Origin of the sequence: Pseudoneobacillus rhizosphaerae (genome assembly GCF_917563885.1) — a bacterium.
Classification (GTDB): domain Bacteria; phylum Bacillota; class Bacilli; order Bacillales; family Cytobacillaceae; genus Pseudoneobacillus; species Pseudoneobacillus rhizosphaerae.
In genome coordinates this window covers 1-57671 of record NZ_CAKJTG010000021.1, presented here as the reverse complement: position 1 = coordinate 57671, position 57671 = coordinate 1, and the positions used below count along the sequence as shown (strand labels likewise).

Below are 57671 nucleotides of genomic sequence, written 5' to 3'. Positions count from 1 at the left end.
CTAATATCTTTCCTAGATCCCCAAATTAAGCCTCCACCATGAATATAAACAACGACAGGGGCATCGTCCTGGTCAGTCCCATAGAAGTCAGCCTTAAGTTTAAGTTGATTGATTGTTTTATAAATAATAGTATGTTTCATCATTAACCTTCACTTTCTAGCTACATTTCTTTTAGTATATCAAAATTATTTTTTTTATTTGTTAAAAGTAGAAATATTTTAAAAAGGAGTAATAATTCTGAAAATAACAATAACCAATATTATCTATAATTTTAATATGTAATAATAGTATACTTTGGAAGGGAGTAAAACAATTGAAAACCAAACTTAAAGGTAGATATGTGATTGGCTATAATGGATCCGGTCATGTTTTAATCGAACATGCCGAGGTCGTATTTGAAAACGATACGATTATTTTTGTTGGGAAAAATTATCCTAATGAAGTAGACGAAGAAATGGATGCAGGTAACGCAGTTATTAGTCCGGGATTTATTGATTTAAATGCACTAGGAGATATTGATCATGATATATTACATTTAGAAGCACCCGCTACAAAATCAAAAAATTTGTTATGGTCTGAACGTTATATTGAGCAGGGGCATCATGAGGTCATGAACGAGGAAGAGGAAGCATTTAAATCCCTATATGCTTATTCACAGCTTATTCTTCATGGGATAACAACGGCAATGCCGATCACCTCTGTTTTTTATAAAAAATGGGCTGAAACGTATGAAGAATTAGTTGCGGCTGCCCATCATGCAGGAAACCTAGGTTTAAGAATTTACTTAGGACCAAGCTACCAATCTGGGATCAGGGTTGTCAAGCCTGATGGAGCAATAAAGCTCTTCTGGGATGAAGAAGCAGGACGAGCAGGACTACAAAGGGCTGTTAGATTTGTCGAAGAATTTGATGGAGCCTATGATGGATTAATTAGAGGAATGTTAGCTCCAGAACGAATCGAGTGTCAAACGGAAGAAAGCCTAAAGCAGACAAAATACTATAGTGAAAAACTAGATGTACCAATCAAACTCCATGCTGCTCAAGGGAGCTTTGAATACCACACGATTTTGGAAAACAAAGGTGTTACGCCAATCCGTTATTTATATGATCTTGGCTTCTTAGGTCCAAAAACAGGAATTCCCCATGCACATTTTATTTCTGGATACAGTGAAGCAGGGGATGGTAAAAGTGATGATCTTGCCTTATTAGAAGAAACGGGTACAACAGTCATTCATTGTCCTTTAATTATCGGAAGGCATGGTCAAGCTTTAGAATCTTTTGCGAAATATAAACGCGCTGGGATTAATCTGGCACTAGGAACAGATACATTTCCACCAGATATGTTCCAGAACATTCGAACAGGGAGTATGCTGTCACGGGTGATTGAAGAAGACGTTGAAAACTCCACCTATGCTGATTTATTTCGAGCTGTTACTTTAGGTGCCGCCGCATTTTTAGGGAGAGAAGACCTCGGACGAATTTCAGTAGGTGCAAAGGCAGACATTATCGCAATTGACTTAGATGGATATCATATGGGCGTATCAGATGACCCGATACGATCGATGTTTGTAAGTGGAAGTGGTAGAGACGTAAAATTATCGATTATTAATGGAAGAATCGTAATGAAGGATCGACAAATTCCAAATCTTGATTTAGAAGAAATTAAACAAAAAGGGCAAAAATACTTCAACAAAATGAGAAAAGGCTATCTAGAAAGAGATTATCAACAGCTTCCAGAGAAAGAATTGTTCCCGTCATCGTTTAAGGTCGTAGAGTCGATTCAAAAGTGAAAGGTAGAAAAAGTTTAAAAAAGTAGTAGAAATAATGAAAAAGGAGGTAAAGATTTTAAAATAAAAAAGTCAGAATATTTATTATAATCGGACAAAAGCCAGTTATTATATTGATGAGGGGTTGGAGTCCATGAAGGTTAAACAAGGGTTACGAAAATTATTTCTTGTCATTTTGGTTGTGTTCTTGATTTCAGGCTGTTCTACCAATAAGGATGTCAGCACAAAAGAAAATGACAAGGCCAAACAATCAAAGGATGGCGGTACCTTAGTCATCGCAAGACTTTCTGACGCGGAGAACTTAGACCACCATTTTATGTCAACTATCAATGCTGCGAGTGTCACCCATCGTAAAATTTACGAAGGGTTAGTAGGGAGAGATAAAAATTCTGATATTCAGCCTTTACTAGCCACAGAATGGAATCAGCTTGACGATACAACCTGGGAATTTAAGCTAAGAGATGATGTAACTTTTCATGATGGAACTGCTTTTAATGCAGAGGCTGTAAAAGCTACATTTGATAGACTACTAGACCCAACTGTGGCTTCACCTAGAGCGGTTGTCTTCAAGATGGTTAAAGAAGTGAAGGTAGTTGATGACTATACCGTTCAATTCCTATTAACAGAACCATTTTCACCTTTACTCTCGATTCTTGCTAGTCATGAAGGCGGCATTATCAATCCGAAAACCATCGTAAAATATGGAAAAAATATCATTCAAGAACCTAATGGAACTGGACCTTTTGTCTTTGAATCATGGACGCCGGGTCAAGAGATTACTTTTAATAAAAACGAGAAATATTGGGGTGATAAAGCAAAAGTTGATAAAGTTGTATTCAAAGTAGTCCCTGAAGAAACAACAAGAATATCGATGCTCGAAACAGGTGAAGCACATATCGCAGAACCTCTATCTGTAACGATGAAGTCGACCGTAGAAGCCTCAAAAGCCTCAAAAGTTTACAGAAGTGAGGGATATGGTACAGAATATGTTGGCTTTAACGTGCAAAAGGCACCCTTTAACGATGTTCGTGTTCGAAAAGCTATTGCACATGCTGTAGAGATGGATGCGATTATTGACGGAGTTTTTAATAATATTGGAAAAAAAGCCAATACATTATTGGGATCCAAGGTGTTCGGATATCATGATGGTTTAAAAGCATATGAATATAATTTAAATGAAGCTAAGAGATTACTGACAGAAGCGGGTTATCCAAATGGCTTTAAAACATCGCTGATTACTATGGATAGCAAAGAACGAATCAATTTAGCTGAAGTACTACAATCGCAGCTAAAAGGAATTGGTATTAAAGTGAATATTCAAGTCTTGGAATATGGAACATTTGTTGAACAAGCAAATGCCGGCAATTCAGAAATGTTTATTATCAGCTGGAGAAATGCTACTGGAGATGCTGATTATAATCAATACAATCTATTCCATACTAACTCTCAAGGAGGAGCGGGGAATACGTTCTTTTATAGTAATGAAGAAGTGGACCGTTTAATTGAAGCAGCACGAAGTGAAAAAGACAACCAAACACGTCTTAATCTTTATGCAAAAGCGCAAGAGTTGGAAATGGCTGATTCTCCTTATATTCCAGTTCGTGTGATTGAAAATATGGCAGCTATTTCAAAGGACATTGAGGGATTTGCTATTAGTCCTTCAGGCTACTTAGAAATTAATGATATTTCAATCAAATAAAATCTATAATGGTAAGAGGGATATCCAAAAGGAATAAGCCCTTTTATCATGTTGCTCCTACATTATAAAAAAAGGATGATCATAATATGTTTTGGTTAAAGAATGTTCGATTAGAAACCGGATATAAAAAAGAAAATAATAGAGTGGTAGGGACTGAAACCGACCTTTTTCATTTATTGTTATCGGATGGAAAGATCTCTAAAATAACGAGTGGTCTTGATAGCATTTCGGATGATTTACCCGTGATGGATGCACAAGAATTGTTACTATTACCTTCCTTTGTAGAAAAACATGTACACCTTGATAAAACGCTAATAGGAGATCATTGGCGGGCATGTACCCCAGCCAAAAATGTCATTGGTCGCTGTGAAATCGAAAAAAATATCTTGGCTTCGCTTGCTACGAATACAGTTGAACGGGCAGAAGAATTACTTAGGCAATTATTAGCTTACGGATCGACTCATGTTCGGACACATGTGGATATTTATCCTGAAGTTGGATTAAAGAATCTAGAGGGAGTACAACAGGCACTTAGAAACTATTCAAATAAAGTAAGCTCAGAAATTGTCGCGTTTGCTCAGCACGGATTGTTGCGTTCAGGTTCTGGCCAGCTAGTGAGAGAAGCAGTAAGGAATGGAGCAGGGATAGTAGGTGCAGTCGATCCTGCCACAGTTGATCAAAATATTGAAGCTTCTTTAGTAGAGCTAATGGATATCGCTGTGGAAGGAAATGCCGATATTGATTTACATTTACATGATCCTGGACATCTTGGGACTTTTACGATGAAACGACTTGCTCTTTTAACGAAACAAGCGGGATGGGAAGGGAGAGTGGCTATTAGTCATGCCTTTGGTCTTGGGGATGTTTCAACAACAGAAGCGTATGAAATGGCGGAAATTCTAAAAGATGCGGGTATTTCAATTGTAACTAGTGTTCCAATCGGCCGAAACATTCCTCCAGTAAATCTATTAACCGAAAGTGGCGTAGAGGTCGCTGTTGGTAACGATAACATCTTTGATACGTGGTCTCCCTTAGGCAATGGAGATGTACTTGAAAGACTAGGTCGCTTAATTGAGAAATATAGATGGACAGATGAGATATCACTCTCACAATCACTAAAATATATTACAGGTGGAATTACACCCTTAAATAAAGAGGGGAACCAGCTTTGGCCGAAGGTAGGGGATGCAGCAAGTATGATCTTAATTGAAGCCAGTTGTTCTGCAGAAGCTGTCGCAAGACGCTCTAAACGCAAAGCCGTCTTCTATAAAGGAAAACTCGTTTCTAGTACATTAGATCAAGGTATAATCCAATAACAAATCGAAAAGGGATGAAAATATATTCATCCCTTTAATAGTTTACTTGCCTTATAGAATACAAGATACAAAACTACTGCTATCCCTATGCCTGTAAACCAAGAAACACGGTAGAAAGGTTCAAGTGCTGGTATAACGTTACCAGCTAGGCTAAAAAATCCAGCAATTAGTATGCTCACTATTGCTGACCAATTCATCCGTATTGGAGACTGATAAAGGCTTTTCACATGGATTTCTTGTTTACAAATGAAATAATAATGACTAAGCAATACACCTATTACAGGGCTTAATAATCCCCCGATAATATTTAAAAAGGCAAAAATACTCGTTGAGTTCTCCATTAACTTCCAGGGCATAATCAGAATCCCGATAATCGTTGCCAGAACAGCGCCAGCAATAAAATTTAATCTTTTCGGAAACAGGGAGGCCAGTTGATTCCCTGCCGGAATGATATTACCAACGATATTTACCGATAACGTCGATAAACAGATAGTGAGTAAAGAGAGAATGATAGCAAATTTATTATCGAATCGATCAACGACTTCTAGTACATTCCAAATGGGGACTCCATAGGCAATCTCTGAACCGACGATGATGGAAATACTTGCTACGGCAAATAATAAATACGTAGTTAATAATCCCAGTATTTGACCAATAGTCTGATCTTTATTAGATCTAGAGAATCTGGTCATATCTGAAACGCTTAAGATTTGGGCAACCCATGTGGATAAAATAGCTGTAACACAAGTCATAATGACGAAAGATGAATTTTCAACCATACCCTTAGGCTGATAGCGAAGGATGGCTTCTATTCCACCAGCAAGATTGATTGCCCAAATGGCCATCCCTCCAAAAACGAGAAATATGAGGGGGGAAAGAATCTTTGTTAGTTTTCCTAATGTATCCATTCCGCCAAAAATGCAAATTAAATGAATCATCCAAAATAGCAAAAAGGAAAGGCAATTCGGTAACCCTAATCCGAAAAAACTCCAATCTCCACCTACTGAAAGGTATGAAGGCCATATGACTCCTATTAAGATAGTAACAGCAAGACTACCTGCGTAGGTTTGAAGACCAAACCACATGATAGCAGCAACAACCCCTCTTAATACGCCTGGTAAGATTGCTCCTCTCACGCCAAATGTCAATCGGAGTAGCATAGAAAAAGGGATTCCATACTTGGCACCCGCATGGCCATTTAACACCATCATGGAGGCTAGTATAAATGAAGAAACTAAAATAGTGAAGAACACTTGCCATATACCCAGCCCAATCGCAAAAAATCCCCCTATTGTTACATATGATGGAACATTATGGACGGAACCCATCCAGATTGAAAAGAAGTGAGTAATTTTCCACGTTCTATCTTCTTGCTTAGTAGGTAATAAATCTATGCTTTGAACAGATTGTTCAGCAAAAAGAACTTGTTCTTGTTCCAAATCATATTCCTCCTATAGAATTAATAGGCATCATTAGTTAAACCACTTATAAAAGGTAAAGCAAAGACAAATAAAACTAGAAATAGCAAAGCTTAGCCATATCGCCAAAAGATTCTCTGTAAATGGTAATACCAAATAACCACCTATAGCACCAATCAATGAAGCAAAGGGAATAAGGGAAGGTAATTTTCGTTTGCTAAGAATAATATAAAACATTGGTACAATCATCGAAGCGTAAATATTTCCAAAGAAAAACAGTAATTCAAGTGGGTTTGGTGTAAGAATTGTCACGATTACAAATAAAAATACGCAAATTGCACCTGAAAAAATATAGGTGTATTTCCATTTTTCACGGTCCGTTAGCTTCCGAAAAACTTCCAACACGTTTCTTACAAACAGAGACGTAGTCGCATGAATCTCAGCACTAATCGCAGAAGAAATTGCACTAAAGCAAAATAAAACAAATAAAACAATGAGTACTGTAGATTGGATTTTTTCAATGAGTTCAAATATTAGGGAGTAGATATTTTCATAGCTTCTTCCAAAAATAATAATCATTAATAAGGATGATAATGCTAGCGGAATTGTCGCCCATATTAATCCGGCTAACGTAAATGTCATTCGTACCTTTTCTTTTTTAATAATAAATACACGTTGCCAAGTTGCACGGTCAATCAAGACTTGTCCAAATCCAATTAAAATGGCGGTGAAAATAAACCATATTGCTTCTGTGTTTTTTATATACAATAAATAGGGATGGTATAGCTTAATTCCTTCATAAACAGGAAATACACCTTCTTGAATAAAAAAATAAACAGGAATGATAATGACTGCGCCGAAAATAAGTGAAACATTTATTCCGGCTAGTTGATGTATTCTTTGCATTCCACCTACTCCACCAACAAAAAAGCAAAAGGATAGGAATAATAGCATACCTATAAAAATAGGTAAAGGGGAAATCATGTGGATTAATATTCCTGCACCCATCGCTTGCACAAATAAGGAATCTAAGCTGGTTATAAGGAGGACTGTAATCATATACCAATAGCCACTTGGTGTTAGCTTAAGGCGTAATACGTCTCCAATTGTATGTTGGTCAGGGTATCGTTCACGGATCTTTTTAGCCAACAACCCAAATAAAATGAGTGCTAAAGCCCCCATTAACGAATAGCCAATTCCACCTGTTAGTCCATATTTGATTAACGTTTCTGGGGAAGCAAGAATCGTATTTCCAGTTACCCATCTAGCCAGTAAGCTTACCACACCGAAACTGATACCAAGCTTAATCGCTCCGCTCACATAAAACTGATAATCCTCTCGTTTCAACGATATAACTCCTTTAGGCGGTAATCTCGTGGTGATTGTCCAGTCGTCTTTCGAAATATTTGACTAAAATAATGTTGGCTGTTAAAGCCGCATCTTTCTGAAATGGTATTGATACTTAAATCAGGAGATTCAATCAACATTTTTTGTGCTTCTTTAAGACGGTAGTCATTTAAATATTCGGAAAAACCCATACCAACCTCTTCTTGAAATTTTCTGCTTAAGTATGCCGCGTTAATATGGATCTTAGAGGCTAAATAATTTAATGTTAATTTCTCACTAAATTCTTGCTGGATAATTTGCAAAGCTTTAATGATTTGTTCAGAATATCTACCTATTCGTTCGTATCGTGCTAACACAGATAATAGTTCATCTTCAATAACAGGCTTCGTAATGTAATCAACCACCCCAAGACGGATAGAGGTTTGAGCATATTCGAAATTTTGATAAGCGGTCACCATAATGATGTCCATTGTATTAGAACTAGATAGCTCCATGGCTAACTCTAGACCTGATTTTCCTGGAAGTTGAATATCTAGGAAGGCAAGAAGGATATCATTCTGCTTCACAATTTGAAGAGCTTTTGAAGCATCCTGGGCCTTGAAAATCTTCCAGTTGGGGAATTTTTTTAATATCAAATATTCTAGTTGCTCTAATTCAAGTGGTTCGTCATCGACTAGCAAAATGTTCATTTTCTCCATCACCCTCCAAGTTTATCTGACTTTATGACAAATGGAAAAATAGCTAAAACGGTCGTTTCATTTACTGAATTTTTGAAATCAACTTTTGTATATTCATTTGGAAAAAGGAGCTCAAGCCTTTTGGCGATATTTTCTAAACCGAGCCCACCTTCAGTAGGAATTTCAACCTGGCTTTCAAAGGAGTTATTCCAAACTGTGACATGAACCTCTTTCTCTATTTTTTTTACGTCAATCTTTAACGAAGCGTCACCGATATGTTTTTCAAAAGCGTGCTTAAAGGCATTTTCGACAAAGGTTTGAATAAGAAAAGGGATGATGACAGCCTGCTTAACGTTAGGATCGGTTGTAATTTGAAACTGTAATCGATCCCGAAATCTTGTTTTTTGAATTTCTAAATAATAGCCAGTATAAGTAAGTTCATCTTCTATCGTAATAACAGAATTATTTGTTTGATATTTAAATTTAAGTAGTTTTGAAAGCGTTTCGATTGAACGGATTAATTCTGTTTTCCGATCAAGTCGTGCTAGGCTAAGAATCGAATTTAATGTATTAAAAAAGAAATGTGGTTGGATTTCTGAATTTAATTGATTATATAATGCCGTTTGTAATTCTCTTTCAAGAGCTATTTCTCGAGTATGCTGCTCAAGTAAATCGATTCGTTTTTCAAAAATAAACAGAAAAAGTAAGGTGAAAGCACCTAATAACGGAGCTAATACACATATCATGATATAAATGGAGAAAGGTTCTATAGTAAGCATGTGACAAGTTTCTCCGTTCCATTGATTTAAAAAAAGGGAGCATATAAATTCTCCCTTTTAATCGATAAGTTTATTGTGCTAATTCTTCAGCTCTGTGGCAGCTAACAAAATGATTATTCCTTATTTCACGTAAAGCGGGTTCTACCTGTTTACAATTTTCAACAGCAAACGGACAGCGTGTATGAAAGCGACATCCAGTAGGTGGATCGATTGGTGAAGGTACGTCACCTGTCAACATCACTCGTTCCCGCTTCAATGTTGGGTTTGGGACGGGAATAGATGATAGCAATGCCTTCGTGTAAGGATGTAGAGGTGAATCAAACAAATCCTTTTTCTCGGCAATTTCAACGACTTTCCCTAAATACATTACCATAACACGATCAGATATATGTCTTACCACACTCAAATCATGAGAGATAAATAGAAAAGTAAGCTGAAATTGTTTTTGCAGCTTTTTTAGTAGGTTTAAAATTTGTGCCTGTATCGATACGTCTAGAGCAGAAACCGCTTCGTCACAAATAATTAATTTCGGGTCGACAGCCAAGGCTCTAGCAATACCAATACGCTGACGTTGGCCACCACTAAATTCATGTGGATAGCGATCAAGTGCTTCTGGAGGTAGTCCAACATAACCAAGAAGCTCCAGCATTCTATCCATTCTTTTAGGTTTCTCTACCACATTTTGAATGGCCATCGCTTCATTTAAAATTTGTTTTACGGTTTGACGTGGATTAAGGGAGGCAAAGGGATCCTGAAAGATTACCTGCAAATCGCCCCTCAGCTTACGCATTTCCTTTTTATTCAACTCTAAAATATTTTGCCCAGAATAATATACTTTACCATCGGTTGGTTCATCAAGTCTTAAAATCGCTCTACCTGTCGTTGATTTCCCACAGCCTGATTCGCCAACAATACTTAGTGTTTCTCCTTCAAAAAGCTCAAAAGAAACATCATCAACCGCCTTTACAAAAGCTTTAGGTTTAAAAATGGATTCTGTTTTAACTGGAAAGTATTGCTTCAACTGATCAACCTTTAATAGAACTTTCTTATCTATAACCTTCTCCATTTTAGACAACCTCCTCTTGTTCGACTTGTCCTGTCCACTGTTCAGTATATTTCCAACAACGTACCTTTGATCCGTCACTTTGTTCTACTAATTCAGGCTGTTGAGCTGTACAAATCGCTTCTTGATACGGACATCTTGAAGCAAATCGGCAACCTGCAGGCATGTTATAGGAGCTTGGTACACTTCCCTCGATGGTTCGTAATTCTTCTTGATCCTCATAAATTTTTGGAAGGGATGCTAATAAACCTTGTGTATACGGATGTTTTGGATTAGCAAATATTTGTTCAGTAGTTGCATGCTCCACAATATTGCCTGCGTACATAACAGCAACCTTATCACAAGTTTCTGCCACAACACCTAAATCATGGGTTATCATAATAACCCCCATTCCAATTTTTGTTTGCAAATCCTTAATAAGTGCTAGAATTTGAGCTTGAATAGTCACATCCAAGGCAGTTGTAGGTTCGTCAGCGATTAAAACCTCTGGTGTACAAGCTAGTGCCATGGCAATCATGACACGCTGACGCATTCCGCCACTTAACTGAAAAGGCTCTTGCTTTGCTCTTTTTTCTGGCGAAGGTATTCCAACAAGCTTCAGCATTTCAACTGACTTAGCCCAAGCTTCTCTTCTCCCCATTTTTTGATGCAATCTTAAAGCTTCTGCTATTTGTTCACCAACTGGGATAACCGGGTTTAAGGATGTCATCGGTTCTTGAAAAATCATCGAAATTTCATTCCCGCGAACCTTGCGCATCTCGTTCTCGGACATGGTAACTAAATCATTTCCTTTAAAAAGGATCGACCCTCCAGCAATTTTTCCAGGAGGAGAAGGAATTAACCGAAGAATGGATAAGGAGGTAATACTTTTTCCGCATCCGGATTCTCCAACAATTCCTAATGTTTCTCCTTTGTGTAGAGTAAAATCTATGCCATCGACGGCTTTACTTACCCCGCGTTTTGTCGTGAAGTATGTTTTTAGTCCTTTTACTTCTAAAATTGGTTTATTTTTTTCGTTCAAAACCTTCACCGCCTTCCTAATTTAATTCAATCCGTTTATTAAAGAATCGATAGAATACATCTACGAACAAATTCACAATTACGAAGATAAGGGAGGCAAATAATACTCCACCTTGAACCATCGGTAGGTCACGCATTCTAATCGCGTCCACAATCATTCTTCCAAGTCCATTTATTGCAAAGATGGATTCAACAAGCACGGTTCCACCAAGTAATGCTCCAAACTGTAATCCGACAACCGTAATGACAGGAATTAATGCATTTCTTAAGGCATGTTTATAGATGATGAGACGTTCTCGAAGTCCCTTAGCACGAGCTGTTCGAATATAATCCTGGCGAATGACATCAAGCATACTTGATCTTGTCATCCTTGCCACTATTGCAGCACCACCTGCTCCTAAGGTAAGGGCTGGAAGAATAACATGAAGTAAGCTGTCCCATCCAGCAACAGGTAAAATTTGAAGCTTTACTGAAAAGAAATACATAAGCATTAACCCAAACCAGAAGCTTGGTAAGGAAATTCCGATTAAGGCAACAAGCATTACTCCAACATCCTGCATAGAGTATGGTTTAACTGCAGAAATGATTCCAGCTCCCATTCCAAGCACAATGGTGATTAGGATACTAAATAAAGCTAGTTCCAAAGTTATTGGTAATCGTACTAAAATTTCATCTAAAACAGGCTGGCTGTTTTTTAACGATACACCGAAATCTCCATTTGCAAGATTCATTAAATAATCAAAGTACTGAACATATAGAGGACGATTTAACCCAAGCTGTTCGCGAATGGCTTCAATGGTATCCTTAGATGCTCCCTCACCTGCAAGTAACACGGCAGGGTCTCCAGGGACAAGCTGCATAATAAAGAAAACTACAAATGTTACCCCAATAATAACCGGTACCGTTTGGACTAAACGGCGGATAATAAACATCAACATTGTTCCAACCTCCTTTTAATCTATTATTTTTTCATACGTGGATCAAACGCATCTCTTAATCCATCTCCAAAAATATTAAAACCAAGTACTAGAATGGAAATAGCCATACCAGGAAATAACGCAATATATGGCGCAGAGAATAAGAAATCTCTCCCATTACTTAACATCGTGCCCCATTCTGGTGATGGTGGTTGTGCTCCAAGACCAAGGAAGGATAAACCTGCTGCTGATAGAATTGCAGTCGCTAATCGAAGTGTCCCTTGAACAATAATTGGTGAAAGAATATTCGGGAAAATATGTTTGAAAATGATAGTGAAATCATTTGCACCAAGTGAACGAATGGCATCAATGTATTCAAGTCGCTTGACTTCAAGCGTTGAACCGCGAACAATACGGGCAAATAATGGAACCGAAAATGCCCCTACAGCAATTGTCACGTTAATTAAGCTTGGTCCAAGTGCACTAATAATCGCTAATGCCAAAAGGATACCAGGAAATGCAAGCATCACGTCCATGATTCTCATAATGATAGAATCGACCCATTTACCGTAATAGCCGGCAACTAAACCAAAAATGATTCCGAAAAATGCACCAAATGCAACGGCTGCAAAGCCTACTCCCATTGAAAGTCTAGACCCATATAGAATTCTACTTAAAATATCTCTCCCTTTATCATCCGTTCCCATCCAGTGCTCGAAAGATGGTGGCATTAATTTGTTTTCTAACTGAATTTCATAGGGATCATATGGAGCTAGAATTGGTGCAAATATAGCAATGAAAATATAAAAGAGTATAATAATCGCTCCAACCATTGCCGCTTTATTCACCATCATAATAGATAGAAAATCTCTAAGCCTGGATTCTTTTGGCTGAATAATAGATTGTGGTACCACAATAGGTTGTTCTGTTTTTACTTCAAGTGACATTTAAATCCCTCCTTAAATTTTTCAATCGGAAAAGTAGGTTGATTCTCTAGCTGTTTTTCTCCTCCCCCTTAAATTCCATTTTTTTATGGATTATGTACAAAGTATCAAAAATAATCCGAAAGTAAATAATTTTCAAATTTCTTGTCAAAATAGTTTAAAAACGTGTAAATATTCTGTAAATATTTCGACGTTGCATCTTCTATAATGCAGATAAGCATTTGTGAAAGGGTGTGAAGAGTACCAAGAAAGCTTTAAGGTCAGAATGATTAAAACAACTTATAATAGGGGGAGAGAAAAAAATGAGGAACAAAGAAAAATCAATTCGTACCGGAATACTATTAATATTGATCAGTTTAATGATGGTGTTCACCGCAGCTTGTTCAACTCAATCAAACAAAGCAAAAGAAACAGATAATCAATCAGAAGGATCAAAGGAAGGTGGAACTTTAACCGTTGTTCGACTTTCTGATGCTACGAAACTAGATCCACATTTTATCACTGATATTCCTTCAGCTAATATTGTTTACCAAAAGGTATATCAAGGATTAGTTGCACCAGATAAGGATATGAATATCCAACCACTTCTAGCAAAAGAGTGGAACGTTATTGACGATACAACTTGGGAATTTAAGCTACAAGAAGGCGTTACTTTTCATGACGGAGCTACTTTTAACGCAGAAGCTGTTAAAGCTACCTTTGATCGTTTACTAGACCCAGCAACAGAATCTCCACAGTATGAGAAGTTCGCGATGATAAATGAAGTGAAAATTATTGATGATTATACCGTTCAATTATCATTAGATTATCCTTACGCACCACTTCTTTCTATATTAGCAAGTAACGAGGGCAGTATTTTAAGTCCAAAGGCGTTAGCTGAGAATCCTGAAGGATTAGCAACACACCCGGTTGGAACAGGACCATTTGTCTTTGAAGCTTGGAAGACAGGTCAAGAAATTTCTTTAACTAGAAATGAAGACTATTGGGGAGAAAAAGCGAAGATTGATCGTGTAGTCTTTAAAGTAGTTCCAGAAGACGCTACACGTTTAGCGATGATTGAAACAGGAGAAGCCCACATTAACGACCAAGTACCTGTAACAGAAATTGAACGAATTGAAGCATCAGATTCGATGGGACTTTATCGTGCAGAAGGACTAGCAGTCGAATATATCGGGTTTAATACAAAGAAAAAGCCACTTAATGATGTAAGAGTTCGTAGAGCAATTAGCCACGCTGTGGAAAGAGAAGCAATCATTAGCGGTGTTTATAATAATGTCGGAACTCTTGCTAACGTCGCTATGAGTCCAAAGGTGTTTGGCCATAGTGAAAATGTGAAGCCATATGATTATGATTTAAATGAAGCAAAGAAATTATTGAAGGAAGCGGGCTATGAAAATGGTCTTGAGCTTTCACTTTTAACAAGTGACCGTAAAGAACGTATCAATATGGCTGAAGTAATTCAATCTCAGTTAAAAGGCATTGGTGTTGATGTAAAAATCCAAGTAATGGAATATGGAGCATACATCGACATGATCGATAAAGCAGAGCATGATTTATTTATCGGTGGTTGGGGTAATGCAACGGGTGATGGAGATTACAATCAATATAATCTGTTCCACACTGCGTCACAAGGACCTCCAGGAAACCACTTTTACTACAGTAAGCCAGAAGTAGACAAGTTGATTGAAGAAGCACGTCAGGAAACAAATGAGGATACTCGAAAACAATTATATGAGCAAGTCATGCAAATCGAATTAGATGATGCGGTTTATATTCCAATTCGTAACTACGAGCATTTAGCTGCTTACAGCAAAAACGTTGAAGGTTTTTGGTTAAATGCAGCTAACTACTTAATGCTTGACGAAGCTGTTATTAATGAATAGCAAATAAAATGTAAAAAAATATATAGCCAAACTGGAAAAGTACTTTTAAACCAAAAGTACTTTTCCTTCATTCAAAATCATTAGGAGGAAACGTATGACTACTCTATGGATTACTAATGTCCGATTAGAAAAAGGCTTTATCTATGAAAATGATCGAATTGTCGGTACCGAGACTGAAATTTACCATTTAAAGGTTGAAGAGGGGAAAATTACGGAAATCAGCGATAAAGCACCGAATCCCAATGAAAATCTGTATGATGCAAAAAAACAGCTTCTACTTCCTTCTTTGAGAGACATGCATATTCATATCGACAAAACCTACTATGGCGGCCCTTGGAAAGCATGTACGCCAATAACAAAAGGAATTTTTACAAGATTAGAAGAGGAAAAAGAACTTCTTCCTAAGCTATTACCTACTGCTCAACAACGTGCTGAAAAAATGATTGAACTGTATTTGAAAAATGGGCATACGCATATTCGTACCCATTGTAATGTAGACCCTGTTATCGGATTGGGGAATCTTGAAGCAACAGTGAATGCTTTGAAAAAATATGAAGATGTTCTTACATATGAAATTGTCGCCTTCCCTCAGCATGGTTTACTAAGAAGTGATTCGGTTCAATTAATTCGTGATGCAATGAAAAACGGGGCTACTTTAGTCGGGGGTGTTGACCCTGCAACCGTTGACCGAAACATCGAAAAGTCGTTAGCTACTATCTTTGAAATTGCAGTTGAAAACAATAAAGGTGTAGACATTCATTTACATGACCCGAACACATTAGGTGCTTTTACATTTGAAAGAATGGCTCATTATACAAAGGAAGCAGGGTTAAAGGGAAAAGCAACAATCAGCCATGGTATCGCATTAGGTGATCTTCAAGGGGGAGCACTGTCTGAAATGGCTGCTATCTTAAAAGACCAAGAGATTGATGTGACGACAACGGTTCCGGTTAATCGTGCAACCATCCCAATCCCTACTTTAGATCAACTAGGTATTACCGTTTCGACTGGACATGATAGTATTACTGATCATTGGTCGCCATTTGGAACAGGGAATACGATTCAAAAGCTAGGTGTTTTGGCAGAAAGATTCCGAATGATTGATGAATACTCCCTTACAAGAGCATTAAAGTATGCAACAGGAGGAATTACACCTTTGAATGAAAACGGTGAACGTGTTTGGCCGAAGGTTGGGGATAATGCAACGATGATGTTAGTCAATGCTTCGTGCTCAGCCGAAGCCATTGCTAGACGTGCTACAGTGGAAGCATTGTTTTTTAAAGGGAAAAAAGTTGAATGTAAACTAAAAGAAACCAATACAGTTCAGGTTTAGGAGGAAAATGAAATGACCACTCCATATTGGTTAACCAATGTTCGATTAGAAACGGGATATGTTCAGGATGAAAGAGGCGTTTATTCTACTGCTACTGCGCTTTTCCATTTGAAAATTCAGGAAGGAAAAATAATCGAGAAGCATGAAGCAAGTTTTATTATTCCTACCGGAGAAAAAATGGTTGATGGCAAAGGATTTCTAGCTATTCCAAGCTTTAAAGAAATGCACAATCATTTAGACAAAACCTATCTTTCTCTTGATTGGAAGGCTTGTACTCCTGTTAAAAACTTGAAGGAGCGTTTACACCTTGAAGCACTAGAGCTTGAAGAGTTAGCAAGTACAGCAAAGCAAAGAGCGAGCGCCATGATTGAATTACTTCTTTCAAAAGGGGCAACTCATATTCGTACACATGTGAATATTGATCCCTATATTGGTTTGAAAAACTTAGAAGGTGTGAAAGCGGCCTTAGAGGATTATTCCGAAAAGCTAACCTATGAAATTGTTGCTTTCCCGCAGCATGGACTTCTGAGGGGAAATGTTATTCCACTTATGAAGGAAGCAATGAGATCAGGTGCTCAGCTTGTGGGTGGGCTAGATCCAGCTGGAATTGATCGAAATATTGAAAAATCACTCTATGAAGTAATGAATCTAGCTACGGAATTTAATGCGGATATCGACATTCATTTGCATGATGGTGGACATGTCGGATTTTATACGATTGATAAGCTTACTGAAATGGTAGAAGAAGCAAAATGGCATAATCGTACTGCCGTCAGCCATGCTTTTAGTTTAGGGGATGTACCTCTAGCACAAGCAGAGGATATGGCAACTAAATTAAGTGAGTTAGGTATGTCAATCATGTCAACAATACCGATTAATCGAGTATTTCCACCTATTGACTTGTTAGACCGAAATGGAGTAAAGGTTTATTTAGGATGCGATGGGTTTTATGATTCGTGGTCCCCGTATGGAACTGGTGATTTATTAGAAAAAGTGACACGATACAGTGAGCTTTTCCGCAAAAGTGATGAGCGGTCACTTTCCCAATCGTTAAAATTTGCAACAGGCGGTCCTCTCGCCTTAACGAAGGATGGCGAAGTTGCTTGGCCAATGGTAGGCGACGAAGCCAGCTTAGTACTTGTTAATGCATCTTGCTCAGCAGAAGCTGTTGCTAGAACACCGAAACGTGAAGCTGTATTGTTTAAAGGGAAAATAGTTTCTGGAGAACTTTAAAGAGTAACAAAGGAAGCTCTATCTGGAGCTTCCTTTAATTATTACTATTATTCTCATTCGAACTAGTCTGTTGAAAATTCTTATTCAAAAGTCTAAATATTTTTAACGCTAATTGAAGTTGCAATAGTTCCTCAGAGTTCTTTAAATCACTGTTTAATATTTCCTTTATTTTATCAATTCGATAAATCAAGGTATTTCGATGTAAAAACATCGCTTTGGCCGTTTCGCTAATATTAAGATTATTACTAAAGAAGTTTTCTAGGGTAACGATATAGCTCGTTCCGTGCAATCGATCATGTTCATATATCGTTCCAAGACTTTTCATAAAAAAGGATTCTAACTCCATATCCTTAATATTTGTATCTAAAAAATGATAAACCGAGTGATCTTCGAAGTGAGAAATGCCACCTCTATCTTCAAACTTTTGCATAAGTCTAATTGATTCATTTGCTTCTGAAAAGCTTTTGTGCAATAAGTGTATAGTATCGTATTGACTACCGATACCGATTAATAAGGTGGATTTTGGAATTTGTTTATTTAAGACCAAATAAATATCATTTGCATATTTTTTAGCTTCATTGATTTTAATTGCAGCTCGGTTTTCGCTTTGTCCAATCAATATAATGATGCGATTGTTTCGGTGAAAACAAGTAATCTCTCCATTTGCTAAACTAGAGTGTTCGTACACCAATTCCACACATTTTCTCGTTTTATTTTCAAGATGAACTTTCTTTGCTATGAAGTCTTCATATTGATTTTGGTCCTGTGACTCAATATTTACGACAATACTATAATACTTATAGGTAGTATTTAGTCCATGCAATTCGCTTAAGCTTAGTAAGGTATCACCCGATGTGATTTTTCCGGTTAATAAATCGTCAAAGAAGTCTTGTCTAATTTTTAGTTTCACTTCTTCGATTTCCCTTGCTTTAATTCTTTCGAGTGCCATATTTGTAGATGCTTGTTCTAAAATAATATAGTCAAATTCGGATAACTCTTTCACTGTCTGCCAAACAATAATGTACCCATAAATATAATTTGCTACCGCAACAGGAAGGATACGGCACTTTATTTCCAATTCTTCTAAATTGTAAATACGCTTAATTGACTTTTTGATATCGCTAATATCGTTCGGGATGGATTCAATAAATGCCTTATTGAAAACGGGTCTGTTTTTTACCAAATCAAGGGAATAAGCTAAAGGGACCTTATTATCAATGTGTTCCGTAAAGTGCAACAGCTTCCAATCCTTATCTACTAATACAATGGGATTCATAATTGTTTCTGATAACAAGGAGGATATTTTTTCAATACCTCCACCTTCAAGAGTTATTCTAAAGAACAAATTATGCATATCCAATGTTTTTCGATTTAATAAATCATACCGGCCAGATGCCTTTTCATTAATAATCGATATGACTTTTGAAAGAGTATATTCAAATGGTAATTCGATAAGTGGAAGGCCAAGTTTATTTGCTTGATCAATCATATTCTGTGGTAGCGTATCAAAGTACCTTTTCATTTTAACGACTAGTCCGGAGCAATTAATCTCCGAAAGTTCTTTGATAATGCGATTTTGCAACTCTTCATTATCTTTAAAGATATAGCCTGTCGACAAAAGTAATTCATTTGGTGATAGCCAGTCAAATGCTTCTGGATTTTCAATGATATTAACAATTGAAATTTCATTATTAATCCCCTGTTCTCCAGCTACAATTTTAAGTCCATCGATTGATTTTATATCAAATAAATCCTTTACTGTAAGCAATTCTCCTCACTCCATTGTCATAATTTAATCACAATTCATTGTACAACATGCACAATTGATATCAACTCTTTTTGGTTTTGATAAACAATGACCTTTTTATGCATCACGTCTAAAATAAGCAATGTAAGGGATAGCGTTTAACATTCAATTTACTGGATTTCTCGTTAATTGTACAACATTAACAAGAAAAATCTACGCACTCTCCCTTTAGGAAGTGACAAATCACAAATAAAAATGTGGAGGTAGATTAGTAACGAGGTGTCTTTAGTGAGATATGCAATTTCAGGTGATAGTGATTTTATCCAGAAAATAAAAGCAAGTGAGTTCAGTGGATATGTTCATAGTATTTTTAACAGAACCGTGAATATTCAGAGCTTAGAAAATGGTGAACTTTACACGGTTGCATGTCAAGAAATAGATAATGGTCCCAATACTCTTGTTATACAGGTAGAACGATTTAATACTATTAATCTTTCAGTCAATGACCAAGTCTATACTGAAAATAATTTTCTGCACATTGCAAATAAGTTGACCATAGCTGTTGATAAAGCTGCATTGTGGGAGAGTATTTTGCCGGAATACCCGCAAAAGGTTGAAATCTTAAATAGAAATTCAACTAAAATGAGGGATTATATTGACCATTATGGTATAGGTGGGGGAATGAAGAAATCAAACCATCCGACTACTCCTTTTGAGATTGAATTATCAAGATTGCTAGAAGAAAGAACTGGTTTACTACTAACGGAGTTGTTCAACAACCGACACTCAGAGGCAATAGAAAAAGCAAGCAAATTAATAGGTCTCGGTCCAGGGTTAACGCCCTCGGGTGATGATTTTTTAGTAGGATTGTTTACTATATTAAACCTTCCGAAAAGCCCAACTCATCCTTTAAAGGATTTTTGCTTAGAAGTAGTAAAACTAGCAAAACCATTAACAAATGAAATTAGTTATATGGCCATGCAAAAAGCATCAATTGGTAAAGTCAGAGAGTCTATTATTTCCTTAATTCATTCTATTCTTTATGGAACAGAAGAAGACTTGATTCTCTCTTTAAATAAAGTATTAAAAATCGGCTCCTCTTCCGGAACAGATATCGCATTAGGAATCCTTGCGGGATTGGAAGCTAATAAAATAGCTGGAGGTAAAGTATGACTGTACAAGTTGTAATCAAACCAAACACATATTTTGATTCAGTATCCTTAATGTCCTTATCAACAAAAGCAAACCAAGTTGAAGGCGTTGAACAAGCGATTATTGCTATGGGTACAGAAATGAATAAAGGGGTAATCAGAAATGTTGGCTTAATGACCCCTGAAGTTGAGGAAGCAAAGAACAGTGATCTGATGATTGTAGTGAAGGCTGCAACAGATGAGTTATGTGAAAACGCTTTCGTAAGTATTAATGAATTATTAACGAAGAAGAATACAAACACTGGAAAAAGTGAAGTGAAATATTCAACCATTTCTTCAGCTGCACAAAGTATTCCAGAAGCAAATCTTGCTGTTATTTCCGTAAACGGAGCTTATGCAGCTAGAGAAGCAAAAAAGGCGCTTGAAAATGACCTTCATGTCATGCTGTTTAGTGACAATGTAAGCATTGAAGAGGAAATCGAATTAAAGAAATTTGCACATGAAAAAGGCTTATTAATGATGGGTCCTGACTGTGGTACAGCCATTCTTGGTAACATAGGATTAGCATTTGCTAATGCGGTAAGAAAAGGTGAAATTGGTATCGTTGGAGCTTCAGGAACAGGAAGTCAGGAAATTAGCGTTCGAATTCATGATTTCGGCGGTGGAATTACTCAGCTTATCGGAACTGGTGGTAGAGATTTAAGTGAAGAAGTTGGCGGAATCATGATGCTAGACGGCATTAAGGCGCTAGACGAAGACGAAGCTACAAAAGTTATTGTTCTAGTTTCTAAACCACCTGCACCAAGTGTAGAAGAAAAAATTCTTGCCCAAATTAGCCAATGTAAAAAACCAGTTGTTGTTTGGTTTATTGGTGGGGATGAAGAAAAGATTACTAAAGCTGGCGGACATTTTGCAAAAATGTCTAAAGAAGCTGCACTAAAGGCTGTTCTTTTAGCTGGGGCAGATGAAAGCAAAATTAACAAACGTGCACTAAATATCCCTCTAATTGAAGAGGTTAGAGCAAAATTAAAACCAGAACAAAAGTACATTCGTGGATTATTCTGTGGCGGTACGCTTTGTGATGAAGCTATGTATGCAGCGATGGAAAAGTTCGATAATGTCTATAGCAACATCCAGAAAAACGCTGACTACCTTTTAGAAGATAATAATGTAAGCAAGGAACATACGTTTATCGATTTTGGTGATGATGAATTTACAAAAGGTAAACCACATCCAATGATTGATCCATCTACACGTATCGAAAGATTTAAACAAGAAGCGAAGGATCCATCTGTTGGTGTCATTGTGATGGACTTTGTATTAGGCTTTGGTTCACACGAAGATCCAGTTGGTGTCATGCTTCCTGCTATTATCGAAGCAAAGCAATTAGCTGAACAAGAAGGAAGACATTTAGAAATCTTAGGCTATGTCCTTGGAACTGACTTAGATTATCAAAACTTCGACGAACAAGTGGAAAAATTAATTGCTGCAGGTGTGACACATGCAAGTAGCAGTCAGAATGCAGGATTATTAGCAAGAGAATTCGTCGTGAAAGGAGAATAGTCATGAGTAAAATTAATGAACTTTTCAAAAGTAAAATTCATGCCATTAATGTAGGAATCGAATTTTTTAAAGATGATATCGTAAAGCAAAATGCTAGTGCCACTCATTTAGATTGGACACCACCAGGTGGAGGAAAGCCTGAGCTTATTGCAGCACTTGATAAGCTTGAAAATCCGAGCGTGCTTGAAAAAATTGAAGAGGCAAACAAACTTGCAGTAGAAAGAATCGTTAACTCACAACCAGTTCTTATCGGCTTTGACCAAGCAATTAATTGTGTTCCTGGTATGACGAAGACGACGATTCTTCACGCTGGACCACCAATCACTTTTGATAAAATGAGTGGTCCAATGAAAGGAGCAGTAACAGGGGCTCTAGTTTTTGAAGGATTAGCTAAGGACATTGAAGAAGCATATGAAGTTGCAGCATCAGGTGCTATTACGTTTGCACCATGCCATGAACACAATTGTGTTGGTTCGATGGCAGGGGTAACATCTGCTTCCATGTTTATGCACATCGTTGAGAATAAAACGTATGGAAATATCGCGTATACAAACTTAAGTGAACAAATGGCTAAAATTCTACGTATGGGTGCAAATGATCAAAGTGTTATTGACCGTTTAAATTGGATGCGTGATGTATTAGGGCCAATCTTAAGAGATGCAATGAAACTTAATACAGATGGAATTGATTTACGCTTAATGCTAGCACAAGCTCTTCATATGGGTGATGAGTGTCATAACCGTAACGTTGCGGGGACAACGCTACTAATTCAAGCTTTAACTCCTTATATTTTAGAGACAGATTTTACGACTGAACAAAAGCGTCAAGTATTTGATTTCGTGGCTAGCAGTGATTATTTCTCTGGTCCAACTTGGATGGCTCTATCGAAATGTGCTCTTGATGCCGCTCATGGTATCGAAAACAGCACGATTGTAACAACGATGGCTCGTAACGGTGTTGAATTCGGTATTCGTGTGAGTGGAATGGCTGGAAATACATGGTTTACTGGACCAGCACAAAAAGTAGTAGGACCAATGTTTGCTGGCTATAAACCAGAAGATTCAGGTTTAGATATTGGTGATAGTGCGATTACAGAAACATATGGTATCGGAGGATTTGCGATGGCAACCGCTCCAGCAATTGTTGCACTTGTAGGTGGAACAGTTGATGAAGCAATTGGTTTCTCTACTAAAATGAAGGAAATCACAACGACTGAAAATCCAAATGTTACGATACCATTATTGAATTTTATGGGAATCGCAACAGGGATTGATGTTCGAAAAGTAACGCAAACAGGCATCATGCCAGTTATCAATACAGCGATAGCTCACAAGGAACCAGGCATTGGAATGATTGGTGCGGGTATTACTTATCCACCAGTTGAAGCGTTTGAAAAGGCATTACTTACTTTAAGTGAAAACATTAATTAGATTTTTTCTAAACATGGGGAGACTAGCTAATACTAGGTTTCCCTGTTATCTCCATAAGGTTTTTCAGTTGGCTAAATCATCAAAAGGGAGTGCGGATTAAAATTTGGAGTGAATTCTATTGACTGTATCATTTATACAACTATGGCGATTATTCCATACTTTAATCCTTATTCCATTTTAGCTGTAATAAAAAAATAATGCATTTTTAAGGAGATTATTACATGGGGAATATAAAATTTTGGAAAAAGGGAGACATTGCTGCTTCCTTCGGTTTGTTCGTTAATGTTCTGACAGACTTTTTGGTTATGATCTCATTATTAATTGGTGTAGTTGGTATGCCAAGTGAGTTTGTATTTAAACGAATTGTTCCAGGCTTTGGATTTGCTGTATTGTTATCAGGTATTATTTTTGCTTATTTCGCCTATCAATTAGCGAAGAAAACAGGAAGAACAGATGTAACCGCGCTTCCATCAGGTTCTAGTTCACCTGGTATTTTTCTAATAGTATTTGTGATTATGCTTCCTCTTTATCATCAAACACAGGATGCTGTTTTCACAACAACAGTTGCCGTGATTTGGGGCTTTGTAGAGGCTGCCATTTTATTTCTAGGAGCATTCCTAGGTGAAACGATTAGAAAAATTGTACCAAGAACCGTATTGTTAGCAGCCTTGGCAGGTTTGGCATTTGTATTCTTGGGTATGAACCCAATGCTACAATCATTTGAGATGCCTGTAGTGGCATTTGTTGCATTAATCATTATTTTCATGAACTGGTTAAGTAAACATCCTATTTTAAAGAAAATACCTACAGGTCTATTATTGATTGTAGTTGGAACAGCCATTGCTTGGATAGCTGGATATCAAAATCCTGCTGATGTTACTGAAGCGCTTAAATCATTTGGCTTTAATCCTCCAATGTTGCATTTAAATGGGCTTTTCGACCACTTTAATGCTGCTTTGCCATATTTATTAACTGCAGTACCTTTAGGGTTAGCAAACTACATTTTCAACTTGGAAAACGTAGAAGCTGCTGCTGTTAGCGGGGATGAATACAAAACTCGAGATGTTATGCTTGCAAACGGTTTCTCAACTGCAATAGGCGGCCTTTGTGGTAACCCATTCCCAGTAACTGTATATGTAGGTCATGCTGGTTGGAAAGAAGTTGGTGCAGGATTAGGCTATTCTATAGCTAGCTCTGTTGCAATATTCTTATTATCGATTTTCAGTCTTATGGGTCTGTTGCTAGCTATTGTCCCAATTGCTGCTATTGTTCCGATGCTCGTGTTTATTGCGATTGTCACAGGTCATCAAGTTGTCAAAGAAAGCCCGAAATTTGAAGCTCCGGCAATCTTTGTATGTTTCTTCCCATGGGTTGCTAACTGGGCACTTGTTGCTGTTAATAATGCACTTTCAGCTGCTGGTATGTCTGTGGGCGATGCTGCCGGTCAAGTATCTTCTGTTGCTCTGCACAATGCTGGTCTATTCTACGATGGCTTGGTTGCTCTAGGTAATGGTGCTCCTATTACGAGTGTTCTTTGGGGTTGTATAGCTGTATTTACTATCCGTAACACGCCTATTGGAGGCATTATAGCTGCATTGCTAGCATCCGCTTTAACTTTTATTGGTGCAATTCATACAAGCACTATCGGACTTGCACAAGCAACTGCTATGCCTTTCGTTTTAGGATATTTGCTAATTGCAGCATTTTTAGCGTATAAACTCTATGTGAATAAGAAGGATAATATTGGTCCTGTAACAGAGTAGAAGTAGGAGGGTTTTAAATATGGATTATATGAAATTAGCTGCAGATGCTACGTTTGTAGGAATGGCGAACAAAGTTGGTGGACCATTTGGTGCAACAATTGTTCGAGGTGATGAGATTATCGCTGTAGTAAGCAATACAATGATGAGAGATACTGACATTTCTGCTCATGCTGAAATGGTTGCCATTCGCGAGGCTACTAAAAAACTTGGAACAATGGATTTATCTGATTGCGTAATCTATGCAACTTGTGAACCTTGTCCAATGTGTGTATCTGCCATTATTTGGTCAGGTATTAAAGAAGTTTATTACTGTAATACGAGCGAAGATGCTGATAAATATGGCTTCTCTGATATGCATTTACGTAAGTATTTAACAGGTGAAGATAAAAGTGTTCTCAACATGGTTAAGGTAGAGCAAAGAGAAGATTGTGATCATTTGTTTGAGTTTTTCAATAAATTAAATAAATAGCGCTAGTTTATTATTCATAATTGCTCCGGTACTGTGAACAACAGTATCGGACCTATTTTTATAAAGATTAGTAGGAATGTTCTATAAAGTTCATAAAAGAGAGGTTAATGATGGTGAGAACTGAAACATTAAATCAACAACTTATTGCAGCAAGTGAACAAGGTGATGTTGATGTTGTCCGTCAACTTTTAGTAGATGGGGCGAATGTTGAGTATAAGGATTTAGATGGTCGCACAGCTTTAATGGCTGCCACTCAAAAAAATCAAATTGAAGTTGTAAAAGTGCTTTTAGAAGCTGGTAGTGATGTGAATACGAGAGACATTACCCTTTTAACACCATTTATTTGTTCTGGAGCGAACGGTTTTCACGAAATCTTAAGCCTTATGTTGAACTTTGGAGCAGATTTAAAGAGTGTAAATCGTTTTGGTGGCACAGCTTTACTACCTTCAAGTGAAAAAGGGTATCTAAAAACCGTGCAAAGATGTTTAGATGCTGGAATTCCAGTTAATCATGCTAATGATTTAGGCTGGTCTGCGCTTTTAGAGTCAGTTATTTTAGGAAATGGCGGACGCTTATACTCTGACATTATTGAACTACTTGTTGAAGCTGGAGCGGATGTTCATTTAGCTGATAGAGATGGAAAATCATCCTTACAGCACGCTGAGGAATTAAAGCATGATAAGGTCGTAAAGCTTCTTACAAAAGAATATGTAGAAAGCAACGAATCTATTAAAAATGCAAAAGCTCTTGGAAGAATGGATCATTACGAAGAAGCCATTGAGGTAATAACTAAAGCTCTTGAAACGGATAGTCAAAATTTGGATTTAATCTACTATAAAGGATATTTTTTACAAGAGTTAAAGAAATATGAAGAGGCTCTTGAGCAATATCAAAAGGCGGTAGCACTTAATCCGAACGATCTTGATTTCTATTTCTATACAGCAAATACGTTCAGATCAATGAAAAAACAAGAAGAGGCTCTTGCAGAATATGATAAAGCTGTAGCAAAAGACCCAAATGAAACTTTCTATCTTTACCATAAATCAAACTATTTAAGAGAACTTGGCAAACATGAGGATGCTGTAGACGCAATGAATCAGCTTTTAGCACTACAGCCACATCGTTATGATTTCTCTTTCCATAAGGCCAACAGCCTTCGTTCCTTAGGAAAACACGAAGAAGCAATTGAAGCAATTGAAAATGCGATTGCCAATGATCCAGAGAATCCTCTATATCACACGCATAAGCAAAAATCACTTGAATTGCTAGGAAAGTAACAGACAGAATTAGCTGGAGGAGAAAAAGATGGAAAAATTAGTTATTGTTGCCATCGGAGGCAACTCATTAGTACGAGATAATGGTCGCGACACGATTCAAGATCAATATGAAGCAGTGTGTGAAACAGCAGTAAACATCGCGGATATGGTTGAAGCAGGCTACAATGTTGTTGTTACTCATGGAAATGGTCCGCAAGTAGGCTTTGGACTAAGAAGGTCTGAAATTGCCAACGAAATTGCTGGAATGCCAGAAGTTCCCCTTGTAAATTGTGGTGCAGATACACAAGGTGGGATTGGATATCAAATTCAACAAGCTTTAACTAATGAATTTGCCCAAAGAGGTATTAACAAAAAAGTTGCTACTGTCATTACTCAGGTTGAAGTTAGTAAAGATGATCCTAATTTCAAGAATCCGACGAAACCGGTAGGAGCATTCTATACGTTAGAGCAATCAGAAGAAATGAAAAAGGAACACCCGGATTGGATTTTCATTGAAGATTCTGGCCGTGGCTACAGAAGAGTCGTTCCATCTCCAAAACCAATTGATATTGTTGAAAAGGATGCCATCAAAACATTGATTAACTCTGGTTTTGTTGTTATTGCTGTCGGGGGTGGCGGAATTCCAGTTGTGAAATCTGATAATAACACGTACCAAGGTATTGATGCTGTTATTGATAAAGATTTTGCTACCAGTCTTTTAGCCGATCAAGTTAATGCTGAGACGTTAATTATTACAACAGGGGTTTCACGGGTATGTATTAATTTCGGAAAACCGAATCAATTAGCACTTGAAAAAATATCGGTAGAAGAAACAAAACAATATGTTCTTGAAAACCACTTCCCTCCAGGAAGTATGCTACCTAAAATTGAGGCTAGCTTAAGCTTCTTAGAAAACAATGGTACTCGAGTAATTATTACAAATCCAGAAAGTTTGAAGGATGCAATTAATGAAAATGCGGGTACTCACATAGTTAAATAGATTAATTGTGTGGGTTGCACAACAAAGTATTAGGTTGAAATTTTTTAAGTGATTTATAAACCATTGTGCAGGTTAACTAAAATGAAGAGAAAATAAGGAAGCTCAAAATATGAGCTTCCTTATGTATTTATGATTATGTTTTTAATGGAAATCATTTATTATTAAAATTTGGAATGGTTTTAAGTTAGAAATAACTTGGATTCTTGTAATCGAAAGTGGTGGAACAAAACTATGAACAAGTGGCTTTCATCTATGACGTTTTTTTCTTCTGTTCAGTGGCTGTTTTTTATTTTTGCAAATACGGTTGTCGTTCCAATCTCCATTGCGACAGTATTTGAACTTTCTTCAGATATAAGAGAAATAATGTTAAGTAACTCTCTAATATTTACTGGTCTAGCATGTGTATTTCAAGGGTGGATGGGGCATCGATTTCCTTTTATGGAGGGGCATTCTGGATTGTTATGGGGTGTCATAATAAATTTAGGGTTATCTGCTAGCTCCATGGGATTGAGTCTAACTACGATTGGGGGCGGAATTGTAACAGGAATAATATTAGCATGCCTCGTCACTTTACTTTTAGTATTAATTCCTGGGGTTCCATTTCTAAAGTCAATTTTTTCCCCGATGGTTATGACGGTCTACTTATTTTTATTAACCTTTCAACTAATTTTTATTTTTTTTAAAGGGATGTTTCCTTTAACAGAAAACGGTACTATCAATGTACCTATTAGTTTATTATCTCTAGTAATTGTTATTTTTGTTAGTGTCATGAAGCTAAAAGGCTCCCAAACTATAAGTAACTTTTCTATTTTGATTGGAATAATAGTTGGATGGATATTATTTAATATTTTATTTGTAGATGAGATGGCAAGTGTTTCTCGTAGCTCTGCTTCTTCCTTTACTTTATTTCCTTTAGGTAATCCTAATTTTGAAGTAGGAATCGTTGCTGTAACCTTCTTCGCTGTGATGCTAAATCTAACTAATACGATTGCTTCGATAAGTACAGGTGATGTACTATATAACAGAAATTCTTCTAATAAAAAGTTTCGTAATTCCATTTTTATAACGACTATTTTTTCAATCATTGGCACAGGGTTTGGATTAGTTCCGTTTACTCCGTTTTCATCCTCAATTGGATTTTTACAAAGTACGCGGATTTTTCAGCGGGCGCCATTTTTTATTGGTGGTGGATTATTAACTGTAGTAGGACTAATACCAATGTTGAGTACTTTTTTGGCAACTATGCCAATTACAGTTGGTAACGCAGTATTATTTGTTGCTTATTTGCAACTATTTGGAACTGCCTTTAGTAGTCTTGGTGGAAAGACTTTTAACTCAAACACTATTTTTCGTTTAGCTGTACCAATTTTAGTAGGGATTAGTTTAATGAATATGCCTATTTCTGTTTTTTCAAATTTACCGATTTTTATACAACCTTTTGTTACAAATGGTCTTATAATGGGAGTATTAATTTCGATACTATTTGAGAAATTAATCAATTGGTCATCGTTTGAGCAATTAGAAATGGTAAATAAGTAGAAGCCCCCCTGTCAATGTGGCAGGAGGGCTATTTTTATATTATAGAAATTCTTGAATGGCTATCGCATTTTGCAGAACAGCTTCCTCCAATACATCAATTCCGATTAAAATATCATCCATCTCAGTAAACTCATCAGGATGATGACTTAATCCATCAACTGAAGGAATAAAGATAAGGCCAACAGGACCAAGCCTTGTCATATTCATGGCATCATGACCAGCACCGCTTTGCATAAATTGGTAGCTTAATTGTTTCTCTTCACAAATGTCTTTTAGATGTTCCATTAGATCTGTAGAAAGTAAGACTGGCTCCTCTACACTAATTTCTTTACTCTCTATATTGAGTTTTCTATCATCTTTAATAGAAGAAATCGTCTTATACAAATGTTCAATCACACGTTCCCTTGATGGAATGGAAGTAGATCGGATGTCGACTTTAATCTCTACCTCACCAGGAACCACATTCATTGCACCTGAAAATACATCTAACACTCCTACTGTAGCAACCGTTTCATGAGCTTGTTCTAGTTTTGCCACCTTTTCAAGCTCTAAAGCTATTTCAGAGGCCCCTAAAAGAGCATCACTTCTCATATTCATTGGTGTAGTTCCTGAATGTGAAGCTTTACCAAATATTCTTATAAGGAATCTTGCAGGAGCGGCTATACCTGTCACAATCCCAATTTTTTTCTTATTGTTGACAAGTACTGGACCTTGTTCAATATGTAACTCGAAAAATGCTTTAAATTGCTCATTTATTCTGCTTGACTGCTCGATACTATTAAAATCTAGGGCACAAAGAGAGAAGGCTTTTTCCATTGAGATTCCGTCGCGGTCCGTTAAAAACCGATATTTCTCTTTGTTTATTAATCCTGCCATCGCTTTACTACCAATGGTTGATACGCCAAACCTAGAAGATTCCTCACATGCAAATGATATGATCTCAATGGGATGATCCGTTTCAATCTTTTTGTCATTTAGACGTTTTATTACTTCAAGCGCTGCTGTTACTCCAACGATACCATCATATTTTCCACCTTGATATACCGTGTCTAAATGTGATCCTATGACTACTGGTGGCAGACCTTTTATTTTTCCATCACGTCTAGCAATAATGTTTCCACATGGATCCATTCGGATTTCCATCATTTCCGCCTTACACATTCGCATAAATGCATGGGTACATGCCTGTTCAACACCTGTGTAGGCAACTCGAGTAATCCCTATTTCTCCAGAATTATATTGATTTATATTATTTAATAATCTTTCATATCTTTCCTTCTTATCCATATAAGCATCTCCTATATAAAAATAAGTTCGATAGAGAGTTAAATAATCATTTTACCTTCTATTCTTTGAGTTGTATAGGTTGATATCGGAAAATATAGAAATATTGAAAAAATAAATCAATAAACTACAAGTTAGGAATAATATATCCTATTTATGTATTGGAAACACCCTCCATATTGCCACTTTTCAGTGCAATATATGTAGCATTCTATTATAATTTAAATAACGGTTACACTTTGACAGATATTTCTGGAAAATGTTAAGAAAAGGTGGAAATAAAATGGATCATCAAAAAATAATAAATATTTTAGAGCAAGAATTAGTGATCGCCTTAGGCTGTACGGAACCAGTTGCCATTGCATTAGCTACCGCGACTGCTAAAAAATATATTCATAGCCCTGTAACGGGTATACAAGTTAAGGTAAGCGGAAATATTTTAAAGAATGCCAAAGCTGTTGGTATTCCTGGCATGAAATCGACAGGAATTGATTTTGCTGCAGCAATTGGATTTATCGCAGGAAATCCAGACAAAAAGCTTGAGGTTCTTGAGAATATTACTATAAGTGAAGAAGAATTGGCACTGCAACTGCTTCAAAAAGGATTAATTACGGTATCAATAGCCGATTCACCGAAAAAGCTTTATATTGAAATCATCGCAACTTCTGATCATGAAAGAGTGAAGGTCGTCATTGCTGATAACCATACAAATATTACTTTAATAGAAAGTAATGGTAAGGATGTTTTTAAGGGCGGCTGCGAACATATAGGTATATTATCGGATCCGGACTTATTAACTGGACTAACAATAGCTGAAATATTTGAATTCATTAAAACAGTAAATCTAGAGGAACTCCACCTAGTGAAACAAAGTATAGAATTAAACAAAGCAATTGGTCTAGAAGGCTTGACCAATTCGTATGGTTTAGAGGTAGGTAAAACGATAAAAGAAAATATCGCGAAGGGTTACCTATCTGATGATTTAGCAACTAGTGCGATGTCGCTAGCAGCTGCAGGCTCAGATGCTAGAATGGCAGGAAGTATTCTTCCTGTTATGGCGAATACGGGTAGTGGAAATCAAGGGATAGCCGTGACTCTTCCTGTAGTTGCTGTTGCTGAAAAGTTAAAGGCCGATCAAGAAACGATGATTCGTGCCGTAGCTCTTAGTCATCTGTTAACTATTCATATTAAATCTAAATTTGGTCGTCTTTCTGCACTTTGTGGTGTAACGGCAGCTGGAATGGGAGCTAGTGGCGGCATTGCTTTTCTTCTTGGAGGAGAGCTATTTGAAATCGAAGCTGCGGTTCAAAATACGATTGGAAATGTCACAGGCATGATTTGTGATGGGGCAAAGGCTGGCTGTGCGATGAAGGTTTCAACTTGTTCGAATGTAGCTGTACAATCAGCACTACTAGCAATGAATCAGAAAAAGATACAATCCACAGATGGGTTCATTCATAATAATGTTGAAAAAAGCATAGAAAGCTTTTGTAAGCTAGGAAATCAAGGTACATTGCAAACGGATCAATTAATATTGGAATTAATGCTTGAAGAAAAAGAATAAGGCTCTTTTCGTAAACTTTGTTGCTATTACATCTAAAATAACAACCTAAATCATGGAATAGCACAATAAAACTTAAAATAAGGACGAAAAGATGCCCCGAAGCCTTAATAAATACGGGTTTAAACTTAGTTCGAAAAGCAACAATCTTTGCGAAAACAGCCAAGAATAAAAAGTTTGAAGGGGTGAATTCAAAAAGAATTCACCCCTTTTAGCAGTAACGGGCCAGTATTTTGTCAAAGGACCTCATTTTTTGAATTATTTTGTCAGTTTATGATTCTATCGTTTTTCTATCTATGATAATATATAAAAGCATCTTATATTGTCATATTTTACTGAAGGTCGGAGATATTAATGAAAAAACACAGCATATGGGGTCCGATCATTTCAATGGTAGTACCTTACATATTTTTTGAAGCTTTAAGATTTGGTGTTTTTACAGATACAGAATTTGTCTTGCCATCTGGCCATTTTTATATCGTTACAGCTGTAGCCATTTTAGCAACTTTAATTGCAATTGCAATTGGCATAGCAGGTAGAAGATTACGGAATATTAAGGTCACTTTCCTAGCGTTGTCGTTCATCTCCCTTGCCCAAATGTTTTCCGTGCATGGGTTATCAACGCCTTACTTTATTTTGGATGTGACACATTTACCGGCTGTTTCAGCACAATTAAGTATGATTTTAGCCACCATTTGGCTCATGTTTTCTTCTTTACCAACAGATAGTAAAATCGTAGGATTTTTCACAAAACATAATAGACGTTTACTACCAATATGGATAGGACTATTATCCCTATTTGGTGTATTAAGTATGCTTGATCCACACATGGTCGACATCATTCCTTTAACAGTTAAGCCTCTTAATTGGGTCATAATGATAAGTACAATCCTACTAAACATCATTACGATGTATCGTTACTATCATTCGTATCGCTATACAAGGTTTCCAATTCAGATATCAATTGTTTATAGTGCAGGTTGGCTAATTGTTTCACAGCTTATTATGACTTTAGGTGAAACGTGGAGAATGAGCTGGTGGACTTATCATTTTCTTTTATTAGCTTCTATGATTGTTATGTTATTTGGCCTATTCAAGCAATATGCTGTTAAGGGAACCTTAGGAGCCTCTTTAAGGGCATTGTTTACGAATGATCCTTTTGAACGAATTAGTGGCAGTTTATCACGAAGCGTGAAGGACCTAGTTGTAGAAACAGAAAAAAAGGATTCCTATACAGCTGGTCATACGTTTAGGGTCACAATGTATGGGTTGAAGCTTGCTGAGGAGCTTCATTTAAAACCAGAATCACTTCGGATAATTGCAGAAGGGACACTTCTTCATGATGTAGGAAAAATTAGAATACCTGAATCAATTTTAAACAAACCTGGCCAATTAACTGCGGAAGAAAGAGGAATTATCGAAAAGCATCCTTTATTTGGATATGAGATGTGTAGGGAACTAGGGCTGATGATGGAGGAATTAAGTATTATTCGTTCACATCATGAAAAATGGGATGGCAGTGGATATCCAGACCAGCTTAAAGGTGATGAAATTCCTTATTTAGCAAGGGTAATAGCGGTTGTGGATGTGTATGATGCTCTAACCTCAGATCGATCTTACCGAAAAGCTTGGACCCATGAGAAAGCGATGAAACTTATTGAAAATCAAAAAGGAATACATTTTGATCCTAAATGTGTCGAAGCTTGGGTTAATCTTTGTCAACGAAATCCAGATGTTTACTTGTATCCTTCGCTAACTATAAAGGACGATAATACTGGCACCTTCATTTCAAAATTTTAGATATTTATGAACATTAAAGAAGAGCCCACTGCATGTGAGCTCTTTTTTATTATCTAGGAATTTATCGATTAGGTCTAAACAAACAACATAACTCAGGAGATAACAGGTTATTAATTTCAGGTTCATTAATTTTATAGTAGCTCCATGTTCCTTGAGTTTCTTTTACTATTAGATTCGCATCAAGTAAAATTTTTAAGTGGTACGATAGCTTCGATTGAGTCATACTGATTAGGTCGCATAAATCACAGACACAAATTGATTCCTGTTGGCACAATAAGTTTAATATTTGAAGACGCTTTTTGTCTGCAAGAGCTTTAAAACTTCTTTCATACTCTGCAAAGGTATTTTCCAGTGAAATATCCTGTAAAGGGATTAAATTCTCCATATTACAACCTCCTTTAAATCAAATTCCTTTGATATAATTATAATTATTATATGCAATAAGATGAAAAGATTCAAATAACTAATCAAAAAAAGTGATAATGAACATAACCGATTGTTATCCTTAATCTAAAAAGGGATGAGCGAAGATGAAATTTATATTAGCTCCAGATTCATTTAAAGAGAGCATGAGTGCAAAGAAAGCTGCCCTTGCGATGGAAGAAGGCATAAAGAGAGTCTTTCCTGATGCAGAGTGTGTCATTATTCCGATGGCAGATGGTGGTGAAGGAACTGTTCAATCATTAGTCGATGGTACAAATGGAGAAATCGTAAAAGTTGAGGTTATTGGTCCTCTAGGGGAAAAAGTAGAAGCTGAGTACGGTTTATTAGGAAGTGGTCAAACAGCGGTTATTGAAATGGCAAGTGCAAGCGGGCTTGAATTACTCAAAAAAGAGGTACGAAACCCTCGAATAACAACGTCTTTTGGAACAGGTGAGTTAATTAAGCATGCCCTAGATCAAGGTGTAAAGAATATCCTAATTGGTATAGGTGGAAGTGCTACTAATGACGGTGGGGTTGGAATGCTTCAAGCTCTAGGTGTCTCCTTTAAGGATAAGGAAGGGTTTGAACTTCCTTATGGAGGAGGAAATCTAGGGAGACTTCACTCGATTGATTTAAGTGGAATTGATAAACGGTTATATACGACTAAAATTGAAGTAGCCTGTGATGTGACAAATCCTTTAATAGGAAAAAATGGTGCATCGTATATCTTTGGTCCACAAAAAGGTGCTACAGCAGAAGTAGTGGAAGAGTTAGAACAGAACCTAGCACATTATGCCCATATGATAAAAGCAGAACTAGGTATTGATATTGCCACAGTTGAAGGTGCTGGAGCAGCAGGTGGTCTAGGAGCCGGGTTGTTGGCCTTCCTTAATGCTGAATTAAAAAAAGGCATTAACCTTGTTATTGAACATACTAACCTAAAGGAAAGAATGATAGGAGCTAGATATGTGTTTACAGGGGAAGGAAGTATAGATGGGCAAACGGTGTTTGGTAAAACCCCATTTGGTGTTTCTTCAACTGCAAGGGAACTTAATATTCCTGTAGTAGCCTTTGCTGGAAAAATTGGTAAAGGGGCAGATATTCTTTATGATTATGGATTTACCGCCATAGTTGGTATTCTTAGAGAACTCACATCGTTAGATGAGGCTTTAAAAATGGGTCCGGAAAATTTAGTGGTTGCTGTTGAAAATGTTTGTAGGTTAATAAAAGAGAAGTAATCGAAAAGCAGATGCATTATGCATCGGCTTTTTTGTATTTTGGAGAGATATATTTAATAAGAAAGACTTTTGGGCTTTTGTTTTTGTATTTTTTGAAATATAATTAGTTAAAGGATGTTCACAAAATTGTCATATAATGAGCTTGCCAAGTTGATTGAAGGTAAGTCTACATAATAACAGTTCATTACTGGGAGGGATATTAGGATGATTAGAACAGCTGTGGCTGGGGTAATGGGGTTTATTCTAGTTTTTATAGAGTCTATGATTGTCATGAAGTTGAAAGGATATAGCACAATTGAATTTGGAGGTATTGCTCCCTTTATTAACGTGTGGGCAATGAATTTCTTTTTAGTATTTGCTATCCTTACACAAATAACAAATTGGTACCAAGAGCGTACAATTGGCGAGAAAACAGAGGAAGAAAATATTTATTAAATTAGGAAAGCCATTCTGGTTAAATCAAACTGGAATGGCTTTTTATTTATTGTAAAATTAATAATAGATTAATCTATTTCAAATTTCTTTTAAGGAGATATAAAAATGCCATTTTCTAATAAAGTAGTAATTGTTACAGGTGCTTCAAATGGTATTGGGCGTGAAATTGCTAGTACCTATGCCAAAAAAGGGGCAAAAGTTGTACTCGCCGATATAGATGAAGAAACTGGGATGAAAATAACCTCAAAAATAAAGGAAAATGGTGGTAATGCCATTTTTGTTAAAACCGATGTAAAAAAAGAAGAAGATGTAAATAGGCTTATCTATGTCACGACATCTACCTACGACACGATTCATATATTAATTAATAATGCAGGTAAGGGAATATTTAAATCTCCATATGAATTAACCTTAGAAGAATGGGATGATGTAATCAATACGAATCTCCGAAGTGTTTTTTTATGTTCACGTGAGGCTGCAAAAGTAATGAGGGAAAATAAAGTAGGGGGTGCAATAGTTAATATTGCCTCAACAAGGGCATTCATGTCCGAACCTTCTTCAGAGGCTTATGCTGCTACAAAGGGAGGGATCATTTCCCTAACACATGCACTAGCATCATCATTTACCGAAGATCGTATTACTGTTAATGCAATTTCACCAGGTTGGATTGAAACCGGTGACTATTCACAATTGAGAGTGGTTGATCATGAGCAGCATTTATCTAAACGTGTAGGGAATCCAGCCGATATAGCGAGAGCTTGTCTCTATTTAACAGCTGAAGACAATAATTTTGTAACAGGAACAAATATCACTATTGATGGTGGAATGACGAGAAAAATGATTTATGAGGAATAGATAAAATAATCGTTGGATAGATTTTTTTACAGGTTCTAAAATATTATACATAATATGTATAAAAAATTAGACATGTTTCGTAGGAAGAAGTAAATAAAAATATAGTGTCCTTCTATTAATGAATGATGATTAAATTGGTACAGAATTTGCAAGTATCTATTTTAAGGAATAATATTTTTCACTTGGCTGTAAAAATCTTTGAAAGTTTGAAGTGAGGGTAATGATCATGGAGAAAATTAGAAAGCTGAGAGAAAGGTTTCAGGATTTAGGGATAGATGGAATGATGATCATCCATCCATGGAACAGATTATATATCTCTGGCTTCACAGGGAGTAATGGTGTTATTCTCATCTCTGAAACAGAAGCCAAACTTATTACTGATTATCGCTATATGGAACAGGCACATGATCAGACAGCGGATTACGAAGTCGTTTTACACGCAGGTCATACAGGGCATAAAGGGAAAATATTTGAAGAAGTGGCTGTTCAAATAAAAGCTATGAAAATTAGGAAACTTGGATTTGAACAAGAACATTTATCCTATGGATTATTTAGTAAAAATCAAACCCGTTTTTCAACTGATTTAATCCCCACAAGTGAAGTGGTAGAAACACTCCGAATGATTAAATCGAAGGACGAGATAAAAAAATTAAGGGTTGCGGCTGAAGTTACTGACAAAGCATATTTACATATTTTAAATTTTATCAGGTCTGGTATTACTGAATTGGATGTTGCGGAGGAACTAGAATCGTTTATTAAGAAAAATGGGTGTACAGCCACATCTTTTTCTCCAATTGTAGCGTCGGGTTACCGTAGCGCATTACCACATGGTCGTGCCAGCGATAAAATAATTGAAAAAGGTGATATGATTACAATCGATTTTGGAGCAAATTATCAAGGCTATTGGGCGGATATCTCTAGGGTCGTTGCTGTTGGTGAACCCGCACCAGAATTAAGAGAAATACATAATGTTGTTCTTCGGTCATTCGAAAATTGTGTAGCTGGTTTACGACCAGGGCTAACTGACCAAGAGGTTGACTTTTTAATGCGTGAGAACATCATTAGAAATGGTTATAATGAATGTTCTGGGACTGGCACAGGTCACGGAATTGGATTGGAAGTACATGAAGCTCCGCTTTTTTCAGTATTAAAAGATAAAATATTAGAGAAGAATATGGTGATTACGGTTGAGCCTGGCATCTATCTAAAAGGATTAGGCGGAGCAAGAGTCGAGGATGTTGTCCTCATTAATGAAAAGGGTCGTGAAGTTTTGACTCCATCAACGAAAGAATTAATTATTCTGTAGAGGATTTTAGCTTGTAGTGAAAATTTACACTAAAGGATGGCTAAGTTATGAGAGAACAATATCAGAGTAGAATAAACGAATTAATTAAGTATTTAGAAACCCAACAAGTGGACTTAGCAATCATTAAGGATCCAAAAAACGTCTTTTACTATACGGGGTTTAATTCTGACCCACATGAAAGGTTTATGGCTTTCGTCATTGATCTTAATAAACAAAACCAATATTTATTTGTGCCTTCTTTAGATCTTGAAATTGCAGAAAATGCCTCTTTTGTAAAAACGATTGTGACGATTTCGGATGAGTTAAATCCATATAAAATATTAAAGGATACTATTGGAGAAGGTGTTAAAGCCATCGGTTTGGAAACAAAGGTCATTTCCTTATATCATCAAGAACAACTAAACCAATATTTCCTTAATTATAGCTATAAAAATATTGGAGAGTTTATCTCCGGACAACGAATGAGGAAAACTAAGGAAGAGTGTTTCAAGGTTCAGAATGCCATTTATATTATCGAAAAAGTAATGGCTGAAGGTATAAAGAAGGTTAAAGAAGGAATGACCGAACAAGATTTTACAGCTGAGCTAGAGTACCTCATGAGGAAATTTGGAGCAGAAGGTCCATCATTTTCAACCATCGTTCTTTCAGGTGAGAAAGCATCATTGCCTCATGGTCGACCGGACAAAAAAACGATTAACAAAGGTGATTTTTTATTAATTGATATGGGTGTAATTGTAGATGGGTACTGTTCCGATATTACACGGACATTCGTGGTAGGAGAAGAAACGGAGAAACAGAGAGAAATTTACGATATCGTCCGTAAGGCAACACTAGAAGGTGTTAATGCATCAAGAGCTGGTATTCCGATTGGACAAATTGATATTGCCGCACGCAATGTTATTAAGGAAGCGGGATATGGTCAATATTTTAATAACCGGGTAGGACATGGTCTTGGAATCGATGTGCATGAAGAGCCTTCAGTCCATGAAAACAATGATTTAATAGTTGAAAGCGGTCTATTATTTACGATTGAACCAGGAATCTATATTCCAGGATTCGGAGGAGTTCGAATAGAAGAGAATGTATATATAGATGAAGATGGAACGGCAAAGGTGCTTACAACATTTCCGACTGAGCTAATAATAATTGGATAATTGGGATTAGATGTTAAAAATGGAAAAGTCAGCGGACAAAAAAAGCCGCTGACTTTTCTATTTAACCAGTCATTTTCCCTGGAGTCTCATTTTTTACATAAAGGCTTTCCCAAAGCTCGTTCATTTTACTTCTACCAAGCTCAATGTCAGGGTTAAATTTAATAATGGCTTGTTTACGGACAGAATGGACATTTTGTATGGCCTGTTGGAGTTGATTGTCGATACTGTTATTTCCTTTCCTAGCATGTTTGACGATAGATAAACCCGCAATCGTTCCTTGGGCAATAGCAATTTTTCCACTCTCAATTCCAGTGATATTGCCGGCAACAAAAAGTCCAGGAAGAGGAGTCTCCATTGATTCTGAATGATGAGGAACATGTCCTCCCAGTTCAGGGATAAATTGAAATGGGCATCCTGCGACTGAAGCAAGCTCAGCAAGCGGATACAAACCACCAGCAATACAAACGAAATCTACTTCATAAGTTGATTCAGTCCCAGGAATGGGATTTCCGTTTATATCTATATCGATTACCCTCACTCCTTCTACTTGATCCTCACCGATAATCTCAACCGCCGCTTTTCGAAGTAGAAGAGGTGTTCCATTTACCTTCATCCCCTTTTTCGGATAAAAGGTTAATCCCATTTTCCTTATCCAGTTATTTTTCATGAAACTACTGCCGAATCGAAGTAGTGGTGATGGAGCGAGATGTGCTGCATTTAAGAGTGATTTCATGACTTCTTCAGGTACGCCTGCATTTTGGCTAAAAGCATTTTTTTCTGGCAGCACCACATGATTGACTGTAATACCCGCTAACTGCAATTCTTTTAAGATGGCAAATGATAATATATTCGCACCAATAATGATCCCTTTTTTGCCAATTTGCACCCGATGGACATTCGTCATTACTTGTGCTGCCCCAATTGACATCACACCTGGAAGGGTCCAACCAGGAACAGGGATTGGATACTCGGCAGCTCCAGTTGCTAATAATAGAAAGGGAGCTTCAAATGTTCCTATACTCGTATACACCTTCCACATTTGATCCTCTTTTTCTAAATTGTAAACGGATACTCCACAGCGGATATTTACCCCTAAATTTAATGCCTGTTGGTAAAGTTGTTCAGATACTTTAATTCCATTCCACCAATCACCAGTCGGTTCTTGATGGAGCTGTCCGAGTAATCGGCCACCAGGCTTCATAAATTCATCCATAATTGTTACTTTAAGACCATAAGTTACACAGGCAATTGCCCCAGATAGCCCAGCTGGTCCACAACCTATCACGATGACATCATTCATTACTCTGCCCCCCTTTTTTTAAAAGATTTGGGAGCTGTTTACCGCTTTGGATAATCATGTCATTTTCGACAACCGTGAGACAGGCTCGAACGTTTGAATGATCATTCACGGTAACTCGACATTCCATACAATGACCAATATTGCAATAAAAACCCCTTGGAGACCCACTTTCTTCGTGAACACGTAATTTTCTAATTCCATTTGCTAAAAGAGCGGCGGCAATTGATTCTCCATCATATGCTTGATATGAATTTCCATCAAACTGAAAGGAAATAACGTTTCTGTTTTCTAGACGTCCTAATACAGGATGGTCTATGATTCTAGTCATGGATTTCACCTATTCTACCAAAAGAAACTGGGCGAATCGGTGGCTGGTATTTTAAAGGTATTTCAGATGGTGAGAAATTTGGAATAAAGCTATCGAGTACTCGATCTAAAGTAGGACGACAGGTACGTCCTCCGCAAAACCCCATACCGGCTCTCGTTCTTAATTTTAATTCTCTTGCCGTACATTTATGTTTATCAACTGTTGTTCGAAGTTGCCCGTATGTAACTTCTTCACAACGGCAGATAATCATGTTTTCACTGTTTGCCATTTGATTTCCTCCTTGACTTTTCTTTACTAAGATACTATGCAAGAAGTGTACCAATTATTTAGAAGAAGGAGATCAACTTAAGTTAAGCCGATTCATACGGTTGTATAAAGTGGCTCTCGTAATTCCGAGCTGTCTAGCACACTCTAATTTGTTCCCGTTTACAATCTTTAATGCACGTTTAATTAATCCTTTTTCAAAGCGATTCATCTCTGTTTGCAAGGTTAAAATCGTTTCTCCATGGGCCTCTAGAGAAGCGGAGGAAACAGGTTCTTGGTTAGTGTCAAAGCTAGTATTGGTTGTAGAGAATGGCAAATAATCTTGCTTTATCAAACCATCTGTAGCAAAAACGATGAGCCTTTCTGCAATATTGCGAAGTTCACGAATGTTGCCAGGCCAATCATAATGAAGCAGTTCTAGCATGATGTCTTTGGGAAACTCATGGATGGGCCTAGAATAGCTTATTGAAAAAGTGTTTAAGAAATGATGTGTTAATTCGATTATATCTTCCCGCCGCTCTCGTAAAGGAGGAATATGGAGACTTACAACATTTAGTCGGTAATATAGATCCTCGCGAAACTTCCCTTCATTCATTAACCCTTTTAAATCACGATTCGTTGCAGCAATCACCCGAAAGTCAACATCAATTTCCTTTTCACCGCCTATGCGATAATATTTACGCTCTTGCAATACCCGTAACAATTTCACTTGCATTTCGAGAGGCATCTCACCTATTTCATCTAGAAAAAGCGTTCCGCCTCTAGCGAGTTCAATTTTCCCCTTTTTTCCTTTTTGATCAGCGCCAGAAAAGGCCCCCCGTTCATAACCAAATAGCTCACTTTCAAATAAAGAAGCAGGTATGGCTCCGCAATTAATCGAAATAAAAGGTGCTTTAGGCTTTTCGCTAGCTTCATGGATGGCCTTTGCAAAAACTTCTTTGCCAACACCGCTTTCTCCTAAAATCAGAACCGTTGATTTCACTGAACAAACCTTTCTAGCTAACTGAATCGTTTTTTGGATTGCGGCACTTTTCCCTTTAATAGTAGTAAAAGGATCAACGAAGTCCTTGTACTTAGCAACCTCTTGTTCTAACCTGTGTACTTCGGTTGACATATTAAATAATTTTTCATTAAGCACAACTTGGTTTGTGACATCTGTCTCAGAAACGACTGCGCCGATGATACGATTGTTAAAGTAAACAGGGTTGGAGTTAATTAAGACAAACAAATCTGATCGAGGCTGGTGATGGTGGCGTAAGATGCTTTTACCTTTATGTAGTGTTTGCAAAATTTCTAGTTTATTGCTATCAAAAAATCGAGTAATTGGCTGGCCGATAATTTCTTCTTTTTTGACTGAAAAGATTTTTTCGGCTCCTCCTGTCCAAGTACATACATGCTCGTCGGAATCTATTACAGTGACGGAAGCATCAGTGGTTTGAATGACGGTATCGTAAAATGCCTTTAATTGATTGTAAGAGTTATGCAGGTACTCTATCATTTGCGATGCCGCGATGGAACCAATTGGATCATTGTTTTTATCTAAAATAATGACTACTGAATGATGGTTAAATATCTGAATAAGGGTTTCGATGGAAGCGTCTTCATTTACTTCCTGACTTAGCAAAGCGATTTCCTTTTCAGATGATGGATAAAAGTATTCACTCTTTATCTTTTCGATATTGGTTTTCTTGCGGGAAGTATGAATAAAAGAGCAATTCAATATATCTTTTGCTGTTGGAATGGAAAAGAACATGTTACCCTCCTGAAATTTTTGTATAAAAATATTAACACTGTAAAAATAATTATACATGAACTGGTGCAATGTTTGAAATATTATAATTATTTCTTTGTCAATCTAGTTTTTTTTGGCACACTTATTGCATAAATAAAGGTGAGTCCATTTCGTGGGAAGGAGGAATAACGTATGAGACATTGTGACGTGTTAGTCATAGGTGGAGGGATAATTGGCTGCTCTATCGCCTATTATGCTTCTAAATTTGGAAGGGCGGTAACAATCATTGAAAAAGGTGAATTTGTTAGCGGGACATCTTCTCGTTGTGACGGAAATATTTTAGCGATTGATAAAGATCCGGGTTTTGATAGTCAAATGTCTCTATTCAGCCAGCGTTTAGTCGATGATTTGAGTAGAGAATTAGAACATTCTTTTGAATATCGGGCACCTGGAAGCATACTTGTTTGTGAGACAGATGAAGAAATGGAAGCAGCTAAGCAATGGGTGGACCGCCAAAAAGCAGCTGGTTTACCATTCCGAATGCTTGACCGGGAGGATATTCGTCAGGAATCTAAGTATTTTGCAGACGATTTATTAGGTGGTTTGGAATGCGCAACGGATTCCACTGTCAATCCATATCTTCTTGCTTTTTCACTTTTAGAAGAAGCCAAAAAGTTAGGAGCTAATGCCTTTCATCAGACAGAAGTGAAGTCAATGAAAAAAGAAATTGACGGCACATTTACGATTGAGACTTCAAAGGGATTGTTTTCAGCTGATCATGTTGTCAATGCAGCTGGTGTGTGGGCACCTAGAATTGGAGAAATGCTTGATCTTAGAATTCCAATCGAACCTAGGAAAGGCCATATTATCGTTGCTTCGAGGCAAGAGCATGTAGGGGGGAGAAAGGTAATGGAATTTGGGTATCTCATATCCAAATTTGGAGGGGAGCGTCGTGTTGATTCGTTAACTAAAAAGTATGGTGTGGCTCTTGTATTTGAACCGACCGAGAGTCAAAACTTCTTAATCGGAAGTAGCAGGGAGTTTGTTGGGTTTAATACGAAAGTAAACCATGAAGTTATCCAATGCATTGCGAATCGTGCTATTCGATTTTACCCGAAAATGTCAGACATGCTGGTTATTCGTTCGTATGCTGGATTGCGTCCATGGACGGAAGACCATTTACCAATTATTTCACGGGTTGATAAAATACCAAACTACTATATTGCGGCTGGTCATGAAGGGGATGGAATTAGCCTTGCTGCGGTAACAGGGAAATTGGTCGAAGAGCTGATTAATCATAAAGAAACTTCCATTCCAATTGAACCGCTTCGTTATAACCGTTTTACAGAAAGGGTGTTAACATAATGAAAGCTCATAAGGTATTTACGACAATTGATACACATACAGGTGGGAACCCGACAAGAACGGTCATAAGCGGTCTCCCCAAATTAGTTGGAACAACGATGTCAGAAAAAATGCTTCACATGAAGAAGGAGTATGATTGGATTCGAAAACTATTAATGAATGAACCAAGGGGCCATGATGTCATGTCAGGTGCTTTGCTTACGGACCCTTGCCATAAAGATGCGGATATAGGAGTCATATACATAGAAACGGGTGGCTATTTACCGATGTGCGGTCATGACACAATCGGTGTGTGTACCGCCCTAGTTGAAGCGGGACTGATTCCGATTGAAGAGCCAATCACTTCATTAAAGCTCGATACGCCTGCAGGATTAGTCGAAGTGGAAATTGTGATAGAAAACGGGAAGGCGAAAGAGGTTAGCTTTTGTAATATCCCTGCTTTTCTATTAAAAAATATTTCCATAGATGTTGCTGGGATCGGGCTCGTTAATGCTGACATTGCGTATGGTGGAAATTTTTATGCGATTATCGAGGCAGAATCAGTAGAATTGGACCTAATACCAGAGAATGCTTCTACAATTATTGAAAAAGCCATTAAAATCAGAAGCGCAATTAATGAAAAAACAGACATTGTTCACCCTCAATATCCTTTTATTCAGGGACTAACCCATGTTGAATTTTATACTGAGCCTAGTCATGAGGATGCAGATGTCAAAAATACCGTTGTCGTTCCTCCAGGTGGGATTGATCGTTCTCCTTGTGGAACAGGAACTTCTGCCAAGCTTGCTTTGCTTTATGCAAACAAGGAAATAGCAATTGGAGAGGAATTTGTCCATGAAAGCATTGTTGGCTCCCTATTTAGAGGATGTGTACTGGAAACAACGCAAGTGGAAGGTATTGAGGCTGTAGTCACCAAAATTACAGGATCAGCATGGTTAATGGGGATGCATCAATTCTTTTACAACGAGGATGATCCATTAAGAGAGGGGTTTCTGCTTATTCCCCCGATGGAGGAACATGAAACGGAGGATGTGAAATGAATATTCAAAAGGTCTACAACACAACAGATGTACATGTAGCCGGTGAGGCATTTCGGATTATAAAAGACTTACCATTTATCCATTATCAAAGTTTGGAACAGCTAAATGATCAGTTTCCATTTGTATTTGCAGACGAAATTAAGTTATTACTAAATGAGCCTCGCGGTTTCGCAGGGTTAAATGGCTGCCTGGTTGTTCCTCCTATTAGCAGGGAAGCAGATGTAGCAATTGTTTTTTTTAACCATTCGGAAACACTACCTCTTCATTACGGCGGCATTGTTGCTGTGATTACAGCGTTATTGGAATGTGGCCAATTACAAGTGAGAGAATCGAATGAATATAAGCTCGAAACCCTAAGTGGCTTGATTTCAGTAAAGGCAATCATGGAAAAGGAGGAAGTTGTTCAAGTACAAATTGAAACTAAACCATGCCTCGTGATTAAAAGAGAGATTCCATTACCGGACCCAAATAATAATACACATTTCTCTCTTGTTCAGGCGGATCAATTATATGCTGTGTTTGAAAAGAGGGATAATTCTCCTGACATACGTGTGGAAGAGCTTTCTGAATTAAATAGTTGGAGCCAAACCATGTTTAATGTGCTTGGTTCCAAAGGTCACATAAAAGCTGCCATATTAATGGATCATTCGAATTTTGAAGCGGGGCGAATTAAAACAATCACGTTTCGAGAGGATCAGTACATTGTTCGCTCACCAGGCTTTGGGGCAACACTGGCTAGTTTTTCAACTATATTTTCTAAATTCGGTTTTTGTAAAGAACATACACTCATAAATGAAAGTATTTTTGGAAGTAAATTGCAAATACAATTAGCAAACCAAACGGAAAGTGGATATCAATTTACTATTACGAGTCGTGGCTTTATAACAGGGATGCATACATTTGTATTAGATCCAACAGATCCACTATCAGAAGGATTTTTATTAAAATAGAGGAGGACATAATAATGACTACTATTAGAGGAGCTTATCCTGTATTAATTACACCCATGACTCTTGCACAGGAAATCGATTGGGGTGGCGTTAGAAATAATGTAAACTATTTTGTTGACCAGAAAGTGGCAGGCATTGTTATTAATGGCAGTACCGGGGAGTTTGTTAGTCTATCAAAAGAAGAAAGGTTTAAAATGGTAGAAACGGTTTTAAATGAAGTAAATGGACGCATTCCTGTCATTGTTGGAACTGCAGCTGAAACAACAAAAGAAACGATAGAAAATACGAAACAAGCCGAAGCTCACGGTGCTGACTGTGCACTAATTATTAACTCCTATTATTGTAAACCGAAGGAAGAAGAAATTTACTTTCATTTTAGAGAAGTGTCAAAGGCAGTAAACGTACCGATTATGCTGTACAACAATCCTTTTACATCAGGAATTGATATGAGTACCGACCTAATGCTGAAAATTGGAAGGGATTGTGAAATGGTCACTCATATTAAAGAGTCTAGTGGTGATATTCGCAAAACGAGAGACCTTGCTAGAAAAGGTAAAGGGGATATTGAGGTTTTCTGTGGTTCAGAGGATTTGGTAATGGAGTCTTATTTAGTGGGGGCGACTGGTTGGATTTCTGTTGCCGGAAACATCGTGCCTAAGCTTGTTACAGATATGTTTAATTATTTCCAAAATGGGGAACTGGAAAATGCTTGGAAACTTAACGATAGCATTTTACCACTCTGTGAGTTTTTGGAAGGGTCAGGTAAATACGTACAAATCGTTAAACGAGCGATGGAGTTGAAAGGTCAAACTGGTGGTCCTTCCCGTTTTCCGCGTTTAGGATTGACAGTGGAAGAGGATCAAAAACTTAAAGATTTGTTAGCTAATCTTAACGCTGTCACACACGTTTAGTAAGTTTAGTAGAAAAAAGGAGAGCTTAAGGCAGGCTCTCCTTTTTGTATATATTGAAAACAATTTGTTAAACAGTCAATTGATCAAACAAAAAAGAAAAAATGTCTGCATGTTCATCAATGATTTTTTCAACTGGTTTCCCGAACCCATGGCCAGCCCCTTTTTCAATTCTTAATAAAATTGGGTTTGTCGTATCGGGGTTAGCCTCCTGTAATGCTGCGGTAAATTTTCTTGCATGAGCTGGGACCACTCGATCATCAGTATCAGCCGTTGTAATGAAAATAGGTGGATACTGTAATCCTTTGCTGATATTATGCAATGGAGAATAAGCAAATAAAACATTAAATTCCTCTTCTGATGCTTCGGGATCACCAAATTCAGACACCCAAAAACGGCCCACAGTAAATTTTTGAAAGCGGAGCATATCTAAGACCGGCACATTACAAATAATGGCTCCAAATAGCTCGGGTCTTTGAATCATGCAAGCGGCTACTAGTAACCCACCATTGCTGGCTCCCATTATCGATAGTTTAGAAGGATTTGTATATTGCTCTGTAATTAAAAATTCAGCAGCTGTAATAAAATCATCAAATACATTTTGCTTTTTTTCCTTCATCCCCGCTTCATGCCAAGTTAGCCCGTATTCTCCGCCTCCACGAATATTGGCAACAGCATAGATTCCACCATTCTCAAGCCATAATAAATTCGTAGCTGAGAAAGAAGGGGTAATGGAAATATGGTAACCTCCGTATCCATACAATAAAACGGGATTTTGGCCATCCCTTATTAAATCCTTCTTATAAGTTAAAAACATCGGTACCCTTGTTCCATCCTTAGATTGGTAGAAAACCTGTTCGGTCGTGTATGGAGTTGGGTCTACCTGAAGGGTTGGTTTAAAAACCGCTTCTACATCCCCTGTTAGAAAACAATATCGGTAAACAGTTGGAGGTGATAAAAACGATGTAAAACTAAAGTACAATTCGTTTCCATTTTCCTTTCCATTAAATTCAGTAATGGTTCCAAGCTCAGGCAAAGGAATTTCTTTTTCCAATTTACCTGTCATTGTAAAAATCTTTAAACAATAGGAAGCATCTCGTATAAAGGAAACAACAAAATGGTTAGAGATGATTTTAATAGATGAAATGGACTCATCCGTTTCAGGAATGAATACTTCTCTTCTAGACCCATCAATTGAAACTCGAATGATTTGACCATTTGGTGCATCTTGATCTGTGAAAAAGAATAGTTGATTTTCATGTTTACCGATATAAGAATAAAGGGCATCTCCTTCAGCTAATAACCACTTGAATTCACTATTTGGAGTTTTTAAATCCTTATAAAGATATTTGCTTTTGTGCTCTGTCCCCCTTCCAGCATAAAGGAGAAGATAGGAGTGATCGGCTGTTATAGATGGATAAAATAACATTTGCTGATCCTCTGGGTATTCAAAAACGATTTCGTCCGCTTCCTGTTCGGTATTTAGTGTATGCCAGTATACTTTGTTAAAATGATTTTCCTCGTTTTTTTCATCTTTTGCTGATGGATACCGATTATAAAAAAATCCTTTTCCTGTTTCTTCCCATGCAATACTAGTAAACTTGCACCAATGAATCTCATCAAGGAAGTGTTCCTTTGTCTCTAAATTTAAGACACGAAATGTTTGCCAGTCACTACCGTTTCCTGAAAGTGCATAGGCAAGTAATAAACCATTTGAATGAAAGGTTAGGTTTGTTATTGCAACCGTTCCATCCATACTTAGCGCGTTTACATCAATAACTAATTCTTCTACTCCTTCCGTACCACCTCTAATTTCTTTTGCACGATATAGGTCAGGTTGATTTTTTGTCCCATTATTCTTTAAGTAATAATAGTAATCTCCATGTTTCTTTGGGACAAAGTACTTTGGATAGTTCCAGAGATCTATTAGCCTGTTTTTAATGTACTTTCTTCTAGGAAGCGTTTCTAAATATTGATTTGTCGCCAACATTTGCTTCGATTCCCATGCCTTTGTTGTGGATAAATTGGAATCCTCTAACCAGCGAAAGGGATCTTTTACGATTGTACCGTGATAATTTTCTTCAACATTTGTAGAAATAAACTCCATATTAATGCCCCCTTAATTAACTTCTCAAAAATATAATGCAAATATTATGCCAACAATTATCTATTAGATTGATGAAAACAAGTGTTAAATTCTTTTTACAGTTAAGCGAAAAACAATGATTAAAGAAGGTAAACAAATTATCTTCCTGCTGTAAATAGACTTATTAGGCCAAGGGGTAAATGTATAATTCAAAATATTTTTACAACTGTAATAAATACTGTAAAAAAAATTGCACAGTCTTAATAGCTTAAAACTACTTAATGCTCAACTAGCCTTACAAGTTTAAAGCATTTTCATTAACAACTGGTGCATTTTCATAATGGATAAGTAAAGATGAGTGAATATTTATATAATTGGCACAATAGTTGCAAGGTATCATAGGAAAATATTCGAAGGAGGTGGTGACACTAATATGTCAGCGTTATTAGAAGTCAAGAATCTCAAAACCTATTTTGTTAGTAAAAAACGAGTAGTTCCTGCGGTAGACGGAGTAGATATAACGATTAGAAAGGGAGAAACAGTTGGGCTTGTTGGAGAATCAGGATGTGGAAAAAGTATGACTTCCCTTTCGATTATTGGGTTGGTTCCTTCTCCTGGAGGGAAAATTGTCGATGGACAGATTCTTCTTGATGGGGTTAATCTTGTTGATTTATCTGAAAACAATATGTGTAAAGTTAGGGGACGGGATATCGCAATGATTTTCCAAGAACCAATGACATCGCTTAACCCAGTTTTAACGGTTGGCGAACAAATAATTGAAGTAATTATGTATCATCTTCAATTGAATCGGTCAGATGCTACCCAAAAGGCTATCAACCTATTAAAAATGGTTGGATTCCCTCGGGCAGATAAGATTATTAAGGAATATCCCCATCGTTTGTCAGGAGGAATGAGACAGAGAGTCATGATTGCAATGGCAATGAGCTGTAACCCAAAGCTATTAATAGCAGACGAGCCAACAACCGCATTGGATGTAACGATTCAAGCTCAGGTTTTAGAGTTAATGAAGGAGTTAAGCAGGAAATTTGAGACCTCCATTCTTTTGGTTACACATGACTTAGGGGTTGTGTCGGAGCTTGCTGAGAGAGTAATTGTGATGTATGCAGGTCAAGTTGTAGAGGAAGCCTTGGTAGATGACATTTTTGACAAGCCCTATCACCCATATACAGAAGGGTTAATCGACTCTGTTCCGCTTATTGAAGGAGCCATAACCCGTCTTAATTCCATTCCGGGAAATGTTCCTTCACCTGAGGAGATGCCAAAAGGATGTCGATTTGCACCACGCTGTAGGGTAGCTTTTGACCGATGTTACTCGGAAGAACCTACTCTTCAATCAATTTCTACCTCTCGATTTGTAAGATGCTTTTTATACGAAGAAGGGGAGGTGAATGGATGCAGCAGACTGTGACTAAAATGGAAAAATGCGAAGCTAAAAGCCAAGTAAATATTTTAGAGGTACGCAATCTTAAAAAATATTTCCCTATTAAATCCGGTATTTTACAGAAAACAACGGGACATATAAAAGCAGTTGATGGGATTAATCTTGAAGTGAAAAGAGGTGAGACTTTAGGCATTGTCGGTGAATCGGGATGTGGGAAATCGACCATGGGTAGGACACTTATTCGCCTGTATGAACCGACAGAGGGAGAAATTATTTTCAATGGGAATGATATTACTCATTTATCGGAAAGTCAGCTTAGAAAGCTAATGAGAAAACAAATGCAAATGATTTTTCAGGATCCATTTGCATCACTCAATCCTAGAAAGACATTAGGAAAAATATTACACGAACCATTAAAAACACATCAACTATATGCGGACAATTATGAACGGTCAGAGAGGGTTGCCGAGCTATTGGAAACCGTAGGGTTAAATCGATCATTTACAAACCGGTACCCTCATGAATTTTCAGGTGGACAGCGGCAACGGATAGGAATTGCCAGAGCGCTAGCTTTGCAGCCAGAGCTAATTATTGCCGACGAAGCCGTTTCTGCGCTTGATGTTTCCATTCAGGCACAAATTATAAATTTAATGGAAGATTTACAAGAAGAATTCAATCTTACTTATATTTTTATTTCACACGATTTAAGTGTGGTGAGACATATTGCAAGCCGTGTGGGTGTGATGTACTTAGGGAATTTGGTTGAACTTGCAAACAAAGAGGATATTTATATTGAGCCACTACACCCCTATACAAAAGCATTACTTTCAGCCGTTCCAATGATAAGGAAAAAAGATTTGTCAAAAAGGGAAAGAATTGTGCTTAGGGGTGATTTACCTAGTCCATCCAATCCACCTTCGGGATGTGTATTCCATACAAGATGCCCAGCAAAAATGGATATATGTCGTGAAGTTATTCCAACCTTTAAGGATTGTGGGTCCAGCCATTTTGTTGCTTGCCATCTTTATGAGTAACTTAGCAAGATAGCAAGATACTAGTAATTGTTATTTGGGAGTTAAATTGATTCATAGTGTAATAGTGAATCCAGTGGGTCAAATATATATTTGGAGGGATATTTTTGAAAAGGTCATTTTCTTTGTTATTATCAATGATTGTCATTATTTCACTTTTTTTAGCAGCTTGTTCAACGAAAACAGATAGCGGAAGTAAAAATGAAAACCAGAAGGAAAATACAGGTAAGGAAGCGGTTAGTTCCGAACCACGGCAAGGTGGAAATTTGATCCTTGCCCATACGGCATCACCGACTCTTTTTAATCCCTATTTTTCAACAGGTGGACCTGATGGGACGATTGAAGCTCTTCTTTTTAGCGGACTTGTAACAATCGATCGAGAATTTAGTGCAGTTGGCAACCTTGCTGAAAAATGGGATGTTTCAGACGACGATAAAACTTATACATTTCATTTAAGAAAAGGTGTTAAATGGCATGATGGTGAGGACTTTACAGCAGATGATGTCGTATTTTCCTATAATATTCCACTTCACCCGGACTATACCGGTCCTAGAAAGCTACCGTTTGAGAATGTCAAAGAAATTAAAAAAATGGATGATTATACAGTCAGCATATCCTTAACTGAACCGTATGCACCTTTTATAACGATAACAGCTCAATTTGAAATATTGCCTGAACATATTTTAGGAGACGTTCCAATGAAAGAATTAGGAACGCATGAATTTAATACGAAAAAACCAATAGGTACTGGTCCATTTAAGTTTGAAGAGTGGAAGGACGGACAATATATCAAATTAGTAGCTTTTGATGATTATTATGAAGGTCGACCATATTTAGACTCCTTTACTTTTAAAATGGTTCCTGATGCAAATGCTTTAATGGCACAACTACAAGCAGGTGATATTAGCTATTCGGGTATAAGTGCAGAACAACTACCGACAGCAAAGACTTTAGAGGAAAAAGGGATTATCAAATTGACTTCTGGTCCTAGCAACTCATGGGATTTTATTGGCTATAATTTGAGAAACCCACTATTCCAGGATAAAAAAGTTCGGCATGCGCTTACGCACGCCATTGCTAAACAAAAAATAATCGACGCTGTTCATAACGGTGAATCTACCATCGCCCATGGTCCTGGCAGTCCAGCAAACTGGTCCTTCAACCCGGATATGCCAAAGTTTGACTATGATCCAGATACAGCTAAAAAGCTACTTGAGGAAGCTGGTTGGAAATTAGGAGCAGATAAGATTTATGAAAAAGATGGGAAAAAATTCGAATTTACATTAACAACAACAAATGGATATGGATCCTGGGCGAAGATTGCTGAAATAGTTCAACAACAATGGAAGGAAGTCGGTGTAAAAGTAAACATTAAAGTACTCGAATGGAGTGCATTTTACGAAGAAATAGGACCGCCAAATTGGAAGTTTGATGCAGTAGTAACAGGCTGGTCGATAGGAAGTGACCCAGACCCAACTTGGTTCTGGCATACAAGCGAAATTGAAAACGGTCTAAATTGGTTTGGCTATTCCAATCCAGAAGTAGATAAATTACTAGAAATTAATACAAGTATTGTTGATCAAGAAGAAAGAAAGGCACTGATTCAAAAATCAGATGCGATTGTTGCAGAGGATCAACCGTATTCATTCTTGTATTATCCGAACGGTACTATTGCTCATTCACCTAAATTACATGGACCTAAATATTCTACTGCAAACTCCTTCTTTGAAATTCATAAATGGTGGATGGAAGAATAGGACGAAACCTATCGGTGGGGAAGAGAGAAAATCTCTTCCTTACCCAGCCATAATGTAAAAAAATATTGCTAGGAGGCAGAGGATGATTACATATATCGTTCGACGTATCATGATGGCAATCCCTTTGCTGTTTGGGATCACGATTTTATCCTTTGGGATAATTCAAATTGCACCTGGTGATCCCACTGCATTAATGATTGACCCGATGATACGCGATAAGGACTTGGTAGCTTATAAAGAGTTGTATGGCCTAAATGACCCTATCTATGTCCAATATTTAAAATGGGTAGGTAACATGATTCAAGGAAACTTCGGTGATTCATTAATTCGACAAGGTGTCGCAGTAAATGAATTAATCATGGCACGCCTACCGAATACGTTGCTGTTGATGCTAGTTTCGACAATATTGGCGATTTTTATTTCAATTCCAATAGGAATCATTTCCGCAACAAAACAAAACTCTTTAGCAGATTATACTTTTACGTTTTTCTCTTTCCTAGGAATTGCTACTCCTAATTTCTGGATAGGACTTGTTCTCATTATGTTTTTGTCTGTTCATTTAGGATGGTTTCCAACAGGTGGTGTTGCAACATTAAATGAGCCCTTTAGTATTTGGGACCGAATTCACCATTTAATCTTACCTTCGATTGTATTGGCAACTGCTGATGTGGCAGGTTTAACCAGGTATATTCGATCAAGCATGCTCGATGTATTAAAACAAGATTTTATTCGTACGGCAAGAGCGAAAGGTTTTAAACAGAAAAAGGTTGTTTACAAACATGCCCTTCGCAATGGACTAATACCAGTCATAACAATATTTGGGTTAATGCTACCATCGTTTATTGGGGGCTCAGTTGTTGTTGAGAAAATCTTTGGTTGGCCAGGTATTGGAATGTTATTTTTCGACGCTGCTTTCCAGAGGGATTATCCAGTAATCATGGCGATAACCGTAATTGCCTCGGCTCTTGTCGTTATTGGAAATTTGTTAGCCGATATTCTATATGCGATTTTTGATCCTAGAATTGAATATTAAGGAAGGGAGGGAAACGTAATGGGACAACCAGAACAGAAAACGACGGGAATTTTCGAGTATAAAAATTCATCTATTTTAGAGAGAAAACCAGAATCCATCAGCAAAATCATGTTGCGAAAGTACATGAAAAATAAGCTAGCCGTTTTTAGTGCTATCATTTTGCTCTTAATTATCAGTGCAGCAATATTTGCACCCATAATCGCACCCTATGATCCTAGTGAACAACATTTATTGGAAGCGTTAAGTCCACCAGGAGAAAAATATCTTTTAGGTACAGATGATTTAGGACGAGATACTTTAACCCGTTTATTATACGGAGCTCAAGTATCACTAATCGTCGGATTCACTTCTGTTGCAGGTTCCATATTTATCGGTACGGTTGTCGGCGCAATTGCTGGTTATTTTGGAGGGTTGATTGACGCGATTCTAATGAGATTTGTGGACGTTATTATTTCCTTTCCTTCACTCTTCCTATTAATCACTCTTGTCACTATCTTTGAACCGAGTTTAATGACATTGATTAGTGTTTTTGCTTTGTTTGGTTGGACAGGAACAGCTAGGCTTGTACGTGGAGAGTTTTTATCACTTCGATCACGAGAGTTTGTTCTAGCAGCTAAAACAATGGGAATACGAAGTTGGAGAATTATTTTCTCGCATATCTTGCCTAATGCCATGGGGCCAATCGTTGTTTCAGCGACCCTTGGAATTGGTGGGGTCATTTTAGCTGAAACAGCTCTTAGCTATTTAGGTCTCGGTATTCAACCGCCGAAACCTAGCTGGGGGAATATGCTTCAAAGTGCCCAAAGTCTAAAAATAATGATTGAAGCATGGTGGTTTACTTTATTTCCTGGCTTAATGATCTTAATCACCGTTTTATCGTTTAATTTTGTCGGAGACGGGCTGCGTGATGCATTTGATCCGAAAATAAATGAATAAATAAATGAAGGCAACCAATCAAGTGGTTGCCTTCTTTTATTTATTCTATAACCAAGTTTGACTTGGAAGGTATGGAGCATAGGGGGATCGAACCCCTGACCTCTACGCTGCCAGCGTAGCGCTCTCCCAGCTGAGCTAATGCCCCGTGTTTCTATTGAATATTATATCCGTTTTTTGGGACTTGGCAAGACTTTTTCAAAAAAAAAGCTCCATCTAAATTGGAGCTTACCCCATACTTTCAATCTCTACGCTTTTTATCCCATGATATTTAGAAATAGTGTAATAAACATCGGTTGTTTTTAATTTTGAATCTACGGCAATTACAAACTGTACAAGATGCTCATCCTTTGCAATGTCTTTTATCCTCACCCTTTTAATCGAAAAATCTTCTTCCTTCATTAATATAATAATTTCAGCAATATTATTTTTATCGGTAACATTAAGCTGAAGCGATATTTCTTTTTCTCTCAGTCGTTTTGGACCAATTAAATTCATTAAAAATGGAATTAATTCAACGCTTATTATGAGTAGACCTACTCCTACAATTGCTTCAGTAAAAAATCCAGCGCCTACTGCAATACCAATCCCAGCTGCTCCCCAAATCATCGCAGCAGTCGTTAAACCGGAAATACTGTCATTTTCTCTTCTTAAAATAACACCAGCTCCAAGAAACCCTATACCAGAAACAATTTGTGCAGCTAAACGAAGTGGATCCATAGTTATATTAATATTGTCATTGTGAGGAAAAGAATAGGCAGATTCAATTGATACAATTGTCAGTAAGCAACTTACAATGGAGATGACTAAACTTGTTTTTAAACCAACTGGCTTTCTTTTTAATTCTCGTTCTAAGCCAATTACTAACCCTAGAATCGCGGAGATACCTAATTTAAGTAACATATCTAATTCTATTTGTGTCATATGATTACCGCCTATAGTCAGAAATTAATATCCAATTTTTCTCATAGCAATTTAATGATAAAAAGGTGTAAAATATTCTTTATGTTTTATTCAGAGTTATACAAAAGGGAGATACATAATGAAAAAAGCACAGTTTAATCCTTATCTGGGTCTAGCTATTGGTGTCATAACTGTTTCGACATCGGCTATATTAGTCAAATACTCAACTTCGCCAGCTGGAGTTATTGCCTTTTATCGATTGTTTTTATCGGTATTATTATTACTCCCTCTGTTTCTAACAAGGTATGTATCAGAGCTTCGTCTTATTACGAAACGTGATTGGCTTTATTCGATGATAGCGGGGGTATTTCTAGCGTTACACTTTATCCTCTGGTTTGAATCGTTAAACTATACCTCAGTTGCTAGCTCTACTGTATTAGTGACGTTGCAGCCGATATTTGCGTTTGTCGGAACTTATTTTTTCTTTAAAGAAAAGATCTCCTTCATTACAGTAATTAGTGGTTTTATCGCAATTATTGGTAGTGTCATCATTAGTTGGGGGGATTTTAAAATTAGTGGCTCTGCCCTTTTTGGTGATCTACTTGCCTTAATCGCATGTGCCCTAGTAACTGTTTATTTAATGTTCGGTCAAAATGTTAGAAAAAGATTGTCACTCATTACCTATACCTTTATTGTTTATTCATTTAGTAGCCTAACTCTTTTTATTTATGTCATTGTAAGGAATGAATCCTTTATTCCAACACAATCGAGCGATTGGATATACTTTTTCCTTTTAGCATTATTCCCTACATTATTAGGTCATTCCTTATTCAACTGGGCTATAAAATGGATTAGCACCTCGACTATTTCAATGGCAATACTTTTTGAACCTGTAGGGGCAATAATTTTAGCATATTTTCTTTTAAATGAAGTTTTGATTTGGTCACAAATAATTGGAGGAATAATTGTATTAGGTGGAATCGGTTTATTTGTAGCTGATGAAAGAAAGGCAATGGTTTTGAAAAGTAAACTGGCTATACCAGGCGAAACAAAATAATAAAAAGAAAGGATGGCCAATTATTTTTGGTCATCCTTTTTAGTTTTATTTTAGAAATGAAGGTGAGACTGAAAAAATCCCATCATAAAAACTAAGGCTACTGCTACCTTCGAAAAGCTTCACTTATGGGAATTTAGCAGTTTCAATATTTATTATATAATTTAATAAATTGTGGATATATATAGTTTATTTA

At 37.1% G+C, this 57671-nt stretch carries 49 protein-coding genes and 1 tRNA gene (1 of these 50 running past the window's edge); 31 read left to right on the top strand and 19 right to left on the bottom strand.

The features are described 5' to 3' along the window. Nucleotides 1–143, bottom strand: the beginning of a protein-coding gene (locus LRP83_RS16710; protein ID WP_230497833.1) for an alpha/beta hydrolase. It extends 742 nt beyond the left edge of the window; the window shows 143 of its 885 coding nt (coding positions 1–143); it begins with the start codon at nucleotides 141–143; its stop codon lies beyond the left edge, outside the window. A 170-nt stretch (nucleotides 144–313) separates the two neighbouring features. On the opposite strand from LRP83_RS16710, the gene LRP83_RS16705 reads away from it, so the two are divergent. The 3 genes from LRP83_RS16705 to LRP83_RS16695 all read left to right on the top strand — a co-directional run bounded on the left by LRP83_RS16705 (nucleotide 314) and on the right by LRP83_RS16695 (nucleotide 4801). Continuing rightward, nucleotides 314–1789: an amidohydrolase family protein gene (locus LRP83_RS16705; protein WP_230497832.1), complete on the top strand. Its 1476-nt coding sequence runs from the start codon at nucleotides 314–316 to the stop codon at nucleotides 1787–1789. A 130-nt stretch (nucleotides 1790–1919) separates the two neighbouring features. Beyond that, nucleotides 1920–3485 carry a glutathione ABC transporter substrate-binding protein gene (locus tag LRP83_RS16700; protein WP_230497831.1) on the top strand — a complete coding sequence of 522 codons (1566 nt, stop codon included), beginning with the start codon at nucleotides 1920–1922 and terminating at the stop codon, nucleotides 3483–3485. A gap of 86 nt (nucleotides 3486–3571) precedes the next feature. Further along, entirely contained in the window at nucleotides 3572–4801 is a 1230-nt protein-coding gene (locus tag LRP83_RS16695) for an amidohydrolase (RefSeq protein ID WP_230497830.1), read from the top strand. 26 nt (nucleotides 4802–4827) lie between these two features. Here the strand turns inward: LRP83_RS16695 and LRP83_RS16690 are convergent, their stop codons facing one another. The 8 genes from LRP83_RS16690 to LRP83_RS16655 all read right to left on the bottom strand — a co-directional run bounded on the left by LRP83_RS16690 (nucleotide 4828) and on the right by LRP83_RS16655 (nucleotide 12969). Continuing rightward, complete coding sequence (locus LRP83_RS16690; RefSeq protein ID WP_230497829.1) at nucleotides 4828–6240, bottom strand: cytosine permease; 1413 nt, start codon at nucleotides 6238–6240, stop codon at nucleotides 4828–4830. A 33-nt stretch (nucleotides 6241–6273) separates the two neighbouring features. Continuing rightward, nucleotides 6274–7566 (bottom strand): SLC5/6 family protein, encoded by a 1293-nt coding sequence (locus tag LRP83_RS16685; protein WP_230497828.1) that lies wholly within the window; start codon nucleotides 7564–7566, stop codon nucleotides 6274–6276. Next, complete coding sequence (locus LRP83_RS16680) at nucleotides 7563–8255, bottom strand: response regulator transcription factor (protein WP_230497827.1); 693 nt, start codon at nucleotides 8253–8255, stop codon at nucleotides 7563–7565. Before LRP83_RS16680 ends, LRP83_RS16685 begins: the two co-directional genes overlap by 4 nt. Before the next feature lie 8 nt (nucleotides 8256–8263). Next, nucleotides 8264–9022, bottom strand: a complete 759-nt coding sequence (locus LRP83_RS16675) for a sensor histidine kinase (protein ID WP_230497826.1) — start codon at nucleotides 9020–9022, stop codon at nucleotides 8264–8266. Nucleotides 9023–9092: 70 nt separating this feature from the next. Further along, nucleotides 9093–10088: an ABC transporter ATP-binding protein gene (locus LRP83_RS16670; RefSeq protein WP_230497825.1), complete on the bottom strand. Its 996-nt coding sequence runs from the start codon at nucleotides 10086–10088 to the stop codon at nucleotides 9093–9095. Nucleotide 10089: 1 nt separating this feature from the next. Next, entirely contained in the window at nucleotides 10090–11106 is a 1017-nt protein-coding gene (locus tag LRP83_RS16665) for an ABC transporter ATP-binding protein (RefSeq protein ID WP_230497824.1), read from the bottom strand. 16 nt (nucleotides 11107–11122) lie between these two features. Next, the gene (gene nikB / locus LRP83_RS16660; RefSeq protein WP_230497823.1) at nucleotides 11123–12043 is read right to left on the bottom strand and encodes a nickel ABC transporter permease; all 921 of its coding nucleotides are present in this window, start codon (nucleotides 12041–12043) and stop codon (nucleotides 11123–11125) included. 23 nt (nucleotides 12044–12066) lie between these two features. Further along, the gene (locus LRP83_RS16655) at nucleotides 12067–12969 is read right to left on the bottom strand and encodes an ABC transporter permease (protein ID WP_230497822.1); all 903 of its coding nucleotides are present in this window, start codon (nucleotides 12967–12969) and stop codon (nucleotides 12067–12069) included. A 299-nt stretch (nucleotides 12970–13268) separates the two neighbouring features. Here LRP83_RS16655 and LRP83_RS16650 point away from each other — a divergent pair, with 299 nt between their 5' ends. The 3 genes from LRP83_RS16650 (at nucleotide 13269) to LRP83_RS16640 (ending at nucleotide 17415) form a co-directional block, all read left to right on the top strand. Continuing rightward, nucleotides 13269–14849: a glutathione ABC transporter substrate-binding protein gene (locus LRP83_RS16650; RefSeq protein WP_354002351.1), complete on the top strand. Its 1581-nt coding sequence runs from the start codon at nucleotides 13269–13271 to the stop codon at nucleotides 14847–14849. Nucleotides 14850–14943: 94 nt separating this feature from the next. Beyond that, nucleotides 14944–16182 carry an amidohydrolase family protein gene (locus LRP83_RS16645; protein ID WP_230497821.1) on the top strand — a complete coding sequence of 413 codons (1239 nt, stop codon included), beginning with the start codon at nucleotides 14944–14946 and terminating at the stop codon, nucleotides 16180–16182. Nucleotides 16183–16194: 12 nt separating this feature from the next. Then, nucleotides 16195–17415: an amidohydrolase gene (locus tag LRP83_RS16640; RefSeq protein ID WP_230497820.1), complete on the top strand. Its 1221-nt coding sequence runs from the start codon at nucleotides 16195–16197 to the stop codon at nucleotides 17413–17415. 34 nt (nucleotides 17416–17449) lie between these two features. Here LRP83_RS16640 and LRP83_RS16635 read toward each other — a convergent pair whose 3' ends face one another. After that, entirely contained in the window at nucleotides 17450–19183 is a 1734-nt protein-coding gene (locus tag LRP83_RS16635) for a PucR family transcriptional regulator (protein ID WP_230497819.1), read from the bottom strand. A gap of 267 nt (nucleotides 19184–19450) precedes the next feature. Here LRP83_RS16635 and LRP83_RS16630 point away from each other — a divergent pair, with 267 nt between their 5' ends. From LRP83_RS16630 to LRP83_RS16595, 8 genes are all read left to right on the top strand, one after another. Continuing rightward, nucleotides 19451–20335, top strand: coding sequence for an oxamate carbamoyltransferase subunit AllH family protein (locus tag LRP83_RS16630; protein WP_230497818.1), 885 nt, complete (start codon nucleotides 19451–19453; stop codon nucleotides 20333–20335). Next, entirely contained in the window at nucleotides 20332–21876 is a 1545-nt protein-coding gene (gene fdrA, locus LRP83_RS16625) for an acyl-CoA synthetase FdrA (protein WP_230497817.1), read from the top strand. Before LRP83_RS16630 ends, fdrA begins: the two co-directional genes overlap by 4 nt. A gap of 2 nt (nucleotides 21877–21878) precedes the next feature. Next, nucleotides 21879–23306 (top strand): YlbE family protein, encoded by a 1428-nt coding sequence (locus tag LRP83_RS16620; protein ID WP_230497816.1) that lies wholly within the window; start codon nucleotides 21879–21881, stop codon nucleotides 23304–23306. 221 nt (nucleotides 23307–23527) lie between these two features. Then, nucleotides 23528–25069 carry a xanthine permease gene (locus LRP83_RS16615; RefSeq protein WP_230497815.1) on the top strand — a complete coding sequence of 514 codons (1542 nt, stop codon included), beginning with the start codon at nucleotides 23528–23530 and terminating at the stop codon, nucleotides 25067–25069. A 19-nt stretch (nucleotides 25070–25088) separates the two neighbouring features. Continuing rightward, nucleotides 25089–25538, top strand: coding sequence for a nucleoside deaminase (locus LRP83_RS16610; RefSeq protein WP_230497814.1), 450 nt, complete (start codon nucleotides 25089–25091; stop codon nucleotides 25536–25538). Nucleotides 25539–25645: 107 nt separating this feature from the next. After that, complete coding sequence (locus tag LRP83_RS16605; RefSeq protein ID WP_230497813.1) at nucleotides 25646–26815, top strand: tetratricopeptide repeat protein; 1170 nt, start codon at nucleotides 25646–25648, stop codon at nucleotides 26813–26815. 28 nt (nucleotides 26816–26843) lie between these two features. After that, a complete protein-coding gene (arcC, locus tag LRP83_RS16600) occupies nucleotides 26844–27794 on the top strand; it encodes a carbamate kinase (RefSeq protein ID WP_230497812.1) in 951 nt (316 codons plus the stop codon). A gap of 231 nt (nucleotides 27795–28025) precedes the next feature. Then, a complete protein-coding gene (locus LRP83_RS16595) occupies nucleotides 28026–29333 on the top strand; it encodes a uracil/xanthine transporter (RefSeq protein ID WP_230497811.1) in 1308 nt (435 codons plus the stop codon). 39 nt (nucleotides 29334–29372) lie between these two features. Here LRP83_RS16595 and LRP83_RS16590 read toward each other — a convergent pair whose 3' ends face one another. Beyond that, nucleotides 29373–30620 carry a M20 family metallo-hydrolase gene (locus LRP83_RS16590; protein ID WP_230497810.1) on the bottom strand — a complete coding sequence of 416 codons (1248 nt, stop codon included), beginning with the start codon at nucleotides 30618–30620 and terminating at the stop codon, nucleotides 29373–29375. A gap of 280 nt (nucleotides 30621–30900) precedes the next feature. Here LRP83_RS16590 and LRP83_RS16585 point away from each other — a divergent pair, with 280 nt between their 5' ends. Then, nucleotides 30901–32181, top strand: a complete 1281-nt coding sequence (locus LRP83_RS16585) for an L-cysteine desulfidase family protein (RefSeq protein WP_230497809.1) — start codon at nucleotides 30901–30903, stop codon at nucleotides 32179–32181. Between the two features lie 351 nt (nucleotides 32182–32532). Beyond that, nucleotides 32533–33978, top strand: coding sequence for an HD-GYP domain-containing protein (locus tag LRP83_RS16580; RefSeq protein ID WP_230497808.1), 1446 nt, complete (start codon nucleotides 32533–32535; stop codon nucleotides 33976–33978). Between the two features lie 61 nt (nucleotides 33979–34039). Here LRP83_RS16580 and LRP83_RS16575 read toward each other — a convergent pair whose 3' ends face one another. Beyond that, nucleotides 34040–34363, bottom strand: a complete 324-nt coding sequence (locus LRP83_RS16575; RefSeq protein WP_230497807.1) for an ArsR/SmtB family transcription factor — start codon at nucleotides 34361–34363, stop codon at nucleotides 34040–34042. Nucleotides 34364–34508: 145 nt separating this feature from the next. Here LRP83_RS16575 and LRP83_RS16570 point away from each other — a divergent pair, with 145 nt between their 5' ends. The 5 genes from LRP83_RS16570 (at nucleotide 34509) to LRP83_RS16550 (ending at nucleotide 39389) form a co-directional block, all read left to right on the top strand. Further along, entirely contained in the window at nucleotides 34509–35639 is a 1131-nt protein-coding gene (locus tag LRP83_RS16570) for a glycerate kinase (RefSeq protein WP_230497806.1), read from the top strand. 204 nt (nucleotides 35640–35843) lie between these two features. Beyond that, nucleotides 35844–36074: a hypothetical protein gene (locus LRP83_RS16565; RefSeq protein ID WP_230497805.1), complete on the top strand. Its 231-nt coding sequence runs from the start codon at nucleotides 35844–35846 to the stop codon at nucleotides 36072–36074. A 105-nt stretch (nucleotides 36075–36179) separates the two neighbouring features. Next, the gene (locus LRP83_RS16560; RefSeq protein ID WP_230497804.1) at nucleotides 36180–36929 is read left to right on the top strand and encodes a glucose 1-dehydrogenase; all 750 of its coding nucleotides are present in this window, start codon (nucleotides 36180–36182) and stop codon (nucleotides 36927–36929) included. A gap of 226 nt (nucleotides 36930–37155) precedes the next feature. Further along, entirely contained in the window at nucleotides 37156–38235 is a 1080-nt protein-coding gene (locus LRP83_RS16555) for a M24 family metallopeptidase (protein ID WP_230497803.1), read from the top strand. 47 nt (nucleotides 38236–38282) lie between these two features. Then, the gene (locus LRP83_RS16550; protein WP_230497802.1) at nucleotides 38283–39389 is read left to right on the top strand and encodes a M24 family metallopeptidase; all 1107 of its coding nucleotides are present in this window, start codon (nucleotides 38283–38285) and stop codon (nucleotides 39387–39389) included. A gap of 61 nt (nucleotides 39390–39450) precedes the next feature. Here the strand turns inward: LRP83_RS16550 and LRP83_RS16545 are convergent, their stop codons facing one another. The 4 genes from LRP83_RS16545 to LRP83_RS16530 form a co-directional block, all read right to left on the bottom strand. Beyond that, nucleotides 39451–40689 carry an NAD(P)/FAD-dependent oxidoreductase gene (locus LRP83_RS16545; protein ID WP_230497801.1) on the bottom strand — a complete coding sequence of 413 codons (1239 nt, stop codon included), beginning with the start codon at nucleotides 40687–40689 and terminating at the stop codon, nucleotides 39451–39453. Continuing rightward, nucleotides 40682–41017: a (2Fe-2S)-binding protein gene (locus LRP83_RS16540; RefSeq protein ID WP_230497800.1), complete on the bottom strand. Its 336-nt coding sequence runs from the start codon at nucleotides 41015–41017 to the stop codon at nucleotides 40682–40684. The genes LRP83_RS16545 and LRP83_RS16540 overlap by 8 nt, the downstream gene beginning before the upstream one ends. Next, on the bottom strand, nucleotides 41010–41285 hold the full coding sequence (locus LRP83_RS16535; RefSeq protein WP_230497799.1) for a (2Fe-2S)-binding protein: 276 nt from the start codon (nucleotides 41283–41285) through the stop codon (nucleotides 41010–41012). The genes LRP83_RS16540 and LRP83_RS16535 overlap by 8 nt, the downstream gene beginning before the upstream one ends. Nucleotides 41286–41357: 72 nt before the next feature. Next, complete coding sequence (locus tag LRP83_RS16530) at nucleotides 41358–43034, bottom strand: sigma-54 interaction domain-containing protein (protein WP_230497798.1); 1677 nt, start codon at nucleotides 43032–43034, stop codon at nucleotides 41358–41360. 171 nt (nucleotides 43035–43205) lie between these two features. On the opposite strand from LRP83_RS16530, the gene LRP83_RS16525 reads away from it, so the two are divergent. From LRP83_RS16525 to dapA, 4 genes are read left to right on the top strand one after another with little or no spacing between them, the layout of a single operon-like run. Continuing rightward, nucleotides 43206–44378, top strand: coding sequence for an NAD(P)/FAD-dependent oxidoreductase (locus LRP83_RS16525; protein WP_230497797.1), 1173 nt, complete (start codon nucleotides 43206–43208; stop codon nucleotides 44376–44378). After that, complete coding sequence (locus tag LRP83_RS16520) at nucleotides 44378–45418, top strand: proline racemase family protein (protein WP_230497796.1); 1041 nt, start codon at nucleotides 44378–44380, stop codon at nucleotides 45416–45418. The genes LRP83_RS16525 and LRP83_RS16520 overlap by 1 nt, the downstream gene beginning before the upstream one ends. Further along, nucleotides 45415–46368, top strand: a complete 954-nt coding sequence (locus LRP83_RS16515) for a proline racemase family protein (RefSeq protein ID WP_230497795.1) — start codon at nucleotides 45415–45417, stop codon at nucleotides 46366–46368. Before LRP83_RS16520 ends, LRP83_RS16515 begins: the two co-directional genes overlap by 4 nt. Nucleotides 46369–46382: 14 nt before the next feature. Continuing rightward, on the top strand, nucleotides 46383–47279 hold the full coding sequence (dapA, locus tag LRP83_RS16510; RefSeq protein ID WP_230497794.1) for a 4-hydroxy-tetrahydrodipicolinate synthase: 897 nt from the start codon (nucleotides 46383–46385) through the stop codon (nucleotides 47277–47279). A 67-nt stretch (nucleotides 47280–47346) separates the two neighbouring features. On the opposite strand, the gene LRP83_RS16505 is transcribed toward dapA, so the two are convergent. Next, on the bottom strand, nucleotides 47347–49383 hold the full coding sequence (locus tag LRP83_RS16505) for a prolyl oligopeptidase family serine peptidase (RefSeq protein ID WP_230497793.1): 2037 nt from the start codon (nucleotides 49381–49383) through the stop codon (nucleotides 47347–47349). 412 nt (nucleotides 49384–49795) lie between these two features. Here LRP83_RS16505 and LRP83_RS16500 point away from each other — a divergent pair, with 412 nt between their 5' ends. The 5 genes from LRP83_RS16500 (at nucleotide 49796) to opp4C (ending at nucleotide 55521) form a co-directional block, all read left to right on the top strand. Further along, complete coding sequence (locus tag LRP83_RS16500) at nucleotides 49796–50791, top strand: ABC transporter ATP-binding protein (protein WP_230497792.1); 996 nt, start codon at nucleotides 49796–49798, stop codon at nucleotides 50789–50791. Continuing rightward, nucleotides 50776–51798: an ABC transporter ATP-binding protein gene (locus LRP83_RS16495; protein WP_290369569.1), complete on the top strand. Its 1023-nt coding sequence runs from the start codon at nucleotides 50776–50778 to the stop codon at nucleotides 51796–51798. The genes LRP83_RS16500 and LRP83_RS16495 overlap by 16 nt, the downstream gene beginning before the upstream one ends. 104 nt (nucleotides 51799–51902) lie before the next feature. Next, nucleotides 51903–53552, top strand: coding sequence for a peptide-binding protein (locus LRP83_RS16490; RefSeq protein WP_230497791.1), 1650 nt, complete (start codon nucleotides 51903–51905; stop codon nucleotides 53550–53552). An 82-nt stretch (nucleotides 53553–53634) separates the two neighbouring features. Next, nucleotides 53635–54585, top strand: a complete 951-nt coding sequence (locus tag LRP83_RS16485) for an ABC transporter permease (RefSeq protein WP_230497790.1) — start codon at nucleotides 53635–53637, stop codon at nucleotides 54583–54585. Nucleotides 54586–54603: 18 nt separating this feature from the next. Next, entirely contained in the window at nucleotides 54604–55521 is a 918-nt protein-coding gene (gene opp4C, locus LRP83_RS16480) for an oligopeptide ABC transporter permease (protein ID WP_230497789.1), read from the top strand. A gap of 72 nt (nucleotides 55522–55593) precedes the next feature. Here the strand turns inward: opp4C and LRP83_RS16475 are convergent. Together LRP83_RS16475 and LRP83_RS16470 are read right to left on the bottom strand one after the other, a co-directional pair. After that, a tRNA-Ala gene (locus LRP83_RS16475) sits at nucleotides 55594–55666 on the bottom strand. 80 nt (nucleotides 55667–55746) lie between these two features. Then, a complete protein-coding gene (locus tag LRP83_RS16470; protein WP_230497788.1) occupies nucleotides 55747–56442 on the bottom strand; it encodes an MgtC/SapB family protein in 696 nt (231 codons plus the stop codon). 118 nt (nucleotides 56443–56560) lie between these two features. Between LRP83_RS16470 and LRP83_RS16465 the strand changes: the two genes are divergently transcribed. Further along, entirely contained in the window at nucleotides 56561–57478 is a 918-nt protein-coding gene (locus tag LRP83_RS16465) for a DMT family transporter (protein WP_230497787.1), read from the top strand. The last annotated feature ends 193 nt before the right edge of the window (nucleotides 57479–57671 follow it).

What these genes read in the sequence shown, in the direction of transcription:
- arcC (WP_230497812.1), top strand. Translation starts at nt 26,844, where the DNA reads ATGGAAAAATTAGTTATTGTTGCCATCGGAGGCAACTCATTAGTACGA.
- nikB (WP_230497823.1), bottom strand. Translation starts at nt 12,043, where the DNA reads ATGTTGATGTTTATTATCCGCCGTTTAGTCCAAACGGTACCGGTTATT.
- LRP83_RS16645 (WP_230497821.1), top strand. Translation starts at nt 14,944, where the DNA reads ATGACTACTCTATGGATTACTAATGTCCGATTAGAAAAAGGCTTTATC.
- LRP83_RS16570 (WP_230497806.1), top strand. Translation starts at nt 34,509, where the DNA reads ATGAAATTTATATTAGCTCCAGATTCATTTAAAGAGAGCATGAGTGCA.
- LRP83_RS16540 (WP_230497800.1), bottom strand. Translation starts at nt 41,017, where the DNA reads ATGACTAGAATCATAGACCATCCTGTATTAGGACGTCTAGAAAACAGA.
- LRP83_RS16525 (WP_230497797.1), top strand. Translation starts at nt 43,206, where the DNA reads ATGAGACATTGTGACGTGTTAGTCATAGGTGGAGGGATAATTGGCTGC.
- LRP83_RS16655 (WP_230497822.1), bottom strand. Translation starts at nt 12,969, where the DNA reads ATGTCACTTGAAGTAAAAACAGAACAACCTATTGTGGTACCACAATCT.
- LRP83_RS16550 (WP_230497802.1), top strand. Translation starts at nt 38,283, where the DNA reads ATGAGAGAACAATATCAGAGTAGAATAAACGAATTAATTAAGTATTTA.
- LRP83_RS16485 (WP_230497790.1), top strand. Translation starts at nt 53,635, where the DNA reads ATGATTACATATATCGTTCGACGTATCATGATGGCAATCCCTTTGCTG.
- LRP83_RS16535 (WP_230497799.1), bottom strand. Translation starts at nt 41,285, where the DNA reads ATGGCAAACAGTGAAAACATGATTATCTGCCGTTGTGAAGAAGTTACA.
- LRP83_RS16595 (WP_230497811.1), top strand. Translation starts at nt 28,026, where the DNA reads ATGAACAAGTGGCTTTCATCTATGACGTTTTTTTCTTCTGTTCAGTGG.
- LRP83_RS16675 (WP_230497826.1), bottom strand. Translation starts at nt 9,022, where the DNA reads ATGCTTACTATAGAACCTTTCTCCATTTATATCATGATATGTGTATTA.
- LRP83_RS16640 (WP_230497820.1), top strand. Translation starts at nt 16,195, where the DNA reads ATGACCACTCCATATTGGTTAACCAATGTTCGATTAGAAACGGGATAT.
- LRP83_RS16610 (WP_230497814.1), top strand. Translation starts at nt 25,089, where the DNA reads ATGGATTATATGAAATTAGCTGCAGATGCTACGTTTGTAGGAATGGCG.
- LRP83_RS16615 (WP_230497815.1), top strand. Translation starts at nt 23,528, where the DNA reads ATGGGGAATATAAAATTTTGGAAAAAGGGAGACATTGCTGCTTCCTTC.
- LRP83_RS16700 (WP_230497831.1), top strand. Translation starts at nt 1,920, where the DNA reads ATGAAGGTTAAACAAGGGTTACGAAAATTATTTCTTGTCATTTTGGTT.
- LRP83_RS16670 (WP_230497825.1), bottom strand. Translation starts at nt 10,088, where the DNA reads ATGGAGAAGGTTATAGATAAGAAAGTTCTATTAAAGGTTGATCAGTTG.
- LRP83_RS16470 (WP_230497788.1), bottom strand. Translation starts at nt 56,442, where the DNA reads ATGACACAAATAGAATTAGATATGTTACTTAAATTAGGTATCTCCGCG.
- LRP83_RS16505 (WP_230497793.1), bottom strand. Translation starts at nt 49,383, where the DNA reads ATGGAGTTTATTTCTACAAATGTTGAAGAAAATTATCACGGTACAATC.
- LRP83_RS16590 (WP_230497810.1), bottom strand. Translation starts at nt 30,620, where the DNA reads ATGGATAAGAAGGAAAGATATGAAAGATTATTAAATAATATAAATCAA.
- LRP83_RS16565 (WP_230497805.1), top strand. Translation starts at nt 35,844, where the DNA reads ATGATTAGAACAGCTGTGGCTGGGGTAATGGGGTTTATTCTAGTTTTT.
- LRP83_RS16585 (WP_230497809.1), top strand. Translation starts at nt 30,901, where the DNA reads ATGGATCATCAAAAAATAATAAATATTTTAGAGCAAGAATTAGTGATC.
- fdrA (WP_230497817.1), top strand. Translation starts at nt 20,332, where the DNA reads ATGACTGTACAAGTTGTAATCAAACCAAACACATATTTTGATTCAGTA.
- LRP83_RS16500 (WP_230497792.1), top strand. Translation starts at nt 49,796, where the DNA reads ATGTCAGCGTTATTAGAAGTCAAGAATCTCAAAACCTATTTTGTTAGT.
- LRP83_RS16605 (WP_230497813.1), top strand. Translation starts at nt 25,646, where the DNA reads ATGATGGTGAGAACTGAAACATTAAATCAACAACTTATTGCAGCAAGT.
- LRP83_RS16560 (WP_230497804.1), top strand. Translation starts at nt 36,180, where the DNA reads ATGCCATTTTCTAATAAAGTAGTAATTGTTACAGGTGCTTCAAATGGT.
- dapA (WP_230497794.1), top strand. Translation starts at nt 46,383, where the DNA reads ATGACTACTATTAGAGGAGCTTATCCTGTATTAATTACACCCATGACT.
- LRP83_RS16620 (WP_230497816.1), top strand. Translation starts at nt 21,879, where the DNA reads ATGAGTAAAATTAATGAACTTTTCAAAAGTAAAATTCATGCCATTAAT.
- LRP83_RS16495 (WP_290369569.1), top strand. Translation starts at nt 50,776, where the DNA reads ATGCAGCAGACTGTGACTAAAATGGAAAAATGCGAAGCTAAAAGCCAA.
- opp4C (WP_230497789.1), top strand. Translation starts at nt 54,604, where the DNA reads ATGGGACAACCAGAACAGAAAACGACGGGAATTTTCGAGTATAAAAAT.
- LRP83_RS16650 (WP_354002351.1), top strand. Translation starts at nt 13,269, where the DNA reads ATGAGGAACAAAGAAAAATCAATTCGTACCGGAATACTATTAATATTG.
- LRP83_RS16695 (WP_230497830.1), top strand. Translation starts at nt 3,572, where the DNA reads ATGTTTTGGTTAAAGAATGTTCGATTAGAAACCGGATATAAAAAAGAA.
- LRP83_RS16680 (WP_230497827.1), bottom strand. Translation starts at nt 8,255, where the DNA reads ATGAACATTTTGCTAGTCGATGACGAACCACTTGAATTAGAGCAACTA.
- LRP83_RS16520 (WP_230497796.1), top strand. Translation starts at nt 44,378, where the DNA reads ATGAAAGCTCATAAGGTATTTACGACAATTGATACACATACAGGTGGG.
- LRP83_RS16465 (WP_230497787.1), top strand. Translation starts at nt 56,561, where the DNA reads ATGAAAAAAGCACAGTTTAATCCTTATCTGGGTCTAGCTATTGGTGTC.
- LRP83_RS16545 (WP_230497801.1), bottom strand. Translation starts at nt 40,689, where the DNA reads ATGAATGATGTCATCGTGATAGGTTGTGGACCAGCTGGGCTATCTGGG.
- LRP83_RS16555 (WP_230497803.1), top strand. Translation starts at nt 37,156, where the DNA reads ATGGAGAAAATTAGAAAGCTGAGAGAAAGGTTTCAGGATTTAGGGATA.
- LRP83_RS16575 (WP_230497807.1), bottom strand. Translation starts at nt 34,363, where the DNA reads ATGGAGAATTTAATCCCTTTACAGGATATTTCACTGGAAAATACCTTT.
- LRP83_RS16515 (WP_230497795.1), top strand. Translation starts at nt 45,415, where the DNA reads ATGAATATTCAAAAGGTCTACAACACAACAGATGTACATGTAGCCGGT.
- LRP83_RS16580 (WP_230497808.1), top strand. Translation starts at nt 32,533, where the DNA reads ATGAAAAAACACAGCATATGGGGTCCGATCATTTCAATGGTAGTACCT.
- LRP83_RS16530 (WP_230497798.1), bottom strand. Translation starts at nt 43,034, where the DNA reads ATGTTCTTTTCCATTCCAACAGCAAAAGATATATTGAATTGCTCTTTT.